Here is a 55,352-nt window from a genome sequence, read left to right on the forward strand (position 1 = left end):
TCGACGATTTCCTCGTACTGGCCGACCTTCTCCTGGAGTTCGCGCTTCTTGTCTTCGAGCAGGCGGTCGAGGGCGGTGTCCGGCTCGACGGCGACGTATTTCTTGGGTCGGCTGGCGGTCTGGCTGCGGACGAGATTGTACGTTTCGAGGCTGTTGAGCACGTCGTAGATGCGGCCCATCGGGACGTCGCTGGCCCGCGATAGTTCCTTGGCCGTTGTCGGTCCCGTTTCCAGTAGCGACCGGTATGCTCTAGCTTCGTACTCGGAGAGGCCGAGATCTCTGAGACTGGACATACCCATACATCAGGGTACGTGTGCAAAAACTTGTCGGGGGTTTACCGTTTGTCCACGTTTGCTGCCGTTGTTCGTGTCAGCGTTCGCCAGTTATCGAGGCTTCGAGGTCGGTCGGCGTCGTCCCCTCGGCGACGATAGCGTCCCCGTCGAGGAGTCGCGCCGTGCCGTCGCCGTCCGGCTCCGGGACGACGGTGGTCTCGTGGTCGGCCAGCCGAAGTGCCGCGCGGTGGAGGTCCGTTCCCGCTTCGGCCCCGACGGTGAGCGTCTGGGGTTGCTGGAGGCGGGCCGCGACGCCGGCGTAGCCGGCCACCTCGACGCCCATCCGTTCTGCTGCGCCGGCGAAGGACTCGACGGCTGAAAGCGCCGCGTTGCGGTATCGGTCCTCGCCGGTGAGTGCCGCGAGGTCGACAAGGGCGTCAGCCAGTTCCACTGTCGCGTCGAGCGGATGGAGCGAGCGGTTACAGAGCCCCGCCCCGCTGGCGGGACCGTCGCGGAACGCGCCGCCGTCCTGTTGACGGTTCTCGATGGTCCAGTCGGCGACAGCTCTGGCCGGCCCCGGCTCACCGAGGACCTGCCAGCTCGTCGTCAGGCCCTGGAGGAGCTGGGCCTGGTCAAGCAGCAGACCGGTATCGCTGTCCGCGCCGTCGTAGTGGGCGACTTCGCCGCCGTCGACCAGCGACTCACAGACAGCGTCCCGGGCGCGACTGGCGTACTGCTGGGCGCGCTCGTCGTCAGTGTAGGCAGCGACCCACAGCAGGGCATCGATGGCGAGCCCGTTGCGGTCGGCGAACACCGTCTCGTCGACGTTTGGCGACACCGTTCCCTCGCGTTCAGTCGGTTCCAGTCGGTAGTACTCGTCCGACCCGGCTTGGCTCGCGGCGAACGCGTCGTCGGCCCACAGCGTCGTCGTGAGGTAGTCGACGGTCCGCTGGGCGGCGTCCCGGTACGCCTCAGTCCCGGTGTACCGGTAGCCGTGAGCGAACGCCCGGACTAGGGCGGCGTTCTCGTCCAGCAGTTTCTCGCGCCGTGGGTTCCCCCAGTTGCGCTCCGTCGAGTATCGGAAGAAGCCGCCGTCGTAGGTATCGAGCAGGTGCGTGCGAATCGCTTCGAGTGTTCGGGTGGCCTGGTCTCGCGCCCGGACGAGAGCGAACTCGACGGTCCGTGGCAGCGGGAACTTCACGTCGGTTCCCCAGCCGCCGAACTCGTCGTCGAACGCGCCAAGCAGTTGCTCGACCATGTGCTCCTCGATGCGCGGCCGGAGCTCGCCGGCCGGCGGCGATTCGTCCTGAAGCTGTCGGGGAACCGAGCCCGCCGCCGCGCCCTGTGCGTCCCACGATTCTCGCACGGAGTCCAGAATGCCGCGGAACCCGTCCGGCCCGAGGAACGTCGCGCCGGTGATAACCTCGCCCTCAGGAGTCAGGAACACCGTCGACGGGAATCCACCCATCGTGTACCGCTCCCGGACGCGTGGGTTCCGGTCGGCGTCAACGCGGACCGGGACGAACCCGTCGTTGATGTTGGCCGCGATGCGGGGCTCGCCATACGTGCCTCGGTCCATCGCCCGGCACTCGGCGCTCCACGGAACCGTCAGCGCCAGCAGCACCGGTTTCCCCGACTCGGCGGCGTCCTCGAACGGGGCTGTGCCCCACTCGCGCCACTCGACCTTGGTGTCGCGTGCGTATTCGTCCATACCAGGTCTGGGCGGTGGGCGTACAAAGGCCCTCTCACTCCCGGCGAAAGACCGATTGGCGGGGTGGCCCAAACGTCGGCGATGGATTCCCAGCAGGCGATTCCCGAACCACCGGAACCAGTCATGCCGGGCGACCGGCCGCCCCGTCTCGGCCGTGTCCCGTTCGTCGACAACACCGCTGCGATGTTGCGTGACCCGCTGGGGTTCTACGACCGCGCTGGTGCCCACGAGGCCGACGTCGTGGGGTACAACGTGGCCGGGACGACGGGCTGTTTCGTCTGCCATCCAGACCTCGTCGAGCAAGTGCTGGTAACCGATGCTGACGCCTACGAGAAGGGACAACTCCTTCAGGATACGCTCGGGCAGTTCATCGGCGAGGGGTTGTTCCTGCTGGAGGGCGAGGAGTGGCAACGCCAGCGAACGGCGCTCCAGCCGGCGTTCTACCGGGAGCGCATCGCCGCCTACGGCGACACGATGACTGAGTTCGCTGACCGGACGGCGGCGGGCTGGAGCGACGGCCAGCGCATCGATGTACTCCCGCACATGCAGTCGCTGACGCTGAACATTCTCGGCAAGACGCTGTTAGACGTAGACATCGAGACCACCGCTGACGCGCTGGAACCCCTACTCGACGCGCTACGCAAGCGGCTGGACCCGCGGTCGCTGTCGGCGTATCTCCCGCTGTGGGTTCCGACGCCGACGAACCGTGCCGTCAATCGCTCACTCGCCGAGTTCCAGTCGACGCTCGACGACGTGATCGCCGCCCGCCAGCGCGAGGCCGAGCACGCCCGCGAGGCGCGCGACGACGTACTCTCCCTGCTGCTCTCGCTCGACGACGAGACGATGGACCGCGAGCGACTGGGTCACCAGCTCTTGACCTTCCTCGTCGCCGGCCACGACACGACGGCGCTGACGCTCACGTACGCCTGGTTCCTGCTGGCGAACAACCCCGAGTGCCAGCAGCGCCTGCACGAGGAACTCGACGCGACGCTGGGGAACAGCCAGCCGACGCCCGAAGACCTGTTCGAACTGCCGTATCTCGATGCCGTGCTGAACGAGGTCCTGCGGCTGTACCCGCCCGCGTTCACGGTGTTTCGCCAGCCGACAGAGCCGGTGACGCTCGGAGGGTACGAGCTCTCGACGGACGCCCAGCTCACTCTCCCGCAGTGGCTCGTCCACCGGGACGACCGGTGGTACGACGCACCCGACGCCTTCCGCCCCGAACGGTGGGACGACGACCTCGAAGCGTCGCTCCCGGACTACGCCTACTATCCCTTCGGCGGCGGTCCGCGCCACTGTATCGGGATGCGCTTTGCCCGGATGGAGGCCAAACTCGCCTTGGCAACCATCGCCCAACAGTACGCCGCCGAAGCAGTCACCGAACCGCCGCTGTCGCTGGCGATGCAGATTACACTGAGTCCCACAGACCCCGTCGAAGTCCGACTGCGGGAACGCTGACCCGCTACGCCGGCGGTCGACAGCTCGGTCCTGCTCTCGAAAGGCGTTTGGGGGCGGGCCTGCAAGCAGTCGTATGCTCCGGGTCATCGGGCTATTGCTGCTCATCCCGCTGTTCGACATCGTGTTACTGGTGACGGTCGCGATACCGTTCCTCGGCTCGCTCGTGACGGTCGCCCTCGTCGTTCTGACGGCGCTGGTTGGCATGCTGCTGGTCCGCGCCGAAGGCCGTGCGACGCTTCGGAAGATACAACAGCGGCTCGCCGTCGGCGAACTCCCGACCGACGAACTCATCGACGGCGGCCTCCTCATCGCCGCTGGCGCGTTCTTCCTCACCCCCGGCCTGGTGACGGACTTCGTTGGCCTCCTGCTCGCGGTGCCGTTCACCCGGTACCCCGTCCGCGCTGCCACGCGCCGCTGGGTCGTCCGGCCCTACATCGATGCCAAGACCAGCGGTTTCGCCAGCGGCCAGGTGTACGTCGGCGGATTCCCTAACGACGAGAACGGCCCGGCCGGCCCCGGTGCGACCGGTCCAGATGGCGGCCCCAGTTCGGGGTCCGGTTCCGGCTCCGGCACCTCCTTCGACCCCACCGAAGCCACTGACGTCGACTTCGACGATAGCGACGAAAACTGAAGCCCTGACGCGGTTTCACATCCCTAACCGGCCGCGAAACGTTACCCTTTTCAATACCCCTCGGGTACAAAAGAATGCGTTGGGCCAATAGCTCAATCAGGTTGAGCGCTCGGCTGATAACCGGGAGGTTCGCGGTTCAAATCCGCGTTGGCCCATACCGAGTTCTTCCCGTTCCTGACTTTACCAGAACCGGCGCTAAAGTGCCGTAGTCCGTCGATTTCGGCGGAATTGAAAAACCCTGTTGAAGGAATTATTTATCAACTCGCAAGGGAACCTTGCGGACCCTGCCGCCGTCTGGCGCTTACTGCAGCTCAGGCTGTTCCCTCGAGTGAGGCGTGTCTGCACGATTCCGACCGGAAAAAAACACCCGGAAAACTTTCCTTTTGACTGCCTGTCAGTAAGCGCATGCGACGACGTCAGTTCCTCGCGAGCGGAACAGCCCTCCTCTCGGTCGCTGTCGCCGGCTGCGGTCATCCCTCTGTCGTGCTTGACATGGACGACGCGACAGCGGCCGACATCGCCGACGAAGTTTCGATGTCGCCCGGTCCCGAGTCGGCGGAGTACACGGTCGCCTCGGAGGCCATCGAAAACGGCTCTGCGACGCGCCGGGGGCGATACGAACTGTTCGACCAGACCGATACCGTCCGGATCGACGATGCCTTCTACGAAGTTTCGGAGACGGCACTCGAAAGTAGCGACGTGACGGTGTACGAGGTACGGATCGACTTCGATCCGGCTAACTCGACGGCTGAAATCGGCGAAATCGCCTACGAAGAGCTGCCGACGGCGGACCGCCAGCGCCTTGACTCGATCATCTCGGATGACAACCCACCCACCGGGGACGGGTACGACGTGGGTGTCGGGTACGGAACCGCCGAGGAAGTCGGCGACGGGTCGGTGTTCGTTCCGGAGCGCCAGTACGATATTATCGTCCACGACGGCGACCGCTATCGGGTTACGGTCAGTACACGAACGACAACAGAGACCGAATACCGGTACGAGGCGACGGAAGTCGCGTCGGGTGTTGCCTCGTTTGCTGACCAGATTCGAGACCAGTACTTGTTCACCCTCTCAGGCCTTTCCGACGCCGAACGAGAGGTCGTCGAGGAGGCCATCGACGGCGGATACTTCGAGGACAACGAAGCCTTCCAATCGGTCACTGACCGCATTCGGGAGCACGAGGGAATCGAGGTCACGGATAGCTACGGGACGTGGCTTCTGGCCTACGAACAGGGCGAGTATCTCACGTACGTCGAGTGGTAGCTATCCGGTGTACTCGTCGAACAGGTCGGCGACACGCTTCTCTATCTCGTCGCGGATTTCCCGCACCCGCTCGACCGACTGCCCGTGCGGGTCCTCTAGCGCCCAATCACGCACTGCGATGTCGGCATCGAGTTCGAGCATCGAACACCCCATCGTCGCAACGACGGTGCAACTGTTGAGTTCGTCGTCCGAGACCGGTCGTGGGGCCCGGTCAGACAGATCGATGCCCAGTTCTTGCATGGCTTCGACGACTTCCGGATGCACTTCGTCCGCGGGGTCTGTGCCGCCGGTCAGGATTTCGACCTCGTCTTCGAGTCCGCGTCGGGTGCGTTCTCGCTTGGCAAACGCTGTGGACATCTGACTTCGGCCCGCGTTCTGGACACAGACGAATCCGAACTTCAGGGGCGTATCAGTCATCGCGTAATAGTTCCGAGCGAGCGGAATAACCCTTCCTAAGACCGCTATTGTGGTCTATATATCCGAGACTCTCCACCGGCCGGTAGCAGCGGCTGGCGGGCCGACCGTGGGTGGAACGCCCCCACGTACGTATAGTCCCTCCACATTGAGGGGGCAGTTCCTTCGGCTATCCCAGTCCGTGCCTGAGTACATGCCGGAGTACCGCTTCACGTGCCCGAACTGTGATGCGTGTGCAACGGTCGACGGTGGCGTTCGAGAGCGCCTGTTGGTTGTTGGATGCCCAGTCTGTGCCGGGCCAGTCGATACCCCGGCGTTCGTCGAGGTTTCGCCACACAGCACCGATCGTACCTGAGCCACGCCGTTGCCCGCACTGAATTGGTCCGAGAGCTGCGAGGTCTGGATCGCAGCTTTCACTGATTACACAACTTATTTGAACCTATCTTAAGACTGACTGAACATGATAGAAGACGCACTTCGCTACCAGACACAGGGCGATGACTGGGTCAAACGCGTCGCCCTCGGTGGCGTCGTACTGTTTTTCGGCTTTTTGCTCGTTCCGCTGTTCACGTTCCAGGGATATATGCTCGAAGTGATGCGCCGGGTCCTCAGGGGCGAGACTGACGCTCCACCCGCCTGGGACGAACTGGATCTGGTCGACATAACTGTCGACGGAGTCCGACATACAGTCGTCGTTATGGGGTACGGTCTCTTGCTCACCCTCGTGCTCGCTCTCCCGGTCCTGCTGATTATCGGCGGTGGACTCGGCGACTCAGGGGGGCTGCTGCTCCTTGGCTTTCTCATTGCTGCCTTGCTCTACTTTATTGGCGTTCTCGCAATGGCAGTGATACTGCCCGTCGCGACAGGGAACTTCGTCCGGGCTGATAGTATCGCTGCGGGTTTTGACCGGGATGTTCTCTCGTCTGTCGGGACAAGTCGAACGATGCTGATGGCCGTGGTGATGGCGTTTGCGGTCAACGTCATCGTCTCCGTTGGAGCGACCATTCTGGGATTCACCATCGTCGGCTACCTCGCGGTTCCGTTCCTCGCGTTCGTCGGCCAGTCGGCCATCATGTACGTCTGGGGGCGTGGCTTCGCGGACGCATACGAGGAGGAGTACGGCGAACCGCCGCTCGCACCCACGACTGCGACCGGCGGGACACACGGGTCCGGGCCAGCCACGACAGGGACCACTCCGAGCGTGGATGAACCGATAGGAGACAGCGATACTGACCAACCGAGTTGGAGCGACGACACCGACGAGAGCGGATTCGGCACTTCAGCCTGGGACGACGCCGGTGACGGTGACAGCGGGCGACGCCGATAACGGTTGCTGGATACGGGTCGTTTACCGCAACGCGAAGCGCTGTTAGAAATCGCTTAACTGCGACTGGAGCCCGGCGACCAGTTCGGACTTGCGCCGTAATTGCCCGAGGGTGACGGGGAGTTGGTCGGCGATGGCCGTCAGCGTCTCCTTGAAGGACTGGGCGGTCCCGGGTTCGCCGTCGAACGCGTTGCGGACACCCTCGCGTACCTGCCAGACGCCGACCGGGGCCCAGTAGTCGTCGGTGATCTCCCGCAGCACCAGACACTTCGCCTGTCTGTCGCGCTCCTGCAGGTGTTCGAGGACGCCGAGTCGAGCCGCGTAGTACGCCCCTGCAGTCTCCTCAACGTAGGCGGTCCGTCCCTCGTAGCCCTCGTGAGCACTGGACATGTAGTAGCCCGTCTCGGGACGGGGGTTCCAGACGCTCTGGGGGGCTTTCATCTCGACGAGTTCGAACTCCCAGCGGCCGGGCGCAAGCACCACCCAGTAGCGGTTTCCCATGTACTCGTTGTACCACAACTCCGGCTTATCGATGGTGTCGGCGTTGCGGAGCGTCCCGCGGACGTACTGCCCGACCGTGTCGTCGACGGCGGTGATCGACCACCGCGTCGGCACTAGCGACCGCTCGCTGGCCTGCCCGAGCGCGCCCGCCGAGAGGATGGTGTTGATGTCGTACACGTCGAACCCACGTCGGTACAGATACGCCATCGCACCCTCCGCGCGCCAGTCGTCGTCCGACAGCGTCTTTTCGACGGGTCGGGGAACGTGGGGGTTCTCCGCCAGATCGGCACCAGTCGCGTGGGCGCGCGGCCCCGTCGGCGTCCCGACGTCGTCGAAGTTCACATCCATCTCGGGAGTGCCGTCGAGACCCACCTCCACATCGACGGGATGGTCCGCGATAGCGACTTCTCGCTGGACGCCGACGAAGCCGTTCCAGACGTCGTGAACCCCGCCACCGCCCCGCCCGCCGCCGGCGCTGACGGAATCGACTGATGTCGTCTGGGTGGAGTTCACCATGCCGGTCCGGCGCTGGAGGACGTCCTCGATACCAAGTCCCTCCTGGTACCAGTCGCCGCTGGTCGCGAACCCGGCAGCGGCGGCGTCGGTATCGACCGGGGAGAGCAGGCCCGTCGAGACATTGGGATACCCCGACCGGCCGACGAATATCTCCGGGGCTGTCGATCCGAACAGCGAATCGCCCTGCACTGCGGCCTCGAACTGCCGCTCGACGTCTTCGAGGTGGTCCGTGATGGCGTAGGACTTCTCCGCCGCGAGGCGGCGCCGCTGTGCGGCTTCGTCCTCCTCGAACCCCTCGATGAACTCGTCGAGTTGCATCTGTCACGCCTTCGGTCCTCCCCGATAAGAACCTTTCCGGCGGTCCGTGGGAGAGCAACTCTTACAGGGTTGGATTGAGTAACAACAGGTGATATAAATCATGGTAAATACAACGAAGTGGTTCCTCCTCGGCGCGACGCTGGTCAGCATGGTCGTCGTATTCGTCTCTGCCGTCATTCCCGTCGCGTACCAGCAGGCGCTCGTCAACCTTCTCGTCGGAGAACTCGCGGCCCTCACGCTCGCACACTCCACCTACCGCGTCTCGTCGGGGAAACAGGTAAGCCCCGTTGCAGCGGCGATAGCCATTCTGTCCGGGATTGTCCTGTTTCTCTCACCCATCCTCATCGAGCCTGTCGACCCAATCCTGTCGATAATGTTCGCCGCCGGAGCCGTTGTCACCGTCGGCGGGCTGGTCGGTGTTCTCGGTCGGGTACTCGGCGGTGAAGAGGGTCGACAGACCGGTGCCGAGCGAATCAGCAGAAACGCCGGAAACTGACGGGCCGACCACAACGTCTATACCGACGGGTCAGCCACCCTCGGACAATGCCGGTCATCGAATGCGACGAGACGACGGCCCGCGAGCGACTGGCGGACGCGGGACTCGACATCCAACAGGGAAACACTGACCACGAGCGCTGGCGCGTCGAATACGGCGGCGCGACGGCGGTCGCCTACGACGGAAAAGTCGTCGTACAGGGTGAGGGGACTGCACGACTTGAGGCCCTGCTGCGCGGCACTGACGGCGGGCGCGTCCATGCATATTTTGATGGCGCATCGCGGGGTAACCCGGGACCAGCCTCGGTCGGCTACGTGCTGGTCAACGACAGCGGGATTGTCACGGAGGGTGGAGAAACGATAGGAACGGCGACAAACAACCAGGCGGAGTACAAGGCGCTCATCCGCGCGGTTGAAGTCGCACGCGATTACGGATTCGACGATGTCCATATCCGGGGTGACTCAGAGCTTATCGTCAAACAGGTCCGTGGCGAGTGGGATACGAACGACCCCGAACTGCGCGAGCACCGTGTCCGTGTCCGCGAGCTACTGACAGACTTTGACGACTGGCAGATCGAGCACGTTCCGCGGGAAATAAACGACCGTGCAGACGAACTAGCTAACGACGCACTCGACGATGACTGACCTGCCGACAGATGTGACCGAACAGGCCGAACGGCTGACCAGGCTCGCTCGCGAAGTAGTTGATGATGCCGAGGCCGACGCCTACAGGACTGAACGCGACGAAATCCTCGCGGAGTACGACTACACTGCCCGTATCAGAAACGACGAGACGGGTGACGTACTCGTCTGCCATCCCGTCGAATGGGTCGATGACGGCGTCATCCGTCCGGAGCGGGTCGACGACATCGACCGTGGCGTCGAGATACGGCTTTCGGGCCCCGGCGACCCGGACGAGTGGGCGGAAATCGACGCTGCAAACCGAGCCGTCGTCGAAGCTGTGACCGAAACACACGGTGAGACACACGGCGCCAACGCGGAGCTGCTCGCCGATTTCATGGGTAACCACTACGCGAAGCCCATCTCGGAGGCGACACCGGACGAAATCCAGGAGTTTCGGGACGACTACGTCCGGCGGAACGCGTGGCCAACTGCGGAACAACAGTCGGCCCTCGACCAGTCGATCCGTCTCACTGTGGAAGAAGCCGGTGGCCGCGTCCCCGACGCGTAACCGTTCGGTATACCCGCCGGTAGTCAGCGTTTGGTTCGCATTAAGAATTGATTAACAGTAGTTCGCAGGTGCCCAGATGCGAGTCTACTGCTGCGCCGCGATCAGGTCACGGAGTTCGTCGGCTCGACCGTCATCGGAGATGAACTTCCCGAACACCCATCCGAGCTGGTCGAGGACTGCGTCCTTGCCCGACTCGGTCAGGGAGTACTGGTTCGTTCGCTTGTCGAGTTCGCTCTTCTCGACGAGCCCCATCTCGACGAGGTCGTCGAGGTTCGGGTACAGACGACCGTGGTTGACTTCGTCGTCGTAGTATTCTTCCAGTTCGCGCTTGATAGCGAGACCATACCGTGGCTCTTCAGCGAGTATTACCAGGATATTCTGCTGAAAAGCGGTAAGCTCTTTTGCGATGCCCGGACTGTCAGTAACTGTTTGTGCCTCTGACATAGTTGAGTAAATGTCAGCAAGCTATTTAACACTTGTTAACTCTGGCGCACAACGCCTGCTGTGGGGCATTAACCACCACACAACTAGCAGGTACAATAATATCGAGAAAGTTATATTATATGGGTTCAGTTAAATTGAGTTTCCGATTAATCTGCTTTCAGATTGTCGTTTACAGGTAGTAAGTGTAATCTAAGAATATATCTATAGTTAGATATTATTGGGTTATATAGCGCATAATACCGAATAGCTGTGGCTATTACGAAAGGATTTTTTGACGGCGTCGCGCAGTCGCCGGTGATGACGAACCTCTGGGAAGACCTGGAAACTGGACCGAACCCGCCCGAAGAGATCTACGCTGTCGTCGAGTGCCTGAAAGGCGAGCGTAACAAGTACGAATACGAGAAGGACATCCCTGGTGTCGTCCTCGACCGTGTTCTCCACTCGAACGTTCACTACCCGTCTGACTACGGTTTCATCCCGCAGTCGTACTACGACGACGAGGACCCGTTCGACGTGTTAGTCCTCGTCGAAGACCAGACGTTCCCCGGCTGTGTCATCGAGGCCCGTCCCGTGGCCCTGATGAAGATGGACGACGACGGCGAGCAAGACGATAAGGTCATCGCAGTTCCGATCGAGGACCCGCGCTACGATCACATTGAGGACCTCGACGACATCCCGCAGCAGACCCTCGACGAGATCGACGAGTTCTTCTCGACCTACAAGAACCTCGAAGAAGGCAAAGAAGTCGAAACGCTGGGCTGGGAGGACAAAGAAGCCGCAAAGGACGCTATTGTCCACGCCCAGGAACTGTACGACGAAGAGTTCAACTGACGCTTCCGGGACCACATTTTTGCGGTTTTGTTCCACCGCCGCCGTATTTCCAGAAGTAATACCGGCAGGTGTCTCCGATTATGTATGAGCATGGGTAATTTTTTGTCCGTGTAACTACTATCGATACGTGTATGGCTACTGATGACACCGACACGGCGCTGGACCACACGACTGTCGTTCCGCGAGTCGAGCGGCGGTCGACACCCGGAATCGCACATCTGACCGTGGTTCCGGAGAACGCGGACCAGTCGTCCTGAGCGTGGGCTGTATCGATGGTTTTGCCGCTTTCGGTGACGCGGCTCCGAAAAGAAGTTTCTTGTTCCTGACCTGACTAACGGGTCGTATGGGATTATTCGACCGATTGAAGGGAGACGACGCACCGCGTGTTGCCTTCTTCGGCATTGACGGCGTACCGTTCAGCCTCATCGACGAACACCCCGACGTGTTCCCGAACCTCACGGAGATGGCATCGGACGGAAGCGCCGGCCCCATCGACAGCATCGTCCCGCCCGAGTCTAGCGCCTGCTGGCCGGCTTTGACGACTGGCGTTAACCCCGGACAAACGGGTGTCTACGGCTTTCAGGACCGCGAGGTCGGGTCATACGACACCTACGTCCCGATGGGGCGTGACGTGCAGGCGACGCGTCTCTGGGACCGCGTCACCGATGATGGCCGCAACGCGACGGTTCTGAACGTCCCGGTCACGTTCCCACCCCAGCGGAACGTCCAGCGGATGGTCTCGGGCTTCCTCTCACCGGGCGTGGACAAGGCCGCCTACCCGGACGAACTCCGAGATCACCTTCAGGACAGCGACTACCGGATCGACGTCAACGCCAAACTCGGCCACGACGACGACAAGAGCGATTTCGTCGAGGACGCCCACAAGACGCTAGAAAAACGCTACGAAGCGTTCAAACACTACGTCGAGCAGGACGACTGGGACCTGTTTTTCGGGGTGTTCATGACCACTGACCGGGTCAACCACTTCCTGTTCAAAGACTACGAGCGCGACGGCGAGAACCAGGAGGCGTTCTTCGAGTTCTACAAGCAGGTCGATGCCTATCTCGGTGACCTACGCGACCGACTCCCCGACGACGTGACGATGGTCGTCGCCTCGGACCACGGCTTCACCTCCCTCGACTACGAGGTTCACTTCAACGAGTGGCTCCAGCAGGAGGGGTGGCTCGACTATGCGACCGACGACCATTCCGAACTCGGCGACATCAGCGAGGACACGAAAGCCTACTCGCTCATCCCCGGCCGCTTCTACATTAATCTGGAGGGCCGCGAACCGAACGGCAGCGTTCCCGAATCCGAGTACGAGTCCGTCCGTGCGGACCTCAAGGAGAAACTCGAATCGCTGGAAGGCCCGGACGGCAAGAAGGTCGCCGACCGTGTCGTGACCAAGGAAGACGCCTTCCGCGGCGACCACGATGACATCGCGCCGGATCTCACCGTCGTTCCGAACCACGGGTTCGACCTGAAGGCCGGATTCAAGGGCTCCGATGACGTCTTCGGTGTCGGGCCGCGAAACGGCATGCACAGCTTCGACAACGCGACGCTCCTGGTTGATGACCCGGACGTTCGCATCGAAGACGCCGACCTCTACGACATCGCGCCGACCGTTCTCGACCTGCTCGACCACGACTTCGACCGCGCGAAGTTCGACGGTAGCAGCCTCGCCTGAGGCTGCCGTCTCAGTCGAGTGATTCCGGTATCTGCGCCGAAAACAGTTTAGAACAGTCCGTCCAGTTTGTCGTTTGTGAACTCGTCCGGGTCGGTCGTCCCGCCCTGGGAGTCGGCCGCCTCGCGGGCGCGCTTCATGAACTCGTCGACCCGTTCGGACCGTTCGACGCCCGAAAGGACGATGAGCGACGCGATTTTGTCGGAGCCGAGCGGGAAGTCCCCGCCCCGGACCTCCATGCTCCCGGTCTGGTCTTCCACCCAGCGGCGCGCTCGTTCGACGCCCTTCCGCGAGAGGCGTTCGGGGTCGCCCGCGACGACGAGGAGGGCCGAGTCGGCCTTGACCGCGTTGGGCAGGCTCATGCTCGTGAGGAGGGCTTTCCGGGTGACGCTGGTGATGGTGTTGACGTTCTCGCCGGCGTCCTCGCTGGCCTCGGCGCTGGCGTAGCCGATGGAGGCGATGCCGCCGCCCCTGAGCGTGTTGATGATCTCTGAGGAGTCGACGACGCTCTCACCGACTCCCTCGACAGCCTCGCCGGAGGCAAACAGCAGGCCGACCCGCTGGGAGATAGCGTCGTTGACGCGTTCGAACCCGGCAGCGACGCTGTCGCCGCTGCCCCGCCAGGCGTCGTTGTCGACGAGGAGGAGGGAATCGGCCTCGCGGGCGGCGGTCTTGAGCGAGCGACCGGCGTTTGCCTGGTACAGACCGCCTTCGTCCCGGCCGGGGAGGATGCCGAGGACGTACACCGGCTTCTCGTAGATGCGCTTGAGTTCGCGGGCGAGCATCGGTGCGCCGCCGGAGCCGGTGCCACCGCCGAGTCCGGCGACGACGACGATGGCCTCGGCCTCGGTCGTGATGCGCCCGTCGAGTTCGTCGAGCACCTCGGTGGCGTTCTCCTGCATAATCTGGGCCCCGAGTTCGTTGTCACCGCCGACGCCGTGACCTTTCACGCGGTCCTGTCCGATAAGGGCCGTGTCGATATCGAGGTTCTGGAGGTCGGCTCGCGCCGTATTAACGGCGAGGGCCCCCCGGACAGCGTCGAACCCCATGTCGTAATCGAACTGGGCAAGCGACTGGGTTACTTTCCCGCCAGCCTGCCCGACACCAATCAGGACGACTTTCATACCAGATGTCTTGTGAGGCTGACTAATCAACGTTGTCCTCACACTGTCAACGGGCGACAAGGAGCGGTAAAACGGTTCTTGGCGCGGAATACAGGGTTCGATTACTCGACGTGAGTCGTGTCGGGTGGCTACTCGACCTGCAGCGTGTAGATCCGTTTTCGCGCGTCGGCGAAGGAAAACCGGGAGTCGATAACGCCGACATCTTCGAGGCGGGAGAGTGCGTACCGGACCGTCCGCGGTGGCAGCAGCGTCTCCTCGGCGAGTTGGCTCTGAGTCAGAGTCTCGTTGTACTCCAGGACTTTCGCGACGAGTTTCGCGCTCGGCGGGAGATCGCGGACGGCGTCCCACCCGCTGGTCTCGTGCTCGCTGTCGGTATCAGCGGACTGGATATCGGATGCACTCATGGTACTGTCACCATATCCAATACAGAGTGATAATATTTTCTGTTCGTAATTATGCTCTGTGGAAATGTTTCGGCAAAAAGCGCGGCCACGGCCGGGGTTCGATGCCCGAAAGTTTACCTTCAGTACATCCGGTGTCACAGACGTGGACGAAGTCGAGGTCAGCACGGTCGTGTACGTCCCACCCGAAGAGGTCTACGAGTTTCTGTTGGACTTTCCGGGCTACGCGCGATACTCGGAGTATCTCGATCGCGTGGTACAGGACGGCGACGGCTCGCCGGGGACGAACTACGACCTCGTGTTCTCGTGGTGGAAGCTCTCCTACACCGCTCGGTCGGCGGTGACTGACGTTTCACCGCCGACGCGCATCGACTGGCGGATCGTCAAGGACATCGACGCCGAAGGGTACTGGGCAGTCGAGCCTGACCCGGACGGCGTCCCGGCGGACGTGGAGACGGCGTCACGGGTGCGGTTTCACGTTGCGTTCGACCCCGGGTCGGCCTCGGACAATGCCGTCGACCTCCCCAGACTCGTTTCGATGGACTGGGTCATCGAGAAAGTCAAGCCGCTCATCCGCAAAGAGGCGACCAAAATCGTCGAACGTGTCGTCGAGGACCTCGAAGGGCAGGAACGGGACGTCGATCTGGATATTCACGCCGGTCCGGATTCGGTGTAACGCGGCGACGGAGCGTTACTCGGGCGTCTCGTAGTCGCCGCCGTACCGGATGAAGAAGTACGCGAGTCCGAGCGTCGCGACCATCACGAACGAGGTTGCGACGCCGAGCGTTTTCGCGCTGTTTGGCACTTCCGGCGGGCCGGAGCTCCCACTACCACCACCGCCGCCGGAGGACTTCGCTGGGTAGTCCGTCCCGACGACGACGGCCCCCTTCATGCCGAGGCTCTCGTGTGGCACGCAGACGTAGGGGTAGATGCCGTCCTCCTCGAAGGTGTGCTCGTAGTTGACGCCGGCGCTTGAGACAGCGCTACCGGAGTCCAGCGGCCCGTCGCCGTCCGAGACGACGTTGTGGCCGCCGCCGTTACCTGTCCACTCGAACTGGACGGTCGCGCCGTTGTCGACGTGAATTGCGGGCGGGCCGAAGCCGAAGGCTCCGCCGTTGGCCTGCACGCCGACCTCCACCGTCGCTGTGTCCTGTCCGGTTGCGTCGACGGTCGACCCGTCGAAGTTCCCTACCTGGTCCAGGAAACCGCCGTAGTCCGGCTCGCCGCCGCCTCCACCGCCGTCGCCGCCCTCGGTGCCTTCCTGTGCGGTCGCGGTGCCTGCTGCGGCCGACGCAGCCGTGGCCCCTGCCGCCGTCCGCAGGAAGCCCCGACGGGACACGTCCGCTCTACCGTCTGTCATACCTGACCGTTTGTGACTCCCCGTCCTGAATATGTCGGTTTCGAATCGGGGCAGTACTCTTCACAGCATATCACAACTGCCACGGCTGCCGTGAAACATTTAACGCCGGTAGAACGAAACCACCGGTATGTCTACCGGAAGCCACGGGGTCGTCGGCGGGATCCGTATCGACCTCAATAGATTACACGAAACGTGGATGGAACTCGTGTATCCACGTCAGCGAAACGCTAACGACACCGTCCTCGGGACGTGGACGCCGGACTCCTCGGTCGGGTTGGCCCTCTATCGCCTCTGGTCTGCGCTCGGGGTCCCAGTCATCGCGCTGGTGTATCCGCTGGTACTGTGTGGCGTCGTCCTGCGCTACCAGACCCGTCGCATCGACGGCACGGCGACCCGCCTGGGCGTTGTCGGTGTCGTTCTCCTCTCCGTCGTCGCCTGGGGTGGCCTGGCGGCTCTCGCGCGACTCGAACCGGGGAGTATCGACCTCGTGTCGGGTGGGTTCACCGCCGTGGTTGTCGCCGGCGGCGTTGCGACGCTATCGAGCGCGCTCGCGGTCACGTTCCGGCGGGTCGGCGGCCGTGGGACGACGGTCGCGCTGGCATATCCGTTCGCTATGACGGCCATTTTCCTGCCGCCGGTCGTCGCAGCGCTGTACTCGACGACCGTCGCCTCGGTCGTCATTCCAGCGAGCGACTCGCTGTCGCGGTGGTTCCTCTACGAGGTGCTGGCCTCCGTCGGCGTCGCTGAGTTCTTTATCGAGAACTTCGACCGGGAAGGTATCGCCTACGTCATCATCTGGCTCGGCATCTCTATCCCGCTGGGGTGGGTGCTCGGCCTACTGGTGACGCTTGCGGACTTCGTCCGCCCGACAGAGTAACCGCAAAGCCAACGTTTAGACGACCCGGGCTCCAATGATCGGCTGTTATGGAATTCGATACGACAAAGACTGCAATCGCCTTTCTCGTCCTTGTCGGGGTAATGGTGAGTGGCTCGTTCATGGGAATGCCTTCGAGTATCGCACTTCCCGTCAGTGTCGGGCAGATAGTCGTCTTCGCGCTAATTCTAGCGCTCGGCGTCAAACACGGCGAGTACCGCGCGACTCGCTAAACGGCCCCGTAGCGGACGATTAAAAGGAGCTACGACGGCGTCGTGTCGTCTGGCCGAACAACGGTTTCTTCCGGCGCATCCCCGTCAGCAACAGCGATATCCCCAGTCTCGTCGCCACCGAACACCACCGTCGCGCCGGCCCGCATCGGTGCAAGCAGTCCGGCGATGATTGCCCCCGCCGTCGTCATCGGTGCCCGGAGCGCGACAGTCGTCTCCGCGCCGATATCGTAGTCTGCGACGACACGACCGCTTTCGGCCATGAGTTCGCCGTGCGTGTACGTTCTGTCGGCCGCCAGCACGTTGTCCTCGGGCGCGACTTCGCCCGGCGGCTGGAGCGGGTTCTCGCTCCACAGCTCCCGCTCGAACTGGGCGATGGTGGGATCATCGACTGGGCCGCCGTATGCTAATCCTTTCGTTCCCGGCCCCTGCGTGTAGCGGTCGAGCCACGCCGCTGGTGCGACCAGTGCTGTCGCATCGACCGCATTCGGCGGGTCCATATCGACGACCGCGCCATCGAGCGCGGCCGCGAGGAAGGCAAGCAGCGCGTCCGGCCCGTCCCGAAGGTAGCCCAGCTGGTCCTCGTCAGTCGGCTCTTTCGGGCCGACGACGACGGCGACCCGCGTCCCGTGCCGGACGCCGTAGTGCCGCAGCAGATTCCCGCCTTTCCAGGCGTTCGTGGCGAAATCGGAGTAGCTGTACGGTGTCGACCGCTCCGGCGAGCGAAAGAGAACGCCGTCGCGGTCGCGGGCCTGCGCGACAAGGTCACCGAGTACCTGCATGTGTCGTCGTTCGGTCCCGCCGATGAAAAACAGCGCGGCCACAAAGCCGATATAAGTGGCCCCCTCCACGCTCTAGAAATGAAAAGGCAACAACAAGTCGCCGACGTGCTCAGATACAATGACTTCGACACACCGCCCGCCCACCGGCTGCTCGACGTGGTGGCTGAACTCGGTGACATCGCGGCCGAAGTCAACGAAACGACCGGCTACGGTACCGACTCGACGGCGCTGTCGATACGGGAGGAGGAACTCGGCGACGCCCTGTTCGCGCTGCTCGCGCTGTGTGAACAACTCGATGTCGATGCCGACGCCGCGCTCTCGGCGGCGCTTGCGAAGTACGAGGGTCAGTCCGGCTCAGACGGGACGCCGGCGAGCGGCGACTGACTACAGCGAGTTCTTCAGTTTCTCGAAGAAGCCTTCCTCGACGTCGACCTCCTCGCCACCGGCCTCCGCGAACTGTTCGAGGGCCTCCTTCTGTTCGGCGTTGAGGCTGTCGGGCGTGACGACCTGCACCTGTACGTAGAGGTCACCCTTGCCGCGTCGGCGGAGTCGCGGCATTCCTTTGCCCTCCAGTCGGAACACCTCGCCGCTCTGGGTCCCGCTGGGCACGTCGACTTCGACTTCGCCGTCCAGCGTCGGGACAGTGATGGTGTCGCCGAAGACGGCCTGCGGGAACGAGATGGCCTGCTGGTGTTGCAGGTCGTCGCCGTCGCGCTCGAAGTCCGGGTGGTCGCGCACGCTCACCTCGATGAGCAGGTCGCCGTTCGGGCCGCCGTTCTCGCCGGGCGCGCCCTCGCGCTCCATCCGGAGCGTCTGCCCGTTGGCGATGCCGGCCGGGATCTCGACTTCGAGGCTCGCGTCGTTCTGGACGACGCCGTTGCCCCGACAGGTCGAACACGTCTCGTCGTACAGCGTTCCCTCGCCGTCACACCGGCGGCAAGTCGTCCGCTGCTGAACCCGGCCCATCGGCGTCTGCTGGACCTGCGTCGTCTGGCCCTGCCCGTTACACTCCGGGCAGGTCTCCGAGTCGGCCCCCGGCGGATGCCCGGCCCCGTCACAGTCGTCGCAGGCTTCCGGCCGGGTGACGTTCAGCTGCTTTGTCGCGCCGTTGTACGCCTCTTCGAGGTCGATTTCCAGTCGCGTCTGGAGGTCCTGGCCCTGCCGCCGTCGGCTGCCACCGCGCCCACCGCGGCCACCGCCGCCGAAGAACTGGTCGAAGATATCCTGCATATCGAAGCCGCCAGCGCCGCCGCCGAACGGGTCCCCGCCCATGCCGCCGCGGCCGCCGCCACCGCCAGCGCCGCCGCGCTTCTCGGCCTGCTCGAAGCGCTCGTGGCCCATCTGGTCGTACATCTGGCGCTTCTCCTCGTCGGTAAGGACCTCCTTGGCTTTCTTGGCTTTCTTGAACTTCTCCTCGGCGTCGGGGTCGTCGCTCACGTCCGGGTGGTATTCCCGGGCTTTCTCTCGATAGGCCTCCTTGATCTCGTCTTCGGAGGCGTCCCGAGAGACACCGAGTATCTCGTAGAAATCCTGACTCATTCGTTGTACGAGGCTTAGACGATTGAGCTACTTCAAAAGAACGGGTTGCCGACTAGTAGTGTTTGACTGTACTGCTTACACACTGATCACACTGCTGTCGTGCGATCAGGTGTGCATTGCTGTTCAATGGCTACTATAGCTCTTTACCGTGGTCCAATTGAACGGGTCCTCGAACATTCAACTAACGACTCCAGCGTTCGGACCGTACCGGGGCGCTTATTTCCGTGCCGGGGGAGGATTCGGGCAATGAATCCTGAGTCGTCGCGTGGTCACCGGGGTCTCGTCACGGTCGAGCGAGTCGCAGTCTGGGGGCTCGCGGCGCTGGCCGTCGTCGGGCTGGCCGCACTCGTCGTCGGCCCCGGCGCGGACCTGCGGACGGCGTCCCCGTCGGTCACCATCGACGGCCAGTTCGACGCCGAGGCAGGGGCGGTCACGCTTACCCACGCTGGCGGGGACAGACTCACGGACACCAGCACGCACGCGCTGGCGCTCGTCGTCACTGATGCCGACCGGAACCGCTCGACCACGCTGACGTGGGCTGAGGCGGACCAGCTACCCGTCGAATCTGACGATACAATCGTTCTTGACGACCCGCGCGTGGACTCAGACGGTGACGGTAACTACCTTGACGGCGACGTCTCCGTCGGCTTCTTCCTCGACAGCGGCGATACGATTGCGGTTCGCTGGACCGGCCGCCCACTCGGTGCGCCGGGCGAGCGGACGACGACGCTCGACACAGTGACGCTCGGTAACGAGACTGGCTGACTGTTTGCACCTCACGGGCGGGTCCGTATAGCGTCTCCGGGAAGCGTCACCGGCCGCCATCGGTGGTGTGCCTGTCCTGCAAACGGTCACGAACGGACGGGCCCGGTGCGGACATACACGTCCCCGGCTCCGGTCACGGTCACTGCGTAGTCGTCCAGCTGAAACGAGAGCGAGACGGCTCTGTCCGGACCTGATGCATGGACAAATAGCTCGTCAAGCGCGTCCGGATCGAGCGTTTCGATGAGGGGCGATAGCTCTATGGCCTCTCGGTCAGCCGCGATCGCGACCGTTTGCATCACCGCGACTGACGGTGAGACAACGTCCCAGTCGAACTCCGCGTGGAGGGTGTCCGGGTCGTCAGATGTCCGGTCGGGCCGCCTGTCGGACCCACTCATTACTGGAAATATGTCTATCTATCATATTAATTCTACTGTCAATTCATCAGTTGGATATGTGATGTATAATACGGCTACCTAATACCCGAGTGAACACCGGTTACGTGTCCGCGAATGTACAGTACTGGTTACAGTTTATAACCGTAGGCTGATACAATAGCTATCTGATGAACTTGCTTTTCGGAGTGAACTGTTTCCATCGGGCGGTGAAGTTACGGGCAGCGAGATGACTGCTGAGTTCTATCTGACAGCGATCCGCTTCGGCCGAATCACGTTCCGGACACATCGCTCAAAGCCTGTCGGACCGACTTTTTGAAAGTAGCACGCAGCAGATGTGGTTGGGACACATAGATTGCTGCGTGCCAACTACTCATAGTCAGGACCCATGTATAACAGTTGTGTGATTAATTGAGTAAATATAACTGTCGCGTAGAAACAACGTCGACACACATCACCGATTACAACGGCTAGAGGCCCATTCAGTTACGATACACCGTGGATCGTTCGTCGACCACCGCTCACTGAGACGAGAGCCGACAGTGTTACAGTAACAACGTCTTTTACCTGTGGGCGTCATCTCTCTACACATCCTCGGCTTCCACCGAGATGAAGGTTGGGACACATGACATCTGATGCAACACACGAAGAAGCAGTAAGTTTACTCCAGGAGTTGGGCCTGAAAGAGTATGAGGCGAAATGTTTTGTCGGACTCTCTCGGATGTCCAGCGGTACAGCGAAGGGACTGAGCGAGGTGACGGAGGTCCCGAGAACGCGGGTCTACGACGCCGTCCGGATTCTCGAAGCGAAGGGGCTGGTCGAGGTCCAGCATTCCAGTCCCCAGCAGTTCCGGGCCGTCCCGCTCTCCGAGGCCACCGAAACGCTCCGCGATCAGTACGAAGAGCGCGTCGAACGCCTCCAGTCCGCGCTACGCGAGATGGGAAGCATCGAGTCCGACGACGACGAGGCCGAGCTACAGGAGGTCTGGTCGCTCACCGGGTCCGAAGCTATCGAGAACCGTGCCGCGGCAATCATCGGCGACACGACCAACGAAGTGGTCCTCGTCATCGGTTCCGACGCGGTCCTCACCGAGCCACTGATCGAGCAACTCAATTCCATCGACTCGGATATCGACCTTATCGTCGGAAGCGGGTCCGCTTCGATACGGGACCGCGTGGAACAGGAAATCCCACGCGCGACCGCGTTCCTGTCGGAACTGGACTGGCTCCGCGGCGAGATGACACCGCAGGAAGACGCTGCTGTCGGCCGGCTCCTGCTCGTCGATCGGTCGGCAATGCTCGTCAGCTCAATTGACCCGCAGAATGGCGACGAACAGGCCATCTTCGCGACCGGACTCAGAAACGGACTCATCGTCATCGCGCGCCGCCTCCTCTCGCAGGGCGTCGTGGAAATGACGCCACTCGAACAGGATTAGCGAACAACGCAGTTCGGGATTTTGCCCACCCTATCTCTCACTCGTCGTAGTTCTCGGAGAGGAACGCAAGGAGCGGTCGGACCTGCTCGTACTCCGGGCCGCGTGTTACCCAGTGGGTCTCCCGGTCCCATTCGATGAGCCCTATCTCCGCTAACTTCGGGAGATGCCGGTGATAGAGGTCCGCCGGGATTGCCGGCTCGCCCACTGGTGTCCGACCGCCGTCGAACTCCGAGATGGACGGCCGCCACCGCTCCGTGTCACGTATCGCTAAGAGTATCTGCCGACGGTCTTCGTGTCGCACCGCGTCGAGGTGGGTGCTCAGCCGCTGCGCTTGTATCTGTTTCTGGTTGCTCACTGTGCGGCCGTACGCTCGACTATCTGATATATATGCGCTATTTTCATTATCTTATACTGTTTTGATTATCAGGGTTACCTGCGCTAGGCGATCCCTACTAATACTCCGATTCCTTGGTTAGGAGGATCGGAACAGCGATGTGCCCGCTCACAGCGATTGTCAACTCAACATGATGGAACGCAGCCATGTACTGAACAGATACTCCTACTGACCCAATCCGACCGCTTCGTGAATCCGACAACGCTCCCCAGACCCGTGGATTCAGCTTCAGTACTTCCGGCACTCAAAAAATATGTGCCGTTCACCGTTGCGAGCCCGCCAGACACGTCTAACGAGCTGGTGAAAACGACTTATTCTTCGTCATCGTCTTCGAGACGTTCGCTCCGCTCACGTCTCGAAACACCGGAAGATATCGCTTCGCTCATCTTCCGAGCCGACGACTCGGCCTCGTCCTGTTAGTCCTCGTCCTCGTCGTCGACGTCTTCGAAGTCGGCGTCGACGTACTCCTCGCCCTGCTCTGCAGCGCCGCCTGCTGCGCCACCTGGCCCAGCGGCTCCGCCGGCCCCGGCTGCGCCGCCCGGACCAGCGCCCGCTGCGCCGCCGGCGGCCTGCTGGGCCTGGTCCTGGTACATTTGCTTGCCGATCTCCTGCAGTTCCTCGCTCAGGGTTTCGGTGACCTCCTCGTAGTCTTCCTTCGTGGCGTCCTCGTCTTCGAGGACTTCCTCGACGTCCTCGATTTTCGCCTCGATGTCGGACTGGAGGTCTTCGTCGATCTCCTCCTCGTTCTCGTCGAGGAGCGTCTCGGCACGGCGGACGGACGCTTCGGCCTCGTTGCGCGCTTCGATGCGCTCGCGGCGCTGCTCGTCCTCTTCGGCGTGCTGTTCGGCCTCCTGTTGCATCTCCTCGATCTGGTCGTCGGAGAGGCCAGCACCGCCTTCGATGGTGATATCCTCCTTGTTGCCCGAGCCCTTGTCCTCGGCTTCGACGTTGACGATCCCGTTCTCGTCGATGTTAAAGGACACTTCAATCTGGGGCGTGCCCGCGGGGGCCGGCGGGATGCCGGAGAGCGCGAACGCGCCGAGCAGTTCGTTCTCCTCGGCAATCTCACGCTCGCCCTGGAAGACGCGGATCTGGACCTGCGTCTGGTTGTCTTGAGCGGTCGTGAAGATCTTCGACTCCTCGGTCGGAATGGTCGTGTTCTTGTCGATGAGTCGCTCGAACAGGCCGCCCTTGACCTCGACACCCAGCGATAGCGGCGTCACGTCGAGCAGGACGATGTCGTCCACGTCGCCCGAGAGGACGCCGGCCTGGATGGCCGCGCCCAGCGCGACGGCCTCGTCGGGGTTGACGTTCTTCTTCGGCTCTTGCCCGGTCATCTCTTCGACCTGGTCTTGCACCTGGGGCATCCGCGTCGAGCCACCGACGAGGATGACCTCGTCGATGTCGCTCTTGGTGTAGTCCGCGTCGGCGAGCGCCTGCTCCGTCGGGCCGACGGTGCGCTCGATGAGGTCCTCGGTGAGCGACTCGAACTTCGCACGCGTGATCTTCTGTTCGAGGTCCAGCGGCCCGTCGTCCGTGGTCGCGATGAACGGGAGGTTGATGCGGGTCTCCTTGCGCGAGGAGAGTTCTATCTTGGCTTCCTCGGCGGCTTCGGTCAGCCGCTGGAGGGCCTGCCGGTCGTCGCGCAGGTCGATGCCGTGTTCGGCCTCGAACTCGTCGGCGAGGTAGTCGATGATGGCGTGGTCCCAGTCGTCGCCACCGAGGTCGTTGTCCCCGTTCGTGGCGACAACCTCGTAGACGCCCCCACCGAGATCGAGGATGGAGACGTCGAAGGTGCCGCCCCCGAGGTCGTACACGAGGACGGTCTGGTCGGACTCGTCGTCGAGGCCGTAGGCCATCGCGGCCGCGGTCGGCTCGTTGACGATGCGCTCGACCTCGAAGCCGGCGATCTCCCCGGCGTCCTTGGTCGCCTGGCGCTGTCGGTCGTTGAAGTACGCCGGGACGGTAATGACGGCCTTCTCGATCTCGTCGCCGAGGTACTCCTCGGCGTCGTGTTTGATCTTCTGCAAGATCATCGCCGAGACCTGCTCCGGCGTGTACTCCTCCCCGTCCAGTTCGACCGAGTAGTCGTCCTCGCCCATGTGGCGCTTGATCGACTGGATGGTCTCGTCGGGGTTCTTTACCGCCTGGTTCTTCGCCGGTTTCCCGACGAGTCGCTCGCCGTCGTCGAACGCGACGACAGAGGGTGTCGTCCGCTCGCCTTCGCCGTTGACAATGATTTCGGGGTCGCCACCTTCCATGACCGCGAACGCGCTGTTCGTGGTCCCAAGGTCGATACCCAGAATCTTGTTGCTCGCCATCTTACCCGCTCATAGCGGATTGCGCCGGTTAAAAGTTGCTAGATGTACTGACCGGAAAAACGGACAAAGGGGCCTCCTCCGGGCGGTTTTATACTCGGTGGCGTTCCCTGACCGGTGATTATTTAATGTACCGCAATACGACCGCTATACCATCGTGGTCGCCCGCTACTCCTCGCTCTCGCTGACGGTGACCTGTGCCTCGCGTAGCACTTTGTCGGCCATCTCGTAGCCCGGCCGGTGGACATCGGCGATGGCTCCGTCCGGCTGGTCGCTGTCGACGCGGGCGAGCACCTGATGCTGTGTCGGGTCGACGTCTCCGCCGGGCTCGGGGTCGATGACCTCGACGTTCTCGGCGTCGAGCACGTCGTCAAGCTGACGGAGCGTGGACTCGACCCCGCCTCTGATATCGGTGTCCTCGTCCTGTCCGAGCGCGCGCTCCAGATTGTCCCGAACGTCGAGCAGCCGCGTCACGAGGTCTTCGGTGGCGCGCTTCTGTTCCTGTTCGCGGCGCTTGTCCATCCGCTTTTTGTAGTTCTGGAACTCCGCTTGCTTGCGCTTGAGCTTCTCCTCTAGCTCCTCGATGTCGTCGTCCTGCTGTTCGACCTGCGATTCGAGACTGTCTACGCGTGTCCGCAGTGCGGAGAGTTCCCGAGCGACGTCTTCGGGGTCCGATTCGGCGACCCGGTCGACCAGATCGTCGTCGACGTCGAACTCGCCCAGGTCAACCTCGTCCGCGGTGACGTCCTCGGGGGCGTCTTCGAAATCCGCGTCGACGTTGCCGTCCGCTTGCGCCTCGCTCGCGGTCGACTCCTCCGTCGCGGCCGTGTCGTCGGCTGCGTCCTGCTCGGTCATACCCGATAGAAGTCGTCACATGGATAAAAGGATTCAGAAACGGTGTGGCGGTGACACTACCCACCGAAGCCGGCGTCACAGGAGGAAGCTAACGACCATCAGGACGAGGAACACGACGACGAGTATCTTCGCTATTCGCATGCTGAGCCCCGCCACGCCCCCCAGGCCGGCCAGCCCAGCAACGACGGCGAGGACGAGAAACAGCAGCGCCAGTTCGAGGAACCCGCCACCGGGCTGAAGCGGGACCGCAGTTAGTAGGTGCTTCATGCCGTTGTGTACCACCCCATCCTGATTTATTATAGATCCCCTAATCAGGGACCGATGGCGAACGCGCCGGGGTCGTACTGGAACCGCGTTCGATAGGCAGTCCACTCACCGAGTTCTTTCAAGCGGTATTTCGCGAAGGAGGGGTTCCGAACCAGTTCCAACTCTGCGAGCCGTTCCCGGACCGGGTCGAAAAGGGTCGCCCAGTCGAGTTCCCGGAGCGATTCGTCCGGGTTCGCCTCGCTCTCAGTGAACGTTAGTCCGTCGTCTGTTCGCTCGATGGTCCCGTACTGGTACCGGGTCCAGACGGTATACTCACCGAACGGAACGGTCTCAGTGGGTGGCGGCGGTCGACGGTACTGCGCCTGAAACCGCTGGTGTAGTTCGTCGCCACCCCACAGCACTCCGCGGGTAAGGAGCTTGATCCGTCGGTTGGCGTCAACACCGCTGTTGTAGACGATACGTGCGTGTTTGTATTCGCTGGACCGGAACTGCTCGGCGACGTCGTCGTCATGGTGGATATCGATCTCGTACTGATACGGCAGTGGCGTCCGACTTGCGCGTTCGAGCACTGAGACCGTCTCCTCGCCCCGGCGCAGGTCGTCGTACGGTCCCGTTCCACGCCACTGCGCCGGGTCGGCCTCGTCGGGGTCGACCCATCGGTCCATACTAGTACTATGCGTGAAGCGTTCTTAGCTTTTCCCGCGGCTCATGAGTCCCTGACCCGGAATTATCGACGTTGGCCCCGGAACGACGACCTACACCAGCACGCGGTCGAGTTCGACAACGAGGCCGCTGTCGGCGTCCGGGTCGCCGACGAGCGTTCCCAGACAGACCGCAGCGCCGTCGGGCGTGACACAGACAACCTGCGAACCCGTCTCGGGCGTCGCGTCGCCGGCTTCGGCCGGCCCAGTTTCGATGACACCCGGCGCATACACCGGCGCACCGTCTTCGACTTCCCGAGCAGCACTCGGTGCAATCGTGACCCGCGGCAGGTGGACCAGCGCGCGCTCCGCCGGCTGGACAATCTCGCGGAGTTTCCCCTCGTCACCCTCGTCGGCAAACGCTAGCGCGTCGACGAGGTCGTGCATCGTCGACAGCGACGCGTCGTCGAAGGTACCGGTCGCCGTCCGGCGGAGATCGCCCATGTGTGCGCCGGTCCCCGCCGCCAGCCCGATATCGTGACACAGTTTCCGGATGTACGTGCCCGAAGCGCACCGGACGCGCAGGAGCAGCCGACGCTCGCCCTGTTCGAGGATGTCCAGCGAGTGAATCCGCCGCGCGCGCAGTTGGCGCTTGACCGCGCTCTTCCGGGGCGGCTTCTGGTAGACCTCGGTCTCGAACTCGGCGACGATATCCGCGATGTCGGCGGGGGCCTGGTCGTGGAGTTCGAGCACCGTCACGTACTCCTTGACAGCGTCGTCGAACACCTGCGCCATCCGGGCGGCGTCGCCGAGCAACACGGGGAGACAGCCGGTCACCTTCGGATCGAGGGTCCCGCCGTGGGCGACCCGGTCCTGGTCGGTGGCGTTGCGGATCCAGGCCGCCACCTGGTGGGCCGAGGGTCCCGGTGGCTTGTCGAGGTTGACGACGCCGAACGAGCGAAGCGAATCGAGGTCCCGTTCGCCGGGCGGGGCACGGAGTGTCATCGGCTCAGAACTCGTACCGGATGTTCTCGACCGGTGCCTTCCCTTCGTCGCCGTCCGGGCTGTACGATTCGACGGCGTGCAGGGTCACGCTCAGAACGCCCTGCGGGTCCCAGCGAGCGGTGTTGACCGCCAGATCGTAGATAGAGAGGTCGTCGAAGTCGATGTCGTAGTAGTCGCTGTAGCGCTGGGCCTCGCTGTCGCCACGCTCCCGGGTTTCGGTCTTTGCCTGTTCGAAGGGCTTGTTCTCCCGTGTCGCGATGCGGTCGGCGCGCACATCGAGCGGCGCGGTCAGCCACAGTTTCATGTCGGCGTACTCGCCCGCCATCCAGCCGGCGAGACGGGACTCCAGTACGAGGTCGTCGCGCTCGGCGGCGATATCCCGGAGCCGGCGGTCCAGATCGCGGTCGATCTGATCGTCCTCCTCGGCGGCTTTGTTCAGTTCGAGCGGCGTCATCCCGCGCTCTTCGGCCAGCGAGCGGAAGATATCGCCGCCGCTGACGTGCTCGTAGCTCAGGGCGTCGGCCAGGCTCTTGGCAAGCGTGCTCTTGCCGCTGCCGGCCGGGCCGGAGACGGTAATCAACATAGAGGTGTTCGGGGGGCCCCGATAGAAAGGGCTGTCTCTTCGCGCCTACCCGGTCGGCGTCGTCTCGACGTTGAGCGCCTTCCGGATGATCTGGGTGAACGACAGCGAGCACAGGAAGTACCAGACAATCCACGCCTGGACTGGGCCGGCGACGCTGTTGCTCCACGCTTCGACCTCGCCGAAGATGGGGAGCGTAATCACCGGGCTCGCGTCGACGCCGGCTCCGAAGACGATCCAGTAGAGCCAGAGGAACAGCGGAATGTTGACCAGCATGATCCACACCATCGGGCGGAACTGCTGTTTGAACATCCCCATCTGGTCGGTCATCAGCTCCATCTGCTCCTCTTCCAGACGGTCAAGCGCCTCTTGGTCGTCGCGTTCCTTCGCGGCTTTGCGGCGCTCTTTCAGGTCCTCCATCTTCTCCTGATGGTCGCCCATCCCCGACATATCCATGAGGTTGTCCTGGAGAATCGTCGAGGTGGTGCCGGTGATGATCGCAAGCACCAGGATGACGACATAAAAGGGAAGCATATCGTTGAGCGGCCCGAGGACAATGTCGATGACCCCGCCTGCGATAACGTCACGGACCGAGGTCATCGAGTAGCCTGCAAACAGGCCGAGCGTCCCGAGGCCGGCGAGCTTGTCCCACTTCGACCAGCCGCTGTCGTCGTCATCGTCGCTGGGCTCGGCGTCGGACTCTTCAAGCGCCTCGCGGACGCCCTCGGGATCGTCGATGACGAACCCCTCGCCGTCGGCGTCGATGAGCAGGCCGGATTCGATGAGCCGGCCCCACTCGCCGCTCGTGAGGTCGTCGCTCACGTCGCTCCAGGTAACGGTCCCGTTCTCTTCGGCCGCAGCGAGTACCGTCGAGAGCGCATCAGTCATTGCCTCGCCGTCTTCGGCGAGTCGTTCTACCTTCGGCGCGGTACGTGCCATTGTGTGTGCTTGAGGTGCGACGGCATATCAACGTTTTACTCTGACTGTCTCGACGATATCGGCCTCGAACGGCGGTTCCGTCGCGTCTCAGGCCGTCTGTGCGTCGACGGCGTCCTGAATGTCGCTCCAGACCTCGTCGGGCGTCTGTTCGCCATCGACGGCGACGAAGCCGTCGTGGTCCCCGTAGTGGTCGATGACCGGTGCGGTGTTGTCGTCGAACACGTCCAGTCGGTTGCGGACGGACTCCTCGTTGTCGTCGTCGCGCTGGATGAGGTCGCCGCCACAGTCGTCACAGACACCGTCCTCTTCGGGCTGATTGAACTCGACGTGGTAGTTCGTTCCGCAGTCGTCACAGACCCGCCGGCCCGTGAGCCGGTCGACTAGCTCCTCTCGCGAGACATCGAGCGAGAGAATCACGTCGAGGTCGGTCATCCCTTCCAGCTCCTCGGCCTGTTCGAGGTTGCGCGGGTAGCCGTCGAGGACGAACCCGTCGGCCTGGGACAGCGCTTCGTCGACGATAGCGTTGACCACCGCGTCCGGCACGAGGTCGCCCGCTTCCATGTATTCGCGGGGCGTGTCGTACTCGGTGTCCATGTCGCTGATGTCCATGTCCTTGTTCGCCCGGAGCGCGTCACCGGTCGTGATGTGTTCGACGCCGTACTCTTCGGCGAGGTTGGCGCTCTGAGTTCCTTTACCGGCTCCCGGCGGCCCGAGAATCAGGATTCGCGGATTCGACATAGGAACGGTTTCCGAGGGGTCAGTTAAATGGTTGTCCAAATCACGCTGGCGGGTCACGCTGCCGCCACCCAAAGGCGTGTAGGCCCCGCCGACCAACCGACGGTATGCTCGAACCCGGAGCGCCAGCGCCCGACGTCAGCGCCCAGAACCAGTTCGGCGAACCCGTCTCGCCCGACTTCGAGGAGCCGACGGTGGTGTACTTCTATCCCGAAGATTTCACCGGCGGCTGTACCATCGAAGCCCGCGACTTTCAGGAACACCTCCCGCAGTTCCGCGAGGGCGGTATCACCGTCTACGGCGTCTCGATGGACGACGTGGCGACCCACGACGAGTTCGCTGAGGAGGAGGGCCTGCTGTACGACCTGCTGGCCGACTCCGACGGGACCGTGGCCGAAGCGTTCGGCCTGGACACCAGTGGCGGCCGGACGGACCGCCGGACGTTCGTGCTGGCCGACGGTGAAGTCAAGTCCGTCTACGACCCAGCCCCCTCGAACCCCGAGGGCCACGCCGAGGAAGTGCTCCACGACGTTCGCAACGAGTACGTCCAGGGTGGATAGACGGCTGTAGCCTGTTTTGCCGCGACAGCATACCGACCACCAGTCTCAGAACACTTCAGCGCCGCCGCCGATTCGGGTCTGGTACACGCGGGCATCGACGCCGCGCTCGCCGAAGGCGTCGAGCATTGTGCTCGCGATTTGCCGACGGTCTTCCTCTGCGCAGGCGGCGATAACCGTCGGGCCGGCCCCGGAGATTGTGACACCGGTTGCACCGGCCGCCAGCGCGGCTTCACGAACCTGTTCGTAGCCGTCGATGAGCTTCGCGCGGGCCGGCGTCACCACGGTGTCGTGCATCCCCTGGCCGACGAGTTCGGGGTCGTCGCGGTGCATCCCCGTCGTCAGCGACGCGGCGTTGCCGACCGTCTCTACCATCTGATCGACGCGGGCGGTCTCGGGGACGACGTTGCGCGCGTCCCGCGTGGAAACGACGATGTCGGGGAGACAGGCGACGAGGGGGATGTCGGCATCGACCTGCGTGACGCCCTTCTCGGTCGCGATGGTGAACCCGCCCATGATGGAGGGGGCCACGTTGTCGTCGTGGGCGTCCCCGGAGACGACGGCCTCGCCCTTGGCGGCGATTGGGACCAGTTCCTCGCGGGAGTAGCCGCGGTCGTACAGTTCGTTCAGCCCGACGGCCGCCGCGGCGGCGCTGGCCGCGGAGGAGCCCAGCCCCGATGCGGGACGGACCCCCTTGTCTATCTGAATGCGTGCCGGCGCATCGAGCGCCTCGGCGACCGCGCCGACGGTGTTTTTGTCGGGGTCCTCCGGGATATACTGGCTGCCAGCGCCAGTCATTTCGATGGTGACCCGGTCGGCCTTCTCCAGACGGACGACGTCGGCCGGACGCTCCAGTGCGACGCCGAACACGTCGAAGCCGCTCCCGAGGTTCGCACTGGTAGCCGGCGCCCGGACTGTCAGCATGCCTGCGAATTTCAGCAGTGTAGGCAAAAAGGTAGCGAACCGACACTGTGGCCGTTTCGCAGTACTGAGAACGCGGCCCAAAGGCATAATACAGGGAAACCTGACGTTGGAATAGGTATCGATATGGATGTCGACATCGCCACGGTCGCCATCCTCGGGAACGCGGGTGGGGCGCTCATCGGTTTCGCAATCGCTGTCGTCGCCGCCCGAAACCAGGATGTCCCCGGCGCTCGCCAGTACGGCTGGCTCGCGGTCGCTGGGGGCTGCTGGTGTGCTCTCTCGATATGGCAGATACTAGTTTCGGACCCCGCCGCTGTCAGGACAGTGTACCTGCTGTCGCGAACCGCCGCTATGCAGGTCATCGGGCTCTGGGTCGTCTTCGCGCTCGTCTACACCGGCCGACAGTCGTGGCTTCGGCCATCGTCTCTCGTCCCGCTGTTTCTCGTGGTGAACGCGGACGTGCTGTTACTGCTGACGGACCAGGCACACGACCTCGTCGAAGTGGTGGCCGTGCCTGTCACTCAGCTCGGTACGACGCTGGTCGCCATCCAGCGTGGTCCCACGTTCGCGGTACTTCTCGCCGTCAGTTACGGGCTGTTACTGCTCGGATACGCACTCCTGATTGAGTTCTTGTTCCGGTCGCAGAACGTCTATCGGCGACAGACAGCGGCGATCATTATCGGAACCGGCCTTCCGATATTCGTCGCTGTGCTGTATGATTTCGGCTACACGCCGCACCCGGCCATCGACTTCACGCCGGTAGCGTTCTCGCTCAACGCGGTGCTCGTCGGCTGGGTACTGTTCAAGGACGAGTCGCTGTCTGTGACGACGCTGTCGGGTGACACCCTCGTCGACAACCTCCCCGACCCGGTCATCGCTCTCAACGACGACTGTGTCATCATTGATTACAACGCCGCGGCGGCCAGCGCACTGGATCAGCCGGACCCCGACGGAGAGTTGCTTGACGACCTCGTCCCGGGGCTCGTTGACCACATCGAGCGTGGCGAGGTGTTCTCGTTCGGAGATTCGTTCACGTACTACAACCCACAGACGACGAGCCTCACCGACCAGTCCGGGACGGAACGCGGTCGGCTCGTCGTTCTCAGGGACGTGACCGGCCAGCAGCGCCGCCAGGACCGACTCGAAGCGTTACAGGCCGCGACCCAGCAGTTTATCGAGGCCGAGACCGCCGAGGCGGTCGCGGAGATGGCTGTCGAGTTCGCGACGGCCGTCCTCGACCAGAACGCGGCGGGCGTGTTCCTCGAAGACGACGGCATCCTCGAACCGGCCGTCATTAGCGAATCGATTGCGGAACACGTCGAGGACGAACTGCTGTACGCCTCGCCGACGGACGAGCCCGAAAGCAAGCTCTGGAAGACATACGAAACCGGTGAGATACAGGCCGTCTCGCTCGATAAGGACGGACTCGACCCACTGGACAACGCGCTGATGCTGCCGCTTGGCTCCCACGGCGTGATGGCGATCACGTCCCACGACAGCACCCTCGCCACGGAGGACAGGCGATACGCCGCGATTCTGGCACAGACGACGCAGGTCGCCCTCGACCAGGTGGAACGCGAGCGCGAACTCCGCCAGAGCCGCAGTTCTGTCCAGCGACGCCGCGAGCAGATCGAGTTCTTCAACGGCGTCCTCAGACACTCGCTGCACAACGCGATGGTCGTCATTCGCGGCCGCGCGGAGCACATCAGAACCGACGTGCCGCGGTCGAAACGACGGCATCTCGACAGCATCAGCAACTGGTGTGGGAAGCTCACGGAGATGAGCGAAACGATCCGGGATATCAACAACACCGTGACGGCGAGCGAAGCTGAGCGGTTGGACGCCGTCGACCTCAACGCCACACTCCGTCGCTCGATTGAGTCGCTCCGGGTCGAGTACGATTCGGTATCGATCTCCTGTGAACTGGACGGAGACTACAGCGTGCAGGCGAACGAACTGCTCGAAGAGGTCCTCCTGAGCATCCTCCGGAACGCGGTCGACCACAACAACGCTGACACCCCGCAAGTGACCGTCTCGGTCCAGCAGGCCAGCGACTGGCTGCAGGTCCGTATCGCCGACGACGGCCCCGGAATGAGCGACGAACTGAAGACGACGGTGTTCGAACGCGGGCTCTCGCCCGACCAGACCGCTGGCGGCTTCGGCCTCTACTTCGTCTCGGTCATGATGGACCTGTACGGCGGGACGCTCTGGTTCGAGGACAACCACCCGACGGGGACCGTCGCGATCCTCGAATTCCAGCAGGCGGTGACGGGTGATGAGGCGGAAGATGACTTCGGACCCGACGACACGGAGACGGCGGCGACCGAAGCGCAAACTAAATCCCACGACCGCTGATAGGTCGGGGTATGATTGGCGTCGTCGGTGGCGGTATCGCCGGCCTCTCGGCAGCGTACCGGCTCCAGCAACGCGGCCACGAGGTCCGTGTGTTCGAAGCGAGCGAGGATCTGGGCGGCCTGGCAGCGACCTACGAGACGGCCGGGGACCCCATCGAGAAGTTCTATCACCACCTCTCGAAATCCGAGGAAACCATCGTCGAACTCGCCGAGGACCTGGGCCTCGGTGACGCGGTCGAGTGGCACATCGGGGAGAACGCCTACTACGTCGACGGCGTCGTCCACCCCATGGACAAGCCCTGGGAGATCCTCTCGTACCCGCATCTCTCGCTGTACGACACGTTCCGGCTGGGGATGCTCGTCCTCGACATCGACGTTCGCGGCGGCATCCCGTCGTTCGACACCTACGAACGCTTAGAGGACTTCGAGGACGTGCCTATCGAGGAGTTCGTGGTCGAACACACGACGCGGGGCGTCTACGAGAACTTCTTCGAGCCGCTGCTCGACGCGAAGTTCGGCGACCGGAAAGGCGACGTGAGCGCCGCGTGGCTGCTCGGGCGGGTCAAGTTCCGCGGCGAGCGGGACATCCTGAACGGCGAAATCCTGGGCTACTTCGACGGCGGGTTCGGCCGACTGCTCGACGCGCTGGTCGACGCCGTCGGCCCCGAGAACATCGAGACGGGCACGCGTGTGACCGACATCGAGACGAGCGGCGGGACCGTCTCGTCGTTGACGGCCACGGACGGAACCGAGACGACGGTTCACGAAGCCGACGACGTCGTCGTCGCGGCGATGCCGAACGTACTGGAGGAGTTGACCGGCTACACCTGCGATATCGATTTCCAGGGGACGGTGTGCTCGGTCATCAGCATGGACGAACCCCTGCTGGATACGTACTGGCTGAACATCGCCGACGACGCCCCCTTCGGCGCGCTCATCGAACACACGAACTTCGTCTCCGCCGAGCGGTATGGCGGCGAACATCTGCTGTACGTCGCGCGCTACATCCAGGACGAATCAGAAGCCATCTGGCAACAGAGCGACGACGAGGTTGCCGAGACGTGGCTGGACGGCATCGAATCGCTGTTCCCCGAGTTCGACCGGGACGCCGTCAACTGGATTCGGACGGGGCGCAATCCCCGGACGGCACCGGTGTACGAGCGTGGCTATCTGGACATGGTCATCCCCTACGACCTCGGCGACGCCGTCGCGGACGGCCTCTACTACGCCGGGATGGCCTCGCGCGCCCAGTACCCGGAGCGCTCGCTCAACGGCGGTATCGTCGCGGGCTTCGAATGCGCCGACCGGATCGCAAGCGGACCGACAGCGGCGACGGACCACGATTCGCCGCTTTCGGAAGCCCAGCGCTGAGAGCGTCCTGCCGAAGAAATCCTGTAATCGCCGCCCGAGTCAGTCGCCAGCCGCGCCTTCCACGTCGTCCTCGTCGATGACCGGCGCGTCGGTCGGGCTCACGTCCTCCGGCTCCTCGCGGCCGCCGCCGACGATCATCTCGCCGTCCTCGGTTTCGACGTACACGTCGTCGGCGAACCCACCGACGGCGTGGGGGTGTTCCGGCTCGTCCAGTCGCTCCGGCGTCGACGGTGCGTCGGCAACGCCACCGGCCGGGCGGAACGTCCCGAGCGGGTCGTCGATGGTGATGTCGTGGGCGTCGAAGAAGTCCGCGTACCGCTCGTAGTGGGCTTCGAGTTCGTCGGCCGGGAACTCCATCATCTCCGTCCAGCCGTGGTTGTAGAAGTCGAAATTCGCCTGGATGTGGGTGATCTCCCGGGCCTCGGCCTCCGAGTACTCCGCCTGGAGCGCGGCCACGTAGGTGTCCATCGTGGCGTCGAAGAAGTCGTCGAGGTGGTCACGCCGCTCCTCCCGGTGGGCCTCGTCGGCCTTCCCGAGGAAGATCTTTGTGTGGAGTTTCACCAGCCCGTAGTTGGCCACCGACCGGACGCCGGGTGTGGTCAGCGCCTTCTTGCTCGCCCAGTGGCGCGGGTTCTGGTATATTTTCATTTCAGTCACGAATACGGGCTACAGCGCCTTCAAATCCCCGACTATCGGTGTCTTCAGTGCGCTATCGCAAACGATACGCAGATAGCAATCCACATTAAGCCTGATTTCGTATCGGCCGTACATGAGCACGTCGCACGTAATCATCGGTGACGGCATCGCGGGTGCGTCCGCAGCCGAGACAATCCGGGAAGCGGACCCGGACGCGTCGGTCACAGTCCTGACCGACGAGGGGGAGGCACTGTATAACCGGATCCTCATCAAGGAGTTCGCCAAGGGGAAGCTGCCGGAAGCGCCGATCTCCATTCACGAGCCGGAGTGGTACGACGAGCGTGACATCGACCTGCAGCTGAACACCCACGTAACGGACATCGATCCCGACGCTCACGAGATCCACACCCACAAGGGGGACACCTACGAGTACGACAAGCTGCTGGTGGCCACGGGCGGGACGCCAGCACAGCTACCGGTCGAGAACAGCGACGCCGACGGCATCCACCACTTCTGGACGTTCCAGGACGCGCGTGGCATCCGCGAGCACGCTGATGAGTCCGATCAGGGCATCATCGTCGGGGCGGGCCTGCTCGGCATCGACCTCGCGGCGGTCTGTGCCGCTCAGGAAATCGACGCGAAGTACCTGATGCGTGGCAACCGCTGGTGGCGCTACGCGCTCTCGGAGGACGGCGCGGAGATCATCCACGAGGCCCTCGAAGAGAACGGCGTCGAACCCGTCTTCGAGTCCGGCGTCGACCACTTCGAAGTCGACGACGACGGCCACGTCACCGGTGCCGTCGACCCCGACGGCAACCACTACGACGGCGAGTGGGCCGGCGTCGCTATCGGCCTCGATTTCAACACCGAGTTCCTCAACGGAACGGGGCTCGAACTCGACGACGGCGTCGTCGTCGACGAGTACATGCAGACCAACGTCGAGGACATCTACGCCGCGGGCGACCTCACCAAGTTCTACGACACCATCCTCGACTCCCAGGCGCAAAACGGCGCGTGGGGCTCGGCCAAGGAACAGGGGTCGGTCGCCGGGACGAACATGGTCGCAGACGCCGAGGAGAAGGAGTTCCGCTGGGTCTCCTCGTACTCCATCACGCACTTCGACTTCCCGTTCCTCTCCTTCGGGCACCCGACCCGCGGCGACGACGAGGCCGAACGGAAGTACTCCGACAGCGAGTGGCGGCGTCTCGCCTTCGAGGACGGACAGCTCATCGGCGGCGTGCTGATCGGCGACCTCTCACAGCAGTCGGCGTTCAAACAGCTCATCCGCGAAGAGCGGCAGGTCGCCGACAAGAAGGAACTGCTGCTGGAGAAGGAAGTGGACCTCGAAGAAGTCAAGGCACAGACGCCCGCACCGGCCGAATAAGGCTCGCCGACACCGATCTTTTTCAGCGCTGCGGACGTTAGCGATGCGTATGCGTGACGCCCTCTCCAGCATCGTTGTCCGGCTCATTCGTCGTGACGGCCAGTCGGGTGCGGCAGACGCAGCAGCCGATGACAGCGGTAGCTTCGCCGGCTCGCTGCTCGATGCGTCGGTCAATTACAGTCACGGCCAGAGCGACCGTCAGGCCTCCAGCGAGATGGCGGAGCTACAGGAGGAGGCTAACCGGCTCGCCGAGCAGGACCAGCACCGAAAGTAACTGCCCGCGGGAGAACGACGCTCTTTTTTCGGCCTAAAGCGGAGTGTCGCGTATGGATGGCGGCAGCGGCGATATGACACTCGCGTTCGACCTCGACGCCCTCAAGCAACTGGCCTATCCGGACAGCGTGTTCAACGACGCGCGCCAGTGGTCTGAGTACGTCGGCGTCATCTCCGAACAGCCCACCTACGTCGTGACCAACTTCACCCGGAAACACCGGATCAGACAGGACTTCTTCTCCGGGCCGCGCGGCCGCGAGGAGAGTCTCGAAAACGTCAGAGAGCAGTTCGACACCGACCGGCACGTCTTTGTCGGTGCGGACGACGAGGACGCTGACCTCGCCGAGGCGGCGGGCTGGGAGTACCTCCCAGTCACGCAGGCCGCAGAGGCGGCCGACTGGGACCTCGGCGAACCGGAGACGCCGGACGCGACAACCGACGCGGACGAGGAGCGCGACGACTGGCCGTAGGCGGCACGGCTCCGCTGTCGGCGGGAACCTTCGATTCGAATAGTTTTATATTTTCCCGGAGAGCGACTGAAGATATGGCCCTCCAGATCGGCCGTGCTTTCCAGGACGGTATTGACGAACTACTCAGCGAACGTGGGGCGATGTTTGCCGGCGTATTCATCGTCTATGGATTGCTCAGCTCTGTTGTCTGGGCGTCACTTTCGCAGGCGTTCACAGAACTGTTTCTGGGGCGACTGCCGAGCGATGCACAGGTAAATCAGGCAGCAATGGCTGGGGGTACCCCACTGGCACTCGACCTGCCGCTTGCAGTTGCTGGCGTCGGTGCGCTCGTGTTGCTTATCCTCAATGAGGCGCTGAACATCGTCGCAATCCGTGCCTTTGCCAGTGATGACCGCGAACCGATTCCCGACAATGTGGGCCGACGGCTCGGGAGGACCGTTGTGGTCGCGATCGCAGCCGGCATCCTCACCACTATCGCAGTGGGTATCGGCCTCATTCTACTCATCATCCCCGGACTGGTGTTTGGACTCCTGTTCTTCTTTGTCCGACAGGAGATTGCACTGAACGACAGCGGCGTTATCGAATCAATTAGCAACAGTGTCAGCGTCGTCACCGACAACCTCCTCGCCACGTTCGTTCTGGCTATTGTGCTCGTGGTGCTTGGATTCGTTCTCGGAGGTGCCGTCAGCTTCCTCCCGATCTCGTTGCCGCCGATGGTGTTGGCGACAGTCTCTACTGTCTTCTCAAGTGTCGTCAGCGTCTTCTCAATCGCTGTGACGACTGTCGCGTACCTCCAAGCAACGGGGTCCAGCTACACACAGGATACAGAGTCCATCGGCGGGCTCTAACCCGCTGTAGTCCGTATCGCGGCCTTTAACCACGCGAGCGACCAATCACGGGTAATGGCTGAACCGCGCGTGCCCGGTGGGCGCGAGTCCGAACTCGAACTGGCCTGTGGCGAACTCGTCGACACGCATGACCTCCATCTGGGGATGCGGGAGTTCGCGTGTGACTGTGGGCAGACTCACGCCGTCGTGCTCGACCCGCACCCGCTGGCACGCTTCGTTCCGGAGTTTCTCACCGAAGTGCTGCACGCGACTATCGAGACCAACGACGACTACGACGAGTTCACCACTGTCCACCTGATGGGCGTCGTCATGGAGGAGTTCCCGGAGAAAGTCGTCGCCGCCGACACCAGCGAGGACGGGTCGGTCGGCTTCTCGCTGGCGTGGGTGAGCGACTTCGACTCCCGCCGCCTCCACGAAATCGTCGTCGAACTGCTCGTGGAACTGATGGAACACGCAATCAGCCACGCCGAGGACGACGACGTGATGGCGGAGTTCGAGGAGCAGATGCTCCAGTTCGACGTCGACGCGTTCGTCGAGCAGTACCGGGACGAGCGGAACTTCGACGGCCGGTCGGACACCGCCATCTGAGGCCGACTGCGACCTGAGTACTTAGTTGGTCCGGTCCCCACGCTGACGCATGGCGGGTCGCGTCGCGGTCGTGCTCTTGCTTCTGGTTTTTGCGGGCTGTGGAGCCTTCGGCGGGGCGGAGCGACAGACGGTGACGCCAGTTCCGGTCCCCGAGCAGTCTCAGGACGACCGGGTCGAACCCGCCCTGACCGAGGACGCCGTCGACGCCAGGCGACTCGCGGCGGCACATCGGCGTGCAACGCGGAACCGCTCGTACGTGCTTGGAATGCGGCTGTCGCTGGAATGGGGCACGCAGGTCGTCTCGCTCGTCGTCGAAGACAGGTATCACTACCAGTTCCGGACCGAAATCCTCGATCAGAACTACACTAAGCGGGTGTACACCAACGGGAACCGACGCTACGTCTACGACGAGCGAGCACAGGGGGCCGGACCGCAGCGAGGCGGCCAACTCCGGTCAGCGGGGTACTCGACCCCGACCCCGCGCGACTCATCGAAGCCTATCTCGCGACAAACGTCAGCGTTGAGCGACCCAGAGACGACTGCGACACCTGTCGCGTGACGCTGACGGCGACGGACCCACCGGCGGCGTTCGAACCGGCCGACAATTACAGCGCACGGGCGACTGTCCGGCCGGACGGACTCGTCCGGTCGCTCACCGTCTCGTACTGGGACCGCTCCAGAAACTCGCTGGTCAGCTACGAAATCCGGTACTCTGCAGTCGGCGAGACAACCGTTTCCCGACCGACGTGGGTCCGAAAGCGCTGGGGGAACGCGACAGACAGCGACCCCGAACTGTCCGACAGCCAGTGACTCGCCGCTGTCGGTCGATTTCCCGAAATCAGCCGTCTGACTGTTGTCTGACGGTGTTATATGATGGTTGCGGTGTTGTAACTGTGTATGGCTATACGTGAGGGAGAGTTCGAGCGCATCCTGACAGTGCTCGAAGAAGCTGACACCGACGGCACGCTGACGGCCCGCGAGATCTGTGACCTGCTCGAAGAGCACGACGAGGCGTTCGGGAGTGCCCACCGGGTAGCGACTGTCCTCGGTCGCCGTGCGCAGTCCGGCGAGGTCGAGGTCATTCAGGGCCAGCCCTACCGGTATCGCGTTCCCGACCGCGACAACTGACGCCTCTCAGCACCGCTGCCGTCGGAATTCTAACTTGTGGCTTCTCTGTGAGACAGCCAATCGTATGACACTCATACGTTACGATATTCGAAATTAGGCTTCGAGCTTCGCATTGTTTCGCCGGGCTTATTACGATGTATAGACTCCGCTCGTACAATGACAGCGGACGAGGACCGTACAATCCTACTCATCGGCAGCGGCCCGATCAAGATCGGACAGGCGGCCGAGTTCGATTACTCCGGCGCACAGGCGTGTCGTGCCCTTCAGGAAGAGGGTGCCCGCGTCGTGCTCGTGAACTCGAACCCGGCGACGATTATGACCGACCCGGAGATGGCGGACAAGGTGTATCTCGAACCCATCAACACCGAAGCCATCTCTGAGATTATCCGGAAAGAAAACCCCGACGGCGTCATCGCCGGTCTGGGCGGCCAGACCGGCCTGAACGTCACGGCCGAACTCGCCGAGGAGGGCGTCCTCGACGAGTACGACGTGGACGTGATGGGGACGCCACTGGACACCATCTACGCGACGGAGGACCGCGACCTGTTCAAACAGCGGATGGAGGACATCGGTGAACCGGTGCCGCGCTCGACGACCATCACGCTCGACGAGGGCGAGTCGGTCACCGATCTGGACGAGGAATCGCTCGTGGACCGCGTCGAAGCGGCCGTCGACGAGGTCGGCGGGCTCCCCGTCATCGCACGCACGACGTACACGCTCGGTGGCTCCGGCTCCGGCGTCGTCGACGAGATGGACGAACTCATCGAACGCGTCCGCAAGGGCCTGCGCCTCTCGCGCAACAACGAGGTCCTCATCACCGAATCCATCTCCGGCTGGGTCGAACTCGAATACGAGGTGATGCGCGACGCCGACGACTCCTGTATCATCATCTGCAACATGGAGAACATCGACCCGATGGGTATCCACACCGGAGAGTCGACCGTCGTCACCCCCTCGCAGGTCATCCCCGACGAGGGCCATCAGGAGATGCGCGACTCCGCGCTGAAAGTCATCCGCGACCTCGGCATCCAAGGCGGCTGTAACATCCAGTTCGCCTGGCACGACGACGGCACGCCCGGCGGCGAGTACCGCGTGGTCGAGGTGAACCCGCGTGTCTCCCGCTCCTCTGCGCTGGCCTCGAAGGCAACCGGCTACCCGATTGCCCGTGTCACCGCGAAGGTCGCGCTCGGCAAGCGCCTCCACGAAATCGACAACGAAATTACCGGCGAGACGACCGCCGCTTTCGAGCCGGCTATCGACTACGTCGTGACGAAAGTGCCGCGCTGGCCTATCGACAAGTTCCGCGACACGGAGTTCGAACTGTCGACGGCGATGAAATCCACCGGCGAGGCGATGTCCATCGGTCGGACCTTCCCCGAGAGCCTGCTGAAGGCCCTTCGCTCCTCGGAGTACAATCCCGCTGCTGACTTCAACGAAATCGACGACGCAGAACTCGAAACGGAGTACCTCGAAAAGCCGACGCCGGACCGACCGTACGCGATGTTCGAGGCGTTCTGCCGCGGCTACACCGTCGAGGAAGTCGTCGATATCACCGACATCAAGGAATGGTACGTCGAGCGGTTCAAAGAGGTCGCCGACGCCGCCGACGCCGCCCGCGAGGGCGACTACGAGACCGCCGCACAGGCCGGCTTTACTGATCAGGAGATCACCGCGCTGGCCGGCGGCGAGTTCAACGACACGCACGTCTCCTGGCTCCCGGCGGACCTCGACGAGGACGGCGGCGACGAGCCGGAAGTCGAAGCGGCGACGGATGGCTCTGGTGTCACAGTTGACGCCGTCGAGACCGAAACGACCGACCGCGACTTCAAACTCGTCGACACCTGCGCCGGCGAGTTCGAGGCGACGACGCCGTACTACTACTCGACCCGGGACCCACTGTCGGGTATCGACCGCGACGAACTCCAGATCGACCCGGACCTCGAAAGTGTCGTGGTCGTCGGTGGCGGTCCCATCCGTATCGGGCAGGGCGTGGAGTTCGACTACTGTTCGGTCCACGCGGTCCGCGCGCTGGAGGACCTCGGCATCGACGCTCATGTCGTCAACAACAACCCCGAGACGGTGTCGACTGATTACGACACCTCCGACGGGCTGTTCTTCGAGCCGGTCACCGCTGAGGAAGTCGCCGACGTCATCGAAGCGACCGACGCCGATGGCGTGATGGTCCAGTTCGGCGGCCAGACCTCCGTCGACATCGGCCACCCGCTCGAACAGGAACTCCAACGCCGCGACCTCGACTGTGAGATCATGGGGACCTCCGTCGACGCGATGGACCTCGCCGAGGACCGCGACCGATTCAACAAGCTGATGGACGAACTCGGCATCTCACAGGCCGAAGGCGGCTCCGCGACCTCCAAGGAGGAGGCCCTCGACCTGGCCCACGACATCGGCTACCCCGTCCTTGTGCGCCCGAGCTACGTGCTCGGCGGCCGCGCGATGGACGTGGTGTACAACGACGAGGACCTCGAAACGTACATCGAGGAGGCCGTCCGCGTGAGCCCGGACAAGCCGATTCTCGTCGACGAGTTCCTCGCCGACGCCGTCGAACTGGACGTCGACGCCGTGGCCGACGAGGACGACGTCCTCATCGGCGGCGTGATGGAACACGTCGAGACGGCGGGTATCCACTCGGGCGACTCCGCCTGTATGATTCCGCCACGGTCCCAGGAGATCAAAGACGTGATGCCGCGCATCCGCGAGGTCGTCGAGGACATCGCCGACGCGCTCGACACCGTCGGTCTGCTGAACGTCCAGCTCGCCGTCCGTGACGGCGAGGTGTTCGTCCTCGAAGCGAACCCGCGCTCGTCCCGTACCGTTCCGTTCATCTCCAAGACGGCCGGCGTCCCGATCGCGAAGATCGCCGCCAAGGTGATGTCCGGCGCGACGCTATCGGAACTCGACGTGCAGGAGCAGATCCCCGAGCAGGTCTCTGTCAAGGAAGTCGTCCTGCCCTTCGACCGCCTGCCGGGGTCGGACCCGCGTCTCGGCCCGGAGATGAAATCCACCGGCGAGGTCATGGGCACCGCCGGTTCCTTCGGCAAGGCCTACCAGAAGGCCCAGATGGCCGTCGGCAAGGCAATCCCGCTTGAGGGGACGGCCATCGTCGACCTGCCCATCCTCGGCTTCGAGGAGCACTTCGACGTACAGGACTTCGACGACTACGAGGACACCGACGCTATCATCGACGCCATCCAGAGCGGCGAGGTCGACCTCGTCCTCTCCCGCGACCGCGACGTGCTGGAAGCCTGCGTCGAGGAGACCGTGACGTACTTCTCGACCCACGAGAGCGCCGAGGCGGCGCTGGAAGCCATCAACTCCGCCGACCAGCCACTCGCCGTCCAGGCCATCGACGAACGGCCAAAGACCCAGCGCGAGTGGGGCGCTGAGTAACGCCGGCTAGCCGCGGGAGCAAACCGCTCACCGCGGCGGCACCGATTCCTGTCACTCGAACAGATCGGCACAAATACTTATTCGTTGGACACGCTCATATACTCTCCATGGCCGATGCAGTACGTGTCCTACACGTCGAGGACGACCCCGAGTTCGCGTCGATGACGGCGGCGTTTCTCAGCCGTACCGACGACCGCTTCGACGTGATTTCGGCAACATCGGCGAGCGAGGGGCTCACCCGGCTCAGCGAGGAGCCTATCGACTGCGTCGTCTCGGATTTCGATATGCCCGGCCAGGACGGCATCGAGTTTCTGGAATCCGTCCGGGCCGTCGACGAAGACCTCCCGTTCATTCTCTTTACCGGGAAAGGCTCCGAGGAAGTAGCCAGCGAGGCGATTTCGGCCGGTGTGACGGACTACCTCCAGAAGCAGCAAGGCACTGACCAGTACACGATTCTGGCCAACCGAATCGCCAACGCGGTCGAGCAGTACCGGTCACAGCGAGCACTGGATGCGAGCCGGAAGCGGCTCTCGCTGTTTATCGATAAGTCACCGCTCGGCGTCATCGAGTGGGACGAGAGCTTCGAGGTGGTTCAGGTCAACGAGAAAGGCGAGGAGATTCTCCGGCGTGGGGAAGCGGCCCTCGTCGGCAAGGAGTTCGAGACGCTCGTTCCGGACTCGGCGCTGGATGCGGTCGAAGAGACGATCACGGCCCTACAGGAAGCCAGCGGTGGCTACTATACCGTGCTCGATATCGAGACCGGCGACGGCGAGCAGATCGTCTGTGAGTGGCACAACCGCACCATCCGAGAAGACGGGGAGACCGTCGCGATCTTCTCACAGTTTCGGGAGATAACGGAGCGCCGGCAGCGACAGCAGCGTATCGAGGCGCTGCACGACACGACCCGGAAGCTGATGCACGCTGAGTCACGCGAGGCTGTCGCCGAACTGGTCGTCGAAACCGCACGCGACCTGCTCGGGCTGCCGCTCAGCGCCGTTTTTCTCGCCGACGAGTCGGCCGACGCTCTCAGACCGGCTGCGGTGACCGACCAGGCACAGGCGATCATCGACGAGCATCCGACGTTTCGCGAGGGCGACAGCCTCGTCTGGGAGGTGTTCGAATCCGGCGAACAGCGTGTCTTCGACGATGTCTCCACTATCCCCGGCCGCTACAACCCCGACACCGACATCAGCAGCGAGATTCTGATCCCACTGGGCGACCACGGGGTGCTGATCGCCGCATCAACCGACGCCGCAGCGTTCGAGGACGCATCGGTCTCACTGATGCGGACTCTCGCTGCCAACACCGAAGAGGCGCTTTCCAGACTCGACCGGCAGCAAGAGCTCAGAACGCTCACGGAACGCCACGAACTCGCGCTTGAAGGTGCCGAACTCGGCGTCTGGGACTGGAACGTCAAGACGGATGAAGTCACCTTCAACGAGCGCTGGGCCGATATGCTCGGCTACTCGCTCGACGAACTCGAGCCGTCGGCAGACACCTGGGACGAACTGATCCACCCCGAAGACCGCGAGCGGACCTACGAAGCACTGAACGCACACTTCGACGGTGAGACGGAGATCTACGAGTGCGACCACCGACTCAAGACGGCCACCGGTGATTACCGATGGATCCGCGACATCGGTAAGGTGTTCGAACGCGACGAGAACGGCGACCCGGTACGTGCGGTGGGGATCCATCAGGACGTGACCGACCACAAAGAACGGAAACAGGCCCTCGAAGACACGAGCCGCAAACTGCAGGTCATTCTCGATACAGCGCCGACGTACATCCTGATGAAAGACACCGACAGTCGCTTTCTCTTCATCAACAGCGCGGCCCGTGACCTCTACGGGATCGACGCTGACGAGTCCGTCGTCGGGACGAGCGATTACGATATTCTCCCGGACCACATCGCGGAGCAGACCCACGCCGACGATCAGCGGGCCCTCGAACAGAAAGAAACCGTCGAAGTCGAGACGGTGATTCCTGTCGACGGGACGGAGCGGACACATCTGACACGGAAGACGCCGATACTCGACGAGGGCGGCGAGCCGTACGCCCTCTGTGTCGTTGCGACCGACATCACCGAACAGAAACGGCGCGAGCGGGAGTTGGCCCGCCTCACCGACGAGTACGAGGCGGTGTTCGAGAACACGAACGACGCCATCGCGCTCGTCGACATCGAGGACTCGGCGGACGATCCGACGTTCCGCTACGTCCGGACGAACGAGGCCTACGAACGACAGAGCGGATTCGAAACCGAGTCACTGACCGGTCAGACCCCAATCGAGGCTGCCGGCCCGGACACCGGCCGTCGAATCGCCGACCACTACGAGCGGTGTGTCTCGGCCGGCGAAACCATCACGTTCGAGGAGCGGGGCCTCCACCCGACCGGCGTCTGGGAGACGCAGGTGACACCGATCTTCGCTGACGGGGAGATCGACCGACTCGTTGCTATCTCCCGGGATATCTCCGACCGCATCGAGTACCGCGAGCAACTGGAGCGGCAGAACGACCGGCTCGAAGAGTTCGCGAGCATCGTCAGCCACGACCTCCGGAACCCGCTCAGCGTCCTCGAAGGTTCGCTCACCCTCGCCAGAGACACCGGCAACGACGAGCAGTTCGACCGCTGTTACCGTGCCATCGACCGCATGAAGGAACTCATCGAGGACCTGCTGACCCTGGCCCGTGAGGGGGACACGGTCTCGGAAACGGAGCCGCTCGCCCTCGAATCGACTGTCCTGTCCTGCTGGCAGGCCGTCGAGACGTCTGATGCCACCCTCGAAGTCACTGCCGAGAGCACGATCTACGCCGACGAGAGCCGCGTTCGCCAGCTCCTCGAGAACCTCATCAACAACGCCGTGACACACGGCGGCCCGGCTGTCACTGTCGAGGTCGGTGATCTCACCGATTCGGGCTTTTACGTCGCCGATGACGGCGGCGGTATCCCGGCTGAACAACACGAAACGGTGTTTGAGAGCGGCTACACCACCACTGACGGTGGCACCGGGTTCGGCCTCGCTATCGTCAAGGAGATCGCGGCGGCACACGACTGGTCGGTGTCCGTGACTGAGAGCGACGACGGCGGCGCACGGTTCGAGTTCCGGGGCGTCAGACAGGAGTTCTGAGCCTGTGGAGCTGTGATGACTGCTCGCCGTGGATACCTCTCTTCCTGGCCTTACAACTCAGCAGTATTACGCCAATATGGTGGCGATAGATAGTAACTATTCATATATCGGTGCCTATCTGTCTTGTTCTGGGACAATAATGGCACGTTCGTAACACTCATTCCTGCGGCTGTGGCAGTAGCTGTATGGATCGCGTTGCAATCACCGTCGCCGCTCCGGAAAGCCGATGATAGAAGACGTCACCGAGCGGGCGGAGACAGTTGCGGAGATGGCTCCCGGTAGCTCGGTAACGACGGCAGTCCTCGCCGGACACGAGAGTCGGTTCTCCGGGTCACCACCGCTGAACAACCCACCGCTGACGTACCTCGACGGCGCGGAAGCCCCGGCGTATCTCCTGACCAACGGGAAGCGCGGCATCGGGCGCGGGACGAAACGCAAGACCGACTCACCGGTCGGCGACCGTCGGACGGTCATTCTGATTACTGGCCGCCGGACGCTCTGTCTCATCGGGAAAGACGAGGACGACGAAGTCATCGAGGTCCCACACGAGGCGGTTGCCGACGTTACCACCAAGTCCGGATTCCGTGCGCACCGCCTCGCGCTCCGCACCCCACGGAAGATGTATCACTGCTGGGTGCACCGCAAGACCGACAAGACAACCCTGAACGCGGCCGCCGAGTTCATCGAAAACCATCAGCAGGACAGCCCGGACGCAATCGACGGCGACGACACCGCCAACCGGGTCATGTATCGCGGCCGCCCCGTCGCACCACAAGACACCACAAACGAAGACGAAGACAGCGACCAGACCACGTACTACCGCGGACAGCCAATCGACGACGACAGCGACTGAGAGACGTGGCTTATGTGCGTGCGAACCGCGCTGCTCACGGTTCCTGTCGTCATCGTTCGCGTCTCGCGGTTCTCACTCGCTTCGCTCGCTCCGAACCGCGCTACTGCTCGCGGGTCACTCCGTTCCCCGTCGTCGGGCGGCAATGCCGCCCGACTGCCTGCGGGACCAAAGGTCCCGCTCCCCGCTCACAATTCCGAGGGCCGCTCCTTTCAGTCGCGCCCCTCGCTACTCCTCACGGCTCCTACCGTCGCCGTTCGGGCATTCGGAGACCCCTCGCTACGCTCGGGTTCTCCCTACTCCCCCGCCATCCCTAGCACATCATCAAAGAAGCCGAGCGAGTCGTGCGGGCCGGGGTTGGCCTCGGGGTGGTACTGACGCGTGATGATGTCCAGGTCGTCGTTTTCCAGCCCTTCCGGCGTATCGTCGTTGACGTTGACCTGGGTCACGTCGAGTTTGTCGCCGGGGTCGGCGACGGTGTAGCCGTGGTTCTGGGTCGTCATCACGACCTGGTTCGAACGCAGGTCACGGACCGGCTGGTTCACGCCGCGGTGGCCGAATTCCATTTTCTCGGTTTCGCCGCCGAGCGCGTTGGCGACGACCTGCTGGCCGAGACAGATGCCCGCGAGCGGCACGTCGCCGACGTAGGTCTCGACGAGTTCCCCAGCCTGCTCGAAGTTCTCAGGGTCGCCGGGGCCGTTCGAGATGAACAGCAGATCCGGGTCGACCGCGGCCACGTCGTCCTCGCTGGCGTCGTATGGGAAGACGTAGACCTCGGCGTCGCGTTCGACGAGCGACTCGGCGATGGAGCCCTTCGCGCCGCAGTCGACCAGCGCGACTGTCGCACCGTCGCCGCCCTCGTTGTGGACCTCCACGTCGTCGACGGAGACCTGCGCGCCGATGTCGGTGTGGTCGGACATGTGTTTGCACTCGTGGAGTTCGTCGAGCGCGTCCTGCTCGGTCACGTCCGGCCCGGCGGCGATGCCGCATTTCATCGCCCCCTCGTCGCGGATCTCGGTGACGATATCGCGCGTGTCGAGGTGGTCCACAGCGGGGACGCCCTCGGACTCCAGCCACTCGGCCACGTCGTCGGTCATCTCGCGAGCCACTGCCGCGCGCGGGTGGATGCGGTCGGACTCGAAGCGCTCCTCTCGGACGCCGTAGTTCCCGATGAGCGGGTAGGAGAACGTCAGCACCTGCTCCTCGTAGGACGGGTCGGTGAGGCTCTCCTCGTAACCGGTGTACGCTGTTGTAAAGACCAGTTCGCCACGGGCGGTGCCCGGAGCGCGAGCGCGCGCCTCGATGACGCGGTCGCCCTCGATTGCCACGTATGCGTCAGCCATTACGAGATGCGTACACTATAGTCGGCCATAAGGGTTGCTTTCGAAGACGAGTTTCGAATTTCGTAATCCTCAAGTCATGGCCGGTGATACTGTCACATCTCGATGGACGACCTCGACAGAGAGATACTCTCGATACTTCGCCGGGACGCCCGAACCCCGTATACTGAGATCGCGGACCGGGTCGGCACGTCGGAAGGGACCGTGCGAAACCGCGTCGAACGACTGGTCGAGGACGGTGTTATCGAACGCTTCACTGTCGCGACGCGGACCGGCAACGTGAAAGCGATGATCGAGGTCAGCGTCGATGTCAACGTCGACACGGCCGAGGTTTCGGACCGCATCGCTGACTGGCAGCAGGTCGATTTCGTGTGGCAAGTCTCCGGCGAGGAGGACATCGTCGTCGTCGTCGACGCCGCCGACACCGACGCGGTTAACGGGCTCATCACGCAGGCGCGCGAGCTGGAGGAGGTTGTGGGGACGAAGACGAGGCTAATTTTGAACGAGCGAGTTGGGTAACGCGCAGCACCGCCGCGAACAGCAGGCGGAGCCGTGGTCCCCACCAGCACCGACGTGGCACCCTGATTTCATATCTATTGGGCTACGACAGACAGTATGCAGTTCCCGGTGGGCCTGGATACCGACATCGTCTCGGCGTACGGACAACTCGCGACCGACGGGGCGCAATTCCTCGCTGTCGCGGCGCTACTCTACGCTATCGGCCGGCTAATCGTCGTGCCAGCAGTTCGATGGCTGCTGTCACGAACCGAGACTAACAAGACAGTCGCCAGCGCGCTGACCAGCGCTGTCCACCTGATATCGGTCATCCTCGCGGTGGTCATCGGCGCCAGCGTCGCGGGCTTCCGGGGCGCGCTCGCGGGGTCGACCCTGCTGGCGGCGGGCATCACGCTTGCGGTGGGGTTGGCGGCACAGGACGTCCTCGGGAACTTCGTCGCCGGGGCGTTCATCGTGACCGACCCGGATCTGAACGTCGGTGACATCATCGCATGGAACGGGATGCAGGGCACGGTGGTCGACATCGACTTGCGGGTGACGCGGATTCGGACGTTGGACAACGAGCGCATCATCGTCCCGAACACGACGCTGGCGACGAGCGCGGTGACGAACCAGACTTCGACGGGTCCAATTGGAGTTTCCTATCAGTTCGGTATCGGCTACGACGACGACATCGACACGGTCCGGGCGATTATCGAGAACGCCGCCCGCGACCTCGACCATGTCTCGGAGAAACCGGCACCGACGGCCAGAGTCAGCGACCTCGCGTCGACGGCGGTCATCCTGACAGGCCGGATCTGGATCCCTAACGAACGGCGGAACCGCCTCGCATCGGTCAGATCGGACTTCATCCAGCAGGTCCAGGAGGATTGCCGCGCTGAGGGTATCGACCTCAGCGACACGAGCCAGCACGAACTCTCCGGCAACATCGGCGTCCACGACAGCATCGGGCCGGTGCGCGAGCGAACCGAGTAGCCACCGATTGGGACCATGTCCGGCCCCATGTTGTCTGTGAGGTTCCCTGCGCCCGTATGTTTATAACTGTTCATAAGCTGGTACGTATATGGACGAGAAGCGCTTCGTCGTCGCCCTCTTCGGCCTCGCTGTCGCGGTGGTGGTCGGCGTACTCGCATATCAGTTTATCGCGGCGTTGACTGTCTCCGTGTTCCTCTATTATTCGACGCGACGGTACTACAGTTCTTTGCGCAGACTCCGCCTTCCGTCGCGAGTGCGTGCGGTCGTGGTCATGGCATCGCTGGCGATTCCGCTCCTATTGCTCGTCAGCTATGCGGCCGTCCTCCTCATTGTCGAAGCCCGGCAGTTCGTCACCCAGTACGCGCTCATCGACGTGGCTGCGACGCACGTCAGTTGGCTCGACGGCGCGGAGTCCGTGCCGGACCTCACCGTCGAGGGGCTGTACAGCGCCTACCAGTCGGGACAGCTCTCACCGTTCGTCGACTTTCTCAGCGAGAACGCCATGGTGCTTACGTCGGTCGCCTCCCAGTTCGTCCTCAATCTGTTTATTACGACCATCGTCACATACTACCTCCTGGTGGACGGCCGGCGCATCCGCGAGTGGCTGCTCCGGTTCGATGACGGGGCCATCATCCGCGAGTACCTCGAAGCTGTCGACGAGGAACTGGAAGCGGTACTGTTCGGCAATCTCCTGAACGTGTTGGCGATTTCGCTCATCGCTATCGCCGCGTTCACCGGCTATAACGTCGTAGCGCCGGCGGCTGTCGAGGTCCCGTATCCGACGCTCGCCGGCGCGCTGACCGGTATCGCGAGCTTGATTCCCGTAGTCGGGATGAAAATAATCTACCTCCCGTTGACCGGTTTCACCGCGCTCCCAGTGGTGCTCGACGGGCAGTCTTCGCTGCTCGCGTATGTGCTCGGATTCCTCCTCGTCGCGGTGGTCGTCGTCGACACGATCCCGGACCTGCTGCTTCGGCCACTTCTCAGCGGCGAGAGCACGCACGTCGGGCTCCTGATGCTCGCGTACACGCTTGGCCCCGTCGTGCTGGGCTTCTACGGTCTGTTCTTCGCCCCCATACTGCTCGTCGTCGGCATGACGTTTGCGAACACGGCCCTGCCTCGTCTGCTCGGCGCGAGCGAACCGGACGGTCTCCACCCCGACCAGTTACGTCTTGAAGACTTCAGCTAGCCCTCGTGGCCGATAACGGGGAGTCGAACGCGAACGGGGCTTCCGAACGGACGAGCATCGACGGCCAGGTGGGGTGTGTCCGTGTCACAGGCCTTGACGAACATTTATATTCAGGACGAAGTAAATGAGTAAAAATGGGGTCAAACTCCGACTCCCCCTGCTATCAGGCGACTCCGGAGGACCAGATCGGGGAGCTGTACGCGGCGACACGCCGGCTGATGACAGCCGAGAACCGGTCCGAAGTCGCGACTATCGCAGTCGAGACTGCGACAGCGATTCTCGACTTCCCGTTCAGTGTCTTCTGGGAGGCCACTGACAGCGGACTCAAAGCCGAGGCGATCTCTGAGCCGCTTCGAGAGCACGTCGAGGTCCCGGACGAGCCGGGACGGAGAATGCGACACGAACGCGGGAGTTGGCTGTGGGACCATTACGAGAGTGACGAGACACAGCGGGTCCTCGTTGATGAAGAGAAAGCGGCGTCCGATGCACCCCTTCACGGCTGTATCTCCGTTCCACTCCCGGAGTACGGGCTCTTGACAGCCGGGACGGATGAACGAGCCGAACCGACCGAGCGGGAGACGCAGTTGGCCGACATCCTCGGGAAGAACGTGCTCTCGACCCTCGAACGGATCGAGCGCGAGCGGGAGCTGAAACGGCAGCGTGACAACCTCGATCTCTTGAACCAGATCGTTCGTCACGACCTTACGAACCACTTGCAGACCATCGGTGGCCGGGCGGAACTGCTCCGGGACCAGTGTAGCGGTGACGCCCTGGAACACGCCGACGGTATTCAGGAAAGTAGCCAGGCAGCCGCGGAACTGCTCGAAACGGCTGGAAACCTTGCGACGGTAATGCGACAGACGGACTGGGAGACCGAGCCGGTCGCCCTCGGACCAGTACTGTCCTCGGTGTCCGAGGATATCGCAGCGACGTACAGCGACGCACAGGTCACTGTCCCGGACGAGTCCCCGTCGGTACGGGTGCGGGCCGACGAACTCCTGTCCTCTGTGTTTCGGAACGTCCTCACCAACGCCATCCAGCACAACGACTCGGCAGTGCCGTCGGTCGTCATCGACGTGATCGACGATGGCGACGTGGTCCACGTCACTGTCGCCGACGACGGACCGGGAATCCCGGACGAGCAGAAACAGGCGGTGTTCGAGCGCGGGGAGAAACGCCTGGACAGTGACGGTACCGGGGTCGGCCTCTACCTCGTCCGAACGCTGGTCGACGCGTACGGCGGTGACGTGTGGGTCGAAGACAACGAGCCGACGGGGACGGTAGTCGGAGTCACGCTGCGGAAGGCAGCGGGCGACGCCTGAGGCGGTTTTTCCACCGGGCGGTCACGCTACTGCGCTACCAGCCCGTCCAGTAGATGTATCGCGCCGTGTTTGTCGAGCGGGTCGTTCGCGTTCCCGCAGTGGGGCGACTGCACGCAGGCCGGACAGCCGTCGGCGCAGTCACACGAAGTCAGCATCGACAGCGTGGTGTCCATCAGCGGCCCGATGTCGTGGTAGCCGGCTCGTGTCAGGCCGATGCCGCCGGGGTAGCCGTCGTAGATGAAGATGGTCGGCTCGCCGGTGTGGGGATGACGCGGCGTCGATAGCCCGCCGATGTCGCCGCGGTCACAGAGGTACTCGAAGGGGAACATCGAAATCATGGCGTGCTCGGCGGCGTGGATGGATCCCGGGAAGTCACCGGGTTCGCTGCCGCCGTCGGTCGCTGCATCGCCGTGTTGACCGCCGCCCCCGCCACCGCTTCCGCTCTCGCTCCCGCCACCGGAGTCGCTTTCGGCTCCGTACGCACCCTGCCGAATCTCGCTTTCTATGTCCGATGGCACCGTATGGTACAGCGCCTTCGTCTCCAGCGTGGTCTCGGGCAGGTCGAGCGAACGCTGGCCGAGTACCTCCCCGGAGGAGCCGTCGCGGCGCTCGTAGCCGGTGATCTGCTTGCGCATCGTCACGGACGCGAACCGGACCGGCACGTCCTCGCGGGTCGGCAGTCGCCGCTCCGCCAGGTCCGCCTCGACGGTGATGGTCTTGTCGTGCAGGACGCGGGTGAAGTAGTCGGCCCACGTCCGGTCGAGTTCGGCGACGCCCGCATCGAGGTCGAGGTCAGTCACCTCGTAGCGCCGGCCCTGGTGGTGATAGATCGCGCCGGGATAAGCGTCCCGCAGCGCGTCTTCGACGGAGAGCTTCGCTATCACGTCGCCGTTCGCCACGAGTTTCACTTCGCCGTCGTCGACGGTCCGCAGGTTCATCTCGTGGTGTGGGCTGCCGTTGCCGAGCCAGCGCATCCCCTGGTCGGTCTGGCGTCGGTCGAGCTTTCCGGCTGATTCGAGGTCAGCGACCACGTCGGGGAACGTCTCGCCGAAGTGGCGGTCGTCGTCCGGCGAGAGCCAGTTCTCGCAGGCGGCCGCGTGGACGTGATTCGGAAGCAGTTGCTCGTTTTCGGGGTTTGTCACGGCCTGCTCGGCCCCCGTCTCGAACAGCGCGTCAGGGTTGCGCAGGACGTACTGATCCAGTTGGTCCTCGCCGCCGACCAGCGCGACCAGCGCGGGGTCGGTGCCGCGACCGGCCCGTCCGGCCTGCTGGAAGGCCCGCATCCGCGTTCCCGGGTAGCCGTCCAGCAACACGGCGTCCAGCCCGCCCACGTCGACGCCCAGTTCGAGCGCGCTGGTCGACCAGACGCCCCGCAGGTCGCCAGATTGGAGGCCCTGCTCCAGTTCGCGCCGTCGGTCGTCGGTCAGTGCGGCCTGGTACGCGCCGACGCTGTCGGCGAGGGCGTGCTCGCCGCGGCTCCGGAGTTCGTCCGCGCTGTCGCTGGCGTACCGTTCGGCTGTCTGGCGCGACCCGGCGAAGACGACCGTCTGGAGGCCCCGCTCGACGAGGTCGACGAACAGCTGTTTCGTCTCGACGTGATTGGACTTCCGGCGGCCGCTCCCCCAGCCGTCGCCCTCGTACTCCGGCGGATTCCACAGCAGCCAGTGCCGCGGCCCGCTGGCGCTCGCGTCCTCGTCGACCAGCGCGAACGACGGCTCGGGCTGGCCGGTGACGGCCGCCGCGTGTTCGACCGGATTGCCGATGGTCGCCGAGCAGCAGACCCACTCAGGGCCGCCCGCTGTTGCGCTGTCGCCCCTTCTGCCGTTGCTTTCGCTGCTATCGCCGCCGGCGTCGAACCGCTCGGCGATACGCTGGAGGCGGCGCATCACCAGCGAGACGTGGCTGCCGAACACGCCGCGGTAGCCGTGGACCTCGTCGACGACGACGGTTTCGAGCCGCTGGAAGAACCAGTCCCACAGCCGGTGGGCGTGGGGGAGGATGCCGTAGTGGAGCATGTCCGGCGTGGTCAGCAACACGGTGGGCTGGCGCTCCCGGATGGCCTCTTTCTCCGACTTCGACTGCCGGCCGGTGTACTGGGCGACGGAGACCCCGGAGGCGAAGCCCAGCCCCTGCGCGAGTTCCGACAGCGTCTCGGTCTGGTCGTTGATGAGCGCGACCTGTGGCGCGACGTACAGCGTCGTCGCCCGGCGGTCCAGCGCCCGCTCGAAGGCCGGCACGGTGTAGGCGAGGCTCTTGCCGCTTGCCGTCTCGGTCGCGAGGACGACGTTCTCGCCGCCGCGGACCGCCTCGATAGCGTCCACCTGATGGGTGTAGAGGTCAGTGATGCTTTGATCTTCGAGGACGCCAGCGAGGCGGTCCGCAATCTCGCAGTCCGCGGTCC

At 63.5% G+C, this 55,352-nt stretch carries 58 protein-coding genes and 1 tRNA gene (2 of these 59 only partly in view); 35 read left to right on the plus strand and 24 right to left on the minus strand.

Translation table 11 applies throughout. From position 1 onward, the window contains the following. Together SG26_RS10595 and SG26_RS10600 are read right to left on the minus strand one after the other, a co-directional pair. Window positions 1-293, minus strand: partial view of a TrmB family transcriptional regulator gene (locus tag SG26_RS10595; RefSeq protein ID WP_008310877.1) — the beginning only. 514 nt of this gene lie to the left of the window's left edge; 293 of the gene's 807 nt are visible here — the first part of the coding sequence; the start codon lies at window positions 291-293; the stop codon falls past the left edge of the window. 76 nt (window positions 294-369) lie between these two features. Then, complete coding sequence (locus tag SG26_RS10600) at window positions 370-1,983, minus strand: DUF255 domain-containing protein (RefSeq protein WP_050037547.1); 1,614 nt, start codon at window positions 1,981-1,983, stop codon at window positions 370-372. Between the two features lie 81 nt (window positions 1,984-2,064). On the opposite strand from SG26_RS10600, the gene SG26_RS10605 reads away from it, so the two are divergent. The 4 genes from SG26_RS10605 (at window position 2,065) to SG26_RS10620 (ending at window position 5,335) form a co-directional block, all read left to right on the plus strand. After that, on the plus strand, window positions 2,065-3,441 hold the full coding sequence (locus SG26_RS10605; protein WP_050037548.1) for a cytochrome P450: 1,377 nt from the start codon (window positions 2,065-2,067) through the stop codon (window positions 3,439-3,441). Window positions 3,442-3,514: 73 nt separating this feature from the next. Then, window positions 3,515-4,072 (plus strand): FxsA family protein, encoded by a 558-nt coding sequence (locus tag SG26_RS10610; protein WP_007189126.1) that lies wholly within the window; start codon window positions 3,515-3,517, stop codon window positions 4,070-4,072. An 81-nt stretch (window positions 4,073-4,153) separates the two neighbouring features. Further along, window positions 4,154-4,227, plus strand: a tRNA-Ile gene (locus SG26_RS10615). A 250-nt stretch (window positions 4,228-4,477) separates the two neighbouring features. Then, a complete protein-coding gene (locus SG26_RS10620; protein WP_050037549.1) occupies window positions 4,478-5,335 on the plus strand; it encodes a hypothetical protein in 858 nt (285 codons plus the stop codon). Here SG26_RS10620 and SG26_RS10625 read toward each other — a convergent pair whose 3' ends face one another. Then, window positions 5,336-5,752, minus strand: a complete 417-nt coding sequence (locus SG26_RS10625) for a low molecular weight phosphatase family protein (protein ID WP_050037550.1) — start codon at window positions 5,750-5,752, stop codon at window positions 5,336-5,338. It lies immediately after the preceding gene. A 457-nt stretch (window positions 5,753-6,209) separates the two neighbouring features. Here SG26_RS10625 and SG26_RS10630 point away from each other — a divergent pair, with 457 nt between their 5' ends. Further along, window positions 6,210-7,076: a DUF4013 domain-containing protein gene (locus tag SG26_RS10630; RefSeq protein ID WP_050037551.1), complete on the plus strand. Its 867-nt coding sequence runs from the start codon at window positions 6,210-6,212 to the stop codon at window positions 7,074-7,076. A 42-nt stretch (window positions 7,077-7,118) separates the two neighbouring features. Here SG26_RS10630 and nreA read toward each other — a convergent pair whose 3' ends face one another. Further along, window positions 7,119-8,408, minus strand: coding sequence for a DNA repair protein NreA (gene nreA, locus SG26_RS10635; protein ID WP_050037552.1), 1,290 nt, complete (start codon window positions 8,406-8,408; stop codon window positions 7,119-7,121). Between the two features lie 100 nt (window positions 8,409-8,508). Here nreA and SG26_RS10640 point away from each other — a divergent pair, with 100 nt between their 5' ends. Genes SG26_RS10640 through SG26_RS10650 form a run of 3 tightly spaced genes read left to right on the plus strand, consistent with a single transcriptional unit; the run spans window position 8,509 to window position 10,095 of the window. Further along, window positions 8,509-8,904: a hypothetical protein gene (locus SG26_RS10640; RefSeq protein ID WP_050037553.1), complete on the plus strand. Its 396-nt coding sequence runs from the start codon at window positions 8,509-8,511 to the stop codon at window positions 8,902-8,904. A 47-nt stretch (window positions 8,905-8,951) separates the two neighbouring features. After that, window positions 8,952-9,548: a ribonuclease HI gene (gene rnhA / locus SG26_RS10645; protein WP_004964067.1), complete on the plus strand. Its 597-nt coding sequence runs from the start codon at window positions 8,952-8,954 to the stop codon at window positions 9,546-9,548. Next, window positions 9,541-10,095 carry a hypothetical protein gene (locus tag SG26_RS10650; protein WP_014039530.1) on the plus strand — a complete coding sequence of 185 codons (555 nt, stop codon included), beginning with the start codon at window positions 9,541-9,543 and terminating at the stop codon, window positions 10,093-10,095. The genes rnhA and SG26_RS10650 overlap by 8 nt, the downstream gene beginning before the upstream one ends. Before the next feature lie 84 nt (window positions 10,096-10,179). Here SG26_RS10650 and SG26_RS10655 read toward each other — a convergent pair whose 3' ends face one another. Next, window positions 10,180-10,539, minus strand: coding sequence for a PadR family transcriptional regulator (locus SG26_RS10655; protein ID WP_004518536.1), 360 nt, complete (start codon window positions 10,537-10,539; stop codon window positions 10,180-10,182). A 297-nt stretch (window positions 10,540-10,836) separates the two neighbouring features. On the opposite strand from SG26_RS10655, the gene SG26_RS10660 reads away from it, so the two are divergent. The 3 genes from SG26_RS10660 to SG26_RS10665 all read left to right on the plus strand — a co-directional run bounded on the left by SG26_RS10660 (window position 10,837) and on the right by SG26_RS10665 (window position 13,057). Continuing rightward, window positions 10,837-11,370, plus strand: a complete 534-nt coding sequence (locus SG26_RS10660; RefSeq protein WP_004593839.1) for an inorganic diphosphatase — start codon at window positions 10,837-10,839, stop codon at window positions 11,368-11,370. 131 nt (window positions 11,371-11,501) lie between these two features. Continuing rightward, complete coding sequence (locus tag SG26_RS21960; RefSeq protein ID WP_004518538.1) at window positions 11,502-11,627, plus strand: hypothetical protein; 126 nt, start codon at window positions 11,502-11,504, stop codon at window positions 11,625-11,627. Window positions 11,628-11,713: 86 nt separating this feature from the next. Continuing rightward, on the plus strand, window positions 11,714-13,057 hold the full coding sequence (locus SG26_RS10665; RefSeq protein WP_014039532.1) for an alkaline phosphatase family protein: 1,344 nt from the start codon (window positions 11,714-11,716) through the stop codon (window positions 13,055-13,057). A 47-nt stretch (window positions 13,058-13,104) separates the two neighbouring features. On the opposite strand, the gene SG26_RS10670 is transcribed toward SG26_RS10665, so the two are convergent. Both SG26_RS10670 and SG26_RS10675 read right to left on the minus strand, forming a co-directional pair. Then, window positions 13,105-14,178, minus strand: coding sequence for a tubulin/FtsZ family protein (locus SG26_RS10670; protein WP_008310846.1), 1,074 nt, complete (start codon window positions 14,176-14,178; stop codon window positions 13,105-13,107). Window positions 14,179-14,306: 128 nt separating this feature from the next. Beyond that, complete coding sequence (locus tag SG26_RS10675) at window positions 14,307-14,582, minus strand: helix-turn-helix domain-containing protein (protein WP_014039534.1); 276 nt, start codon at window positions 14,580-14,582, stop codon at window positions 14,307-14,309. 142 nt (window positions 14,583-14,724) lie between these two features. On the opposite strand from SG26_RS10675, the gene SG26_RS10680 reads away from it, so the two are divergent. Continuing rightward, window positions 14,725-15,255: a type II toxin-antitoxin system RatA family toxin gene (locus SG26_RS10680; protein WP_050038270.1), complete on the plus strand. Its 531-nt coding sequence runs from the start codon at window positions 14,725-14,727 to the stop codon at window positions 15,253-15,255. Window positions 15,256-15,270: 15 nt separating this feature from the next. Here SG26_RS10680 and SG26_RS10685 read toward each other — a convergent pair whose 3' ends face one another. Further along, complete coding sequence (locus tag SG26_RS10685) at window positions 15,271-15,939, minus strand: halocyanin domain-containing protein (protein ID WP_014039536.1); 669 nt, start codon at window positions 15,937-15,939, stop codon at window positions 15,271-15,273. Window positions 15,940-16,066: 127 nt separating this feature from the next. Here SG26_RS10685 and SG26_RS10690 point away from each other — a divergent pair, with 127 nt between their 5' ends. Continuing rightward, window positions 16,067-16,816 carry a hypothetical protein gene (locus SG26_RS10690; RefSeq protein ID WP_014039537.1) on the plus strand — a complete coding sequence of 250 codons (750 nt, stop codon included), beginning with the start codon at window positions 16,067-16,069 and terminating at the stop codon, window positions 16,814-16,816. Window positions 16,817-16,863: 47 nt separating this feature from the next. Further along, a complete protein-coding gene (locus SG26_RS10695; protein ID WP_014039538.1) occupies window positions 16,864-17,046 on the plus strand; it encodes a hypothetical protein in 183 nt (60 codons plus the stop codon). Window positions 17,047-17,075: 29 nt separating this feature from the next. Here SG26_RS10695 and SG26_RS10700 read toward each other — a convergent pair whose 3' ends face one another. Continuing rightward, window positions 17,076-17,825: a hypothetical protein gene (locus SG26_RS10700; RefSeq protein ID WP_050038271.1), complete on the minus strand. Its 750-nt coding sequence runs from the start codon at window positions 17,823-17,825 to the stop codon at window positions 17,076-17,078. Window positions 17,826-17,903: 78 nt separating this feature from the next. Between SG26_RS10700 and SG26_RS10705 the strand changes: the two genes are divergently transcribed. Further along, on the plus strand, window positions 17,904-18,209 hold the full coding sequence (locus SG26_RS10705) for a MazG-like family protein (RefSeq protein ID WP_050007456.1): 306 nt from the start codon (window positions 17,904-17,906) through the stop codon (window positions 18,207-18,209). Here SG26_RS10705 and dnaJ read toward each other — a convergent pair whose 3' ends face one another. Then, window positions 18,210-19,364 (minus strand): molecular chaperone DnaJ, encoded by a 1,155-nt coding sequence (gene dnaJ / locus SG26_RS10710; protein WP_050037554.1) that lies wholly within the window; start codon window positions 19,362-19,364, stop codon window positions 18,210-18,212. A 246-nt stretch (window positions 19,365-19,610) separates the two neighbouring features. Here dnaJ and SG26_RS10715 point away from each other — a divergent pair, with 246 nt between their 5' ends. Beyond that, entirely contained in the window at window positions 19,611-20,129 is a 519-nt protein-coding gene (locus SG26_RS10715) for a hypothetical protein (RefSeq protein WP_014039542.1), read from the plus strand. Window positions 20,130-20,215: 86 nt separating this feature from the next. Here SG26_RS10715 and SG26_RS10720 read toward each other — a convergent pair whose 3' ends face one another. Continuing rightward, complete coding sequence (locus SG26_RS10720) at window positions 20,216-20,524, minus strand: HalOD1 output domain-containing protein (RefSeq protein ID WP_014039543.1); 309 nt, start codon at window positions 20,522-20,524, stop codon at window positions 20,216-20,218. Window positions 20,525-21,146: 622 nt separating this feature from the next. Here SG26_RS10720 and SG26_RS10725 point away from each other — a divergent pair. After that, on the plus strand, window positions 21,147-21,956 hold the full coding sequence (locus SG26_RS10725; protein WP_050037555.1) for a TrmB family transcriptional regulator: 810 nt from the start codon (window positions 21,147-21,149) through the stop codon (window positions 21,954-21,956). A gap of 37 nt (window positions 21,957-21,993) precedes the next feature. On the opposite strand, the gene SG26_RS10730 is transcribed toward SG26_RS10725, so the two are convergent. The 9 genes from SG26_RS10730 to SG26_RS10770 form a co-directional block, all read right to left on the minus strand. After that, the gene (locus SG26_RS10730; RefSeq protein WP_008310829.1) at window positions 21,994-22,311 is read right to left on the minus strand and encodes a hypothetical protein; all 318 of its coding nucleotides are present in this window, start codon (window positions 22,309-22,311) and stop codon (window positions 21,994-21,996) included. A gap of 455 nt (window positions 22,312-22,766) precedes the next feature. Then, window positions 22,767-24,671: a molecular chaperone DnaK gene (gene dnaK / locus SG26_RS10735; protein ID WP_050037556.1), complete on the minus strand. Its 1,905-nt coding sequence runs from the start codon at window positions 24,669-24,671 to the stop codon at window positions 22,767-22,769. 165 nt (window positions 24,672-24,836) lie between these two features. Further along, complete coding sequence (locus SG26_RS10740) at window positions 24,837-25,523, minus strand: nucleotide exchange factor GrpE (RefSeq protein WP_014039547.1); 687 nt, start codon at window positions 25,521-25,523, stop codon at window positions 24,837-24,839. Between the two features lie 75 nt (window positions 25,524-25,598). After that, window positions 25,599-25,790 (minus strand): DUF1328 family protein, encoded by a 192-nt coding sequence (locus SG26_RS10745; protein WP_014039548.1) that lies wholly within the window; start codon window positions 25,788-25,790, stop codon window positions 25,599-25,601. Between the two features lie 44 nt (window positions 25,791-25,834). Further along, a complete protein-coding gene (locus SG26_RS10750; protein ID WP_014039549.1) occupies window positions 25,835-26,455 on the minus strand; it encodes a hypothetical protein in 621 nt (206 codons plus the stop codon). A 90-nt stretch (window positions 26,456-26,545) separates the two neighbouring features. Then, window positions 26,546-27,436 carry an RNA-guided pseudouridylation complex pseudouridine synthase subunit Cbf5 gene (locus tag SG26_RS10755; protein ID WP_014039550.1) on the minus strand — a complete coding sequence of 297 codons (891 nt, stop codon included), beginning with the start codon at window positions 27,434-27,436 and terminating at the stop codon, window positions 26,546-26,548. A 4-nt stretch (window positions 27,437-27,440) separates the two neighbouring features. Further along, window positions 27,441-28,019, minus strand: coding sequence for a (d)CMP kinase (gene cmk, locus SG26_RS10760; RefSeq protein ID WP_050037557.1), 579 nt, complete (start codon window positions 28,017-28,019; stop codon window positions 27,441-27,443). A gap of 45 nt (window positions 28,020-28,064) precedes the next feature. Next, complete coding sequence (locus tag SG26_RS10765) at window positions 28,065-28,955, minus strand: DUF106 domain-containing protein (protein WP_014039551.1); 891 nt, start codon at window positions 28,953-28,955, stop codon at window positions 28,065-28,067. Between the two features lie 87 nt (window positions 28,956-29,042). Next, a complete protein-coding gene (locus SG26_RS10770; protein ID WP_050037558.1) occupies window positions 29,043-29,693 on the minus strand; it encodes an adenylate kinase in 651 nt (216 codons plus the stop codon). 104 nt (window positions 29,694-29,797) lie between these two features. Here SG26_RS10770 and SG26_RS10775 point away from each other — a divergent pair, with 104 nt between their 5' ends. Beyond that, complete coding sequence (locus SG26_RS10775) at window positions 29,798-30,250, plus strand: peroxiredoxin (protein ID WP_050037559.1); 453 nt, start codon at window positions 29,798-29,800, stop codon at window positions 30,248-30,250. A gap of 45 nt (window positions 30,251-30,295) precedes the next feature. On the opposite strand, the gene SG26_RS10780 is transcribed toward SG26_RS10775, so the two are convergent. Then, entirely contained in the window at window positions 30,296-31,171 is an 876-nt protein-coding gene (locus SG26_RS10780; RefSeq protein WP_050037560.1) for a homoserine kinase, read from the minus strand. A gap of 123 nt (window positions 31,172-31,294) precedes the next feature. Here SG26_RS10780 and SG26_RS10785 point away from each other — a divergent pair, with 123 nt between their 5' ends. Both SG26_RS10785 and SG26_RS10790 read left to right on the plus strand, forming a co-directional pair. Beyond that, window positions 31,295-33,526, plus strand: a complete 2,232-nt coding sequence (locus SG26_RS10785) for a histidine kinase N-terminal 7TM domain-containing protein (RefSeq protein WP_050037561.1) — start codon at window positions 31,295-31,297, stop codon at window positions 33,524-33,526. 11 nt (window positions 33,527-33,537) lie between these two features. Beyond that, the gene (locus SG26_RS10790) at window positions 33,538-34,896 is read left to right on the plus strand and encodes an NAD(P)/FAD-dependent oxidoreductase (protein ID WP_050037562.1); all 1,359 of its coding nucleotides are present in this window, start codon (window positions 33,538-33,540) and stop codon (window positions 34,894-34,896) included. Window positions 34,897-34,935: 39 nt separating this feature from the next. Here the strand turns inward: SG26_RS10790 and SG26_RS10795 are convergent, their stop codons facing one another. Further along, the gene (locus tag SG26_RS10795) at window positions 34,936-35,544 is read right to left on the minus strand and encodes a DUF6149 family protein (protein ID WP_050037563.1); all 609 of its coding nucleotides are present in this window, start codon (window positions 35,542-35,544) and stop codon (window positions 34,936-34,938) included. Window positions 35,545-35,665: 121 nt separating this feature from the next. Between SG26_RS10795 and SG26_RS10800 the strand changes: the two genes are divergently transcribed. The 11 genes from SG26_RS10800 to SG26_RS10845 all read left to right on the plus strand — a co-directional run bounded on the left by SG26_RS10800 (window position 35,666) and on the right by SG26_RS10845 (window position 47,612). Next, the gene (locus tag SG26_RS10800) at window positions 35,666-36,916 is read left to right on the plus strand and encodes an NAD(P)/FAD-dependent oxidoreductase (RefSeq protein ID WP_014039558.1); all 1,251 of its coding nucleotides are present in this window, start codon (window positions 35,666-35,668) and stop codon (window positions 36,914-36,916) included. 49 nt (window positions 36,917-36,965) lie between these two features. Then, on the plus strand, window positions 36,966-37,190 hold the full coding sequence (locus SG26_RS10805; RefSeq protein ID WP_050007783.1) for a hypothetical protein: 225 nt from the start codon (window positions 36,966-36,968) through the stop codon (window positions 37,188-37,190). A 52-nt stretch (window positions 37,191-37,242) separates the two neighbouring features. Then, window positions 37,243-37,659 carry a hypothetical protein gene (locus SG26_RS10810; protein WP_050037564.1) on the plus strand — a complete coding sequence of 139 codons (417 nt, stop codon included), beginning with the start codon at window positions 37,243-37,245 and terminating at the stop codon, window positions 37,657-37,659. Between the two features lie 74 nt (window positions 37,660-37,733). Then, a complete protein-coding gene (locus SG26_RS10815; RefSeq protein ID WP_004963969.1) occupies window positions 37,734-38,507 on the plus strand; it encodes a hypothetical protein in 774 nt (257 codons plus the stop codon). A gap of 54 nt (window positions 38,508-38,561) precedes the next feature. After that, the gene (locus SG26_RS10820) at window positions 38,562-39,095 is read left to right on the plus strand and encodes a DUF5815 family protein (protein WP_050037565.1); all 534 of its coding nucleotides are present in this window, start codon (window positions 38,562-38,564) and stop codon (window positions 39,093-39,095) included. A 49-nt stretch (window positions 39,096-39,144) separates the two neighbouring features. Further along, window positions 39,145-39,654, plus strand: a complete 510-nt coding sequence (locus SG26_RS10825) for a hypothetical protein (RefSeq protein WP_225308126.1) — start codon at window positions 39,145-39,147, stop codon at window positions 39,652-39,654. After that, the gene (locus tag SG26_RS21965; RefSeq protein WP_225308125.1) at window positions 39,651-39,905 is read left to right on the plus strand and encodes a hypothetical protein; all 255 of its coding nucleotides are present in this window, start codon (window positions 39,651-39,653) and stop codon (window positions 39,903-39,905) included. The genes SG26_RS10825 and SG26_RS21965 overlap by 4 nt, the downstream gene beginning before the upstream one ends. A gap of 87 nt (window positions 39,906-39,992) precedes the next feature. Then, entirely contained in the window at window positions 39,993-40,223 is a 231-nt protein-coding gene (locus SG26_RS10830) for a hypothetical protein (protein ID WP_014039561.1), read from the plus strand. A gap of 156 nt (window positions 40,224-40,379) precedes the next feature. Then, window positions 40,380-43,631, plus strand: a complete 3,252-nt coding sequence (gene carB / locus SG26_RS10835; RefSeq protein WP_050037566.1) for a carbamoyl-phosphate synthase large subunit — start codon at window positions 40,380-40,382, stop codon at window positions 43,629-43,631. A gap of 107 nt (window positions 43,632-43,738) precedes the next feature. Next, window positions 43,739-46,759, plus strand: coding sequence for a PAS domain S-box protein (locus SG26_RS10840; protein ID WP_050037567.1), 3,021 nt, complete (start codon window positions 43,739-43,741; stop codon window positions 46,757-46,759). A gap of 226 nt (window positions 46,760-46,985) precedes the next feature. Beyond that, entirely contained in the window at window positions 46,986-47,612 is a 627-nt protein-coding gene (locus tag SG26_RS10845; RefSeq protein WP_014039564.1) for a hypothetical protein, read from the plus strand. A 293-nt stretch (window positions 47,613-47,905) separates the two neighbouring features. Here the strand turns inward: SG26_RS10845 and carA are convergent, their stop codons facing one another. Further along, on the minus strand, window positions 47,906-48,952 hold the full coding sequence (gene carA / locus SG26_RS10850; RefSeq protein WP_050037568.1) for a glutamine-hydrolyzing carbamoyl-phosphate synthase small subunit: 1,047 nt from the start codon (window positions 48,950-48,952) through the stop codon (window positions 47,906-47,908). A 102-nt stretch (window positions 48,953-49,054) separates the two neighbouring features. Here carA and SG26_RS10855 point away from each other — a divergent pair, with 102 nt between their 5' ends. The 4 genes from SG26_RS10855 (at window position 49,055) to SG26_RS10870 (ending at window position 52,951) form a co-directional block, all read left to right on the plus strand. Beyond that, window positions 49,055-49,468: an Lrp/AsnC family transcriptional regulator gene (locus SG26_RS10855; protein WP_008310783.1), complete on the plus strand. Its 414-nt coding sequence runs from the start codon at window positions 49,055-49,057 to the stop codon at window positions 49,466-49,468. Between the two features lie 96 nt (window positions 49,469-49,564). Continuing rightward, entirely contained in the window at window positions 49,565-50,440 is an 876-nt protein-coding gene (locus SG26_RS10860) for a mechanosensitive ion channel family protein (RefSeq protein WP_014039566.1), read from the plus strand. Window positions 50,441-50,528: 88 nt separating this feature from the next. Continuing rightward, entirely contained in the window at window positions 50,529-51,629 is a 1,101-nt protein-coding gene (locus SG26_RS10865; protein WP_050037569.1) for an AI-2E family transporter, read from the plus strand. A 134-nt stretch (window positions 51,630-51,763) separates the two neighbouring features. Then, window positions 51,764-52,951 carry a sensor histidine kinase KdpD gene (locus SG26_RS10870; protein ID WP_050037570.1) on the plus strand — a complete coding sequence of 396 codons (1,188 nt, stop codon included), beginning with the start codon at window positions 51,764-51,766 and terminating at the stop codon, window positions 52,949-52,951. A 26-nt stretch (window positions 52,952-52,977) separates the two neighbouring features. On the opposite strand, the gene SG26_RS10875 is transcribed toward SG26_RS10870, so the two are convergent. After that, window positions 52,978-55,352: the 3' portion of a DEAD/DEAH box helicase gene (locus tag SG26_RS10875; protein ID WP_050037571.1), read on the minus strand. Its footprint extends 88 nt past the window's final position; only the last 2,375 of its 2,463 coding nucleotides appear in the window; its start codon lies beyond the right edge, outside the window; its stop codon occupies window positions 52,978-52,980.

The sequence above is a fragment of the Haloarcula sp. CBA1115 genome, from assembly GCF_000827835.1.
GTDB lineage: Archaea > Halobacteriota > Halobacteria > Halobacteriales > Haloarculaceae > Haloarcula > Haloarcula hispanica.

Excerpts from the sequence above, each read along its gene's own strand:
- SG26_RS10600 (WP_050037547.1), bottom strand. The coding sequence starts at position 1,983 with ATGGACGAATACGCACGCGACACCAAGGTCGAGTGGCGCGAGTGGGGC.
- SG26_RS10605 (WP_050037548.1), top strand. The coding sequence starts at position 2,065 with ATGGATTCCCAGCAGGCGATTCCCGAACCACCGGAACCAGTCATGCCG.
- SG26_RS10610 (WP_007189126.1), top strand. The coding sequence starts at position 3,515 with ATGCTCCGGGTCATCGGGCTATTGCTGCTCATCCCGCTGTTCGACATC.
- SG26_RS10620 (WP_050037549.1), top strand. The coding sequence starts at position 4,478 with ATGCGACGACGTCAGTTCCTCGCGAGCGGAACAGCCCTCCTCTCGGTC.
- SG26_RS10625 (WP_050037550.1), bottom strand. The coding sequence starts at position 5,752 with ATGACTGATACGCCCCTGAAGTTCGGATTCGTCTGTGTCCAGAACGCG.
- SG26_RS10630 (WP_050037551.1), top strand. The coding sequence starts at position 6,210 with ATGATAGAAGACGCACTTCGCTACCAGACACAGGGCGATGACTGGGTC.
- nreA (WP_050037552.1), bottom strand. The coding sequence starts at position 8,408 with ATGCAACTCGACGAGTTCATCGAGGGGTTCGAGGAGGACGAAGCCGCA.
- SG26_RS10640 (WP_050037553.1), top strand. The coding sequence starts at position 8,509 with ATGGTAAATACAACGAAGTGGTTCCTCCTCGGCGCGACGCTGGTCAGC.
- rnhA (WP_004964067.1), top strand. The coding sequence starts at position 8,952 with ATGCCGGTCATCGAATGCGACGAGACGACGGCCCGCGAGCGACTGGCG.
- SG26_RS10650 (WP_014039530.1), top strand. The coding sequence starts at position 9,541 with ATGACTGACCTGCCGACAGATGTGACCGAACAGGCCGAACGGCTGACC.
- SG26_RS10655 (WP_004518536.1), bottom strand. The coding sequence starts at position 10,539 with ATGTCAGAGGCACAAACAGTTACTGACAGTCCGGGCATCGCAAAAGAG.
- SG26_RS10660 (WP_004593839.1), top strand. The coding sequence starts at position 10,837 with ATGACGAACCTCTGGGAAGACCTGGAAACTGGACCGAACCCGCCCGAA.
- SG26_RS21960 (WP_004518538.1), top strand. The coding sequence starts at position 11,502 with ATGGCTACTGATGACACCGACACGGCGCTGGACCACACGACTGTCGTT.
- SG26_RS10665 (WP_014039532.1), top strand. The coding sequence starts at position 11,714 with ATGGGATTATTCGACCGATTGAAGGGAGACGACGCACCGCGTGTTGCC.
- SG26_RS10670 (WP_008310846.1), bottom strand. The coding sequence starts at position 14,178 with ATGAAAGTCGTCCTGATTGGTGTCGGGCAGGCTGGCGGGAAAGTAACC.
- SG26_RS10675 (WP_014039534.1), bottom strand. The coding sequence starts at position 14,582 with ATGAGTGCATCCGATATCCAGTCCGCTGATACCGACAGCGAGCACGAG.
- SG26_RS10685 (WP_014039536.1), bottom strand. The coding sequence starts at position 15,939 with ATGACAGACGGTAGAGCGGACGTGTCCCGTCGGGGCTTCCTGCGGACG.
- SG26_RS10690 (WP_014039537.1), top strand. The coding sequence starts at position 16,067 with ATGTCTACCGGAAGCCACGGGGTCGTCGGCGGGATCCGTATCGACCTC.
- SG26_RS10695 (WP_014039538.1), top strand. The coding sequence starts at position 16,864 with ATGGAATTCGATACGACAAAGACTGCAATCGCCTTTCTCGTCCTTGTC.
- SG26_RS10700 (WP_050038271.1), bottom strand. The coding sequence starts at position 17,825 with ATGCAGGTACTCGGTGACCTTGTCGCGCAGGCCCGCGACCGCGACGGC.
- SG26_RS10705 (WP_050007456.1), top strand. The coding sequence starts at position 17,904 with ATGAAAAGGCAACAACAAGTCGCCGACGTGCTCAGATACAATGACTTC.
- dnaJ (WP_050037554.1), bottom strand. The coding sequence starts at position 19,364 with ATGAGTCAGGATTTCTACGAGATACTCGGTGTCTCTCGGGACGCCTCC.
- SG26_RS10715 (WP_014039542.1), top strand. The coding sequence starts at position 19,611 with ATGAATCCTGAGTCGTCGCGTGGTCACCGGGGTCTCGTCACGGTCGAG.
- SG26_RS10720 (WP_014039543.1), bottom strand. The coding sequence starts at position 20,524 with ATGAGTGGGTCCGACAGGCGGCCCGACCGGACATCTGACGACCCGGAC.
- SG26_RS10725 (WP_050037555.1), top strand. The coding sequence starts at position 21,147 with ATGACATCTGATGCAACACACGAAGAAGCAGTAAGTTTACTCCAGGAG.
- dnaK (WP_050037556.1), bottom strand. The coding sequence starts at position 24,671 with ATGGCGAGCAACAAGATTCTGGGTATCGACCTTGGGACCACGAACAGC.
- SG26_RS10740 (WP_014039547.1), bottom strand. The coding sequence starts at position 25,523 with ATGACCGAGCAGGACGCAGCCGACGACACGGCCGCGACGGAGGAGTCG.
- SG26_RS10745 (WP_014039548.1), bottom strand. The coding sequence starts at position 25,790 with ATGAAGCACCTACTAACTGCGGTCCCGCTTCAGCCCGGTGGCGGGTTC.
- SG26_RS10750 (WP_014039549.1), bottom strand. The coding sequence starts at position 26,455 with ATGGACCGATGGGTCGACCCCGACGAGGCCGACCCGGCGCAGTGGCGT.
- SG26_RS10755 (WP_014039550.1), bottom strand. The coding sequence starts at position 27,436 with ATGACACTCCGTGCCCCGCCCGGCGAACGGGACCTCGATTCGCTTCGC.
- cmk (WP_050037557.1), bottom strand. The coding sequence starts at position 28,019 with ATGTTGATTACCGTCTCCGGCCCGGCCGGCAGCGGCAAGAGCACGCTT.
- SG26_RS10765 (WP_014039551.1), bottom strand. The coding sequence starts at position 28,955 with ATGGCACGTACCGCGCCGAAGGTAGAACGACTCGCCGAAGACGGCGAG.
- SG26_RS10770 (WP_050037558.1), bottom strand. The coding sequence starts at position 29,693 with ATGTCGAATCCGCGAATCCTGATTCTCGGGCCGCCGGGAGCCGGTAAA.
- SG26_RS10775 (WP_050037559.1), top strand. The coding sequence starts at position 29,798 with ATGCTCGAACCCGGAGCGCCAGCGCCCGACGTCAGCGCCCAGAACCAG.
- SG26_RS10780 (WP_050037560.1), bottom strand. The coding sequence starts at position 31,171 with ATGCTGACAGTCCGGGCGCCGGCTACCAGTGCGAACCTCGGGAGCGGC.
- SG26_RS10785 (WP_050037561.1), top strand. The coding sequence starts at position 31,295 with ATGGATGTCGACATCGCCACGGTCGCCATCCTCGGGAACGCGGGTGGG.
- SG26_RS10790 (WP_050037562.1), top strand. The coding sequence starts at position 33,538 with ATGATTGGCGTCGTCGGTGGCGGTATCGCCGGCCTCTCGGCAGCGTAC.
- SG26_RS10795 (WP_050037563.1), bottom strand. The coding sequence starts at position 35,544 with ATGAAAATATACCAGAACCCGCGCCACTGGGCGAGCAAGAAGGCGCTG.
- SG26_RS10800 (WP_014039558.1), top strand. The coding sequence starts at position 35,666 with ATGAGCACGTCGCACGTAATCATCGGTGACGGCATCGCGGGTGCGTCC.
- SG26_RS10805 (WP_050007783.1), top strand. The coding sequence starts at position 36,966 with ATGCGTGACGCCCTCTCCAGCATCGTTGTCCGGCTCATTCGTCGTGAC.
- SG26_RS10810 (WP_050037564.1), top strand. The coding sequence starts at position 37,243 with ATGGATGGCGGCAGCGGCGATATGACACTCGCGTTCGACCTCGACGCC.
- SG26_RS10815 (WP_004963969.1), top strand. The coding sequence starts at position 37,734 with ATGGCCCTCCAGATCGGCCGTGCTTTCCAGGACGGTATTGACGAACTA.
- SG26_RS10820 (WP_050037565.1), top strand. The coding sequence starts at position 38,562 with ATGGCTGAACCGCGCGTGCCCGGTGGGCGCGAGTCCGAACTCGAACTG.
- SG26_RS10825 (WP_225308126.1), top strand. The coding sequence starts at position 39,145 with ATGGCGGGTCGCGTCGCGGTCGTGCTCTTGCTTCTGGTTTTTGCGGGC.
- SG26_RS10830 (WP_014039561.1), top strand. The coding sequence starts at position 39,993 with ATGGCTATACGTGAGGGAGAGTTCGAGCGCATCCTGACAGTGCTCGAA.
- carB (WP_050037566.1), top strand. The coding sequence starts at position 40,380 with ATGACAGCGGACGAGGACCGTACAATCCTACTCATCGGCAGCGGCCCG.
- SG26_RS10840 (WP_050037567.1), top strand. The coding sequence starts at position 43,739 with ATGGCCGATGCAGTACGTGTCCTACACGTCGAGGACGACCCCGAGTTC.
- SG26_RS10845 (WP_014039564.1), top strand. The coding sequence starts at position 46,986 with ATGATAGAAGACGTCACCGAGCGGGCGGAGACAGTTGCGGAGATGGCT.
- carA (WP_050037568.1), bottom strand. The coding sequence starts at position 48,952 with ATGGCTGACGCATACGTGGCAATCGAGGGCGACCGCGTCATCGAGGCG.
- SG26_RS10855 (WP_008310783.1), top strand. The coding sequence starts at position 49,055 with ATGGACGACCTCGACAGAGAGATACTCTCGATACTTCGCCGGGACGCC.
- SG26_RS10860 (WP_014039566.1), top strand. The coding sequence starts at position 49,565 with ATGCAGTTCCCGGTGGGCCTGGATACCGACATCGTCTCGGCGTACGGA.
- SG26_RS10865 (WP_050037569.1), top strand. The coding sequence starts at position 50,529 with ATGGACGAGAAGCGCTTCGTCGTCGCCCTCTTCGGCCTCGCTGTCGCG.
- SG26_RS10870 (WP_050037570.1), top strand. The coding sequence starts at position 51,764 with ATGGGGTCAAACTCCGACTCCCCCTGCTATCAGGCGACTCCGGAGGAC.